General features: G+C 60.5%; 51 protein-coding genes, 2 rRNA genes and 2 pseudogenes (2 of these 55 only partly in view). 31 read left to right on the top strand and 24 right to left on the bottom strand.

Annotation, left to right across the window (positions count from 1 at the left end; translation table 11 throughout):
- Window positions 1-218, bottom strand: partial view of a hypothetical protein gene (locus K0P33_RS31410; protein WP_094953486.1) — the 5' portion only. It extends 13 nt beyond the left edge of the window; 218 of the gene's 231 nt are visible here — the first part of the coding sequence; the start codon lies at window positions 216-218; its stop codon lies off the left edge, out of view.
- 82 nt (window positions 219-300) lie between these two features.
- Between K0P33_RS31410 and K0P33_RS11780 the strand changes: the two genes are divergently transcribed.
- Both K0P33_RS11780 and K0P33_RS11775 read left to right on the top strand, forming a co-directional pair.
- Window positions 301-612 carry a hypothetical protein gene (locus tag K0P33_RS11780; RefSeq protein ID WP_094953485.1) on the top strand — a complete coding sequence of 104 codons (312 nt, stop codon included), beginning with the start codon at window positions 301-303 and terminating at the stop codon, window positions 610-612.
- Between the two features lie 4 nt (window positions 613-616).
- Complete coding sequence (locus tag K0P33_RS11775; protein ID WP_242155324.1) at window positions 617-1,318, top strand: hypothetical protein; 702 nt, start codon at window positions 617-619, stop codon at window positions 1,316-1,318.
- A gap of 8 nt (window positions 1,319-1,326) precedes the next feature.
- Here K0P33_RS11775 and K0P33_RS11770 read toward each other — a convergent pair whose 3' ends face one another.
- Window positions 1,327-1,710 (bottom strand): hypothetical protein, encoded by a 384-nt coding sequence (locus tag K0P33_RS11770; protein ID WP_242155323.1) that lies wholly within the window; start codon window positions 1,708-1,710, stop codon window positions 1,327-1,329.
- Window positions 1,711-1,864: 154 nt separating this feature from the next.
- Between K0P33_RS11770 and K0P33_RS11765 the strand changes: the two genes are divergently transcribed.
- The 8 genes and pseudogenes from K0P33_RS11765 (at window position 1,865) to codA (ending at window position 7,860) form a co-directional block, all read left to right on the top strand.
- The gene (locus K0P33_RS11765) at window positions 1,865-2,266 is read left to right on the top strand and encodes a hypothetical protein (RefSeq protein ID WP_094952281.1); all 402 of its coding nucleotides are present in this window, start codon (window positions 1,865-1,867) and stop codon (window positions 2,264-2,266) included.
- A gap of 67 nt (window positions 2,267-2,333) precedes the next feature.
- Window positions 2,334-2,546 (top strand): AlpA family transcriptional regulator, encoded by a 213-nt coding sequence (locus K0P33_RS11760; protein WP_094951227.1) that lies wholly within the window; start codon window positions 2,334-2,336, stop codon window positions 2,544-2,546.
- 63 nt (window positions 2,547-2,609) lie between these two features.
- Window positions 2,610-2,966, top strand: coding sequence for a 6-carboxytetrahydropterin synthase QueD (queD, locus tag K0P33_RS11755; RefSeq protein ID WP_003237990.1), 357 nt, complete (start codon window positions 2,610-2,612; stop codon window positions 2,964-2,966).
- Window positions 2,967-3,104: 138 nt separating this feature from the next.
- Window positions 3,105-3,290 (top strand): annotated as a pseudogene (locus K0P33_RS11750) (GNAT family N-acetyltransferase); the annotation flags it as partial.
- A 9-nt stretch (window positions 3,291-3,299) separates the two neighbouring features.
- Window positions 3,300-3,923: an NUDIX hydrolase gene (locus tag K0P33_RS11745; protein ID WP_094951226.1), complete on the top strand. Its 624-nt coding sequence runs from the start codon at window positions 3,300-3,302 to the stop codon at window positions 3,921-3,923.
- A gap of 191 nt (window positions 3,924-4,114) precedes the next feature.
- Window positions 4,115-5,383: a cytosine permease gene (codB, locus tag K0P33_RS11740; RefSeq protein ID WP_242155321.1), complete on the top strand. Its 1,269-nt coding sequence runs from the start codon at window positions 4,115-4,117 to the stop codon at window positions 5,381-5,383.
- The gene (locus K0P33_RS11735) at window positions 5,380-6,597 is read left to right on the top strand and encodes a PucR family transcriptional regulator (protein ID WP_242155319.1); all 1,218 of its coding nucleotides are present in this window, start codon (window positions 5,380-5,382) and stop codon (window positions 6,595-6,597) included. The genes codB and K0P33_RS11735 overlap by 4 nt, the downstream gene beginning before the upstream one ends.
- A 27-nt stretch (window positions 6,598-6,624) precedes the next feature.
- Window positions 6,625-7,860 (top strand): cytosine deaminase, encoded by a 1,236-nt coding sequence (codA, locus tag K0P33_RS11730; protein ID WP_242155309.1) that lies wholly within the window; start codon window positions 6,625-6,627, stop codon window positions 7,858-7,860.
- Window positions 7,861-7,868: 8 nt separating this feature from the next.
- Here the strand turns inward: codA and K0P33_RS11725 are convergent, their stop codons facing one another.
- The 5 genes from K0P33_RS11725 to K0P33_RS11705 all read right to left on the bottom strand — a co-directional run bounded on the left by K0P33_RS11725 (window position 7,869) and on the right by K0P33_RS11705 (window position 14,969).
- The gene (locus tag K0P33_RS11725) at window positions 7,869-10,025 is read right to left on the bottom strand and encodes a lipase family protein (RefSeq protein WP_094951222.1); all 2,157 of its coding nucleotides are present in this window, start codon (window positions 10,023-10,025) and stop codon (window positions 7,869-7,871) included.
- A gap of 15 nt (window positions 10,026-10,040) precedes the next feature.
- A complete protein-coding gene (locus K0P33_RS11720; protein WP_094951221.1) occupies window positions 10,041-10,832 on the bottom strand; it encodes a hypothetical protein in 792 nt (263 codons plus the stop codon).
- Window positions 10,825-11,661 (bottom strand): DUF4123 domain-containing protein, encoded by an 837-nt coding sequence (locus tag K0P33_RS11715; RefSeq protein ID WP_094951231.1) that lies wholly within the window; start codon window positions 11,659-11,661, stop codon window positions 10,825-10,827. The genes K0P33_RS11720 and K0P33_RS11715 overlap by 8 nt, the downstream gene beginning before the upstream one ends.
- The gene (gene tssI / locus K0P33_RS11710; RefSeq protein WP_242156032.1) at window positions 11,661-13,679 is read right to left on the bottom strand and encodes a type VI secretion system tip protein TssI/VgrG; all 2,019 of its coding nucleotides are present in this window, start codon (window positions 13,677-13,679) and stop codon (window positions 11,661-11,663) included. Before tssI ends, K0P33_RS11715 begins: the two co-directional genes overlap by 1 nt.
- 303 nt (window positions 13,680-13,982) lie before the next feature.
- Window positions 13,983-14,969, bottom strand: coding sequence for a diaminopimelate epimerase (locus tag K0P33_RS11705; RefSeq protein ID WP_242155305.1), 987 nt, complete (start codon window positions 14,967-14,969; stop codon window positions 13,983-13,985).
- 360 nt (window positions 14,970-15,329) lie between these two features.
- Here K0P33_RS11705 and K0P33_RS11700 point away from each other — a divergent pair, with 360 nt between their 5' ends.
- Complete coding sequence (locus K0P33_RS11700) at window positions 15,330-16,481, top strand: MFS transporter (RefSeq protein WP_094951220.1); 1,152 nt, start codon at window positions 15,330-15,332, stop codon at window positions 16,479-16,481.
- 24 nt (window positions 16,482-16,505) lie between these two features.
- Here the strand turns inward: K0P33_RS11700 and K0P33_RS11695 are convergent, their stop codons facing one another.
- From K0P33_RS11695 to K0P33_RS11665, 7 genes are all read right to left on the bottom strand, one after another.
- Window positions 16,506-17,054, bottom strand: coding sequence for a type III secretion effector protein (locus tag K0P33_RS11695; protein WP_242155303.1), 549 nt, complete (start codon window positions 17,052-17,054; stop codon window positions 16,506-16,508).
- Window position 17,055: 1 nt separating this feature from the next.
- A complete protein-coding gene (locus K0P33_RS11690; protein ID WP_141240554.1) occupies window positions 17,056-17,418 on the bottom strand; it encodes a hypothetical protein in 363 nt (120 codons plus the stop codon).
- 175 nt (window positions 17,419-17,593) lie between these two features.
- Window positions 17,594-17,935 (bottom strand): type III secretion protein, encoded by a 342-nt coding sequence (locus K0P33_RS11685; RefSeq protein WP_242155301.1) that lies wholly within the window; start codon window positions 17,933-17,935, stop codon window positions 17,594-17,596.
- A gap of 153 nt (window positions 17,936-18,088) precedes the next feature.
- Window positions 18,089-19,042 carry a hypothetical protein gene (locus K0P33_RS11680; RefSeq protein ID WP_141240553.1) on the bottom strand — a complete coding sequence of 318 codons (954 nt, stop codon included), beginning with the start codon at window positions 19,040-19,042 and terminating at the stop codon, window positions 18,089-18,091.
- 196 nt (window positions 19,043-19,238) lie between these two features.
- On the bottom strand, window positions 19,239-21,644 hold the full coding sequence (locus K0P33_RS11675) for a TonB-dependent receptor (protein ID WP_094951228.1): 2,406 nt from the start codon (window positions 21,642-21,644) through the stop codon (window positions 19,239-19,241).
- A 108-nt stretch (window positions 21,645-21,752) separates the two neighbouring features.
- Window positions 21,753-22,706, bottom strand: coding sequence for a FecR family protein (locus K0P33_RS11670; protein ID WP_094951216.1), 954 nt, complete (start codon window positions 22,704-22,706; stop codon window positions 21,753-21,755).
- Window positions 22,707-22,732: 26 nt separating this feature from the next.
- On the bottom strand, window positions 22,733-23,233 hold the full coding sequence (locus tag K0P33_RS11665) for a sigma-70 family RNA polymerase sigma factor (protein WP_242155299.1): 501 nt from the start codon (window positions 23,231-23,233) through the stop codon (window positions 22,733-22,735).
- 156 nt (window positions 23,234-23,389) lie between these two features.
- On the opposite strand from K0P33_RS11665, the gene K0P33_RS11660 reads away from it, so the two are divergent.
- The 5 genes from K0P33_RS11660 to K0P33_RS11640 all read left to right on the top strand — a co-directional run bounded on the left by K0P33_RS11660 (window position 23,390) and on the right by K0P33_RS11640 (window position 28,255).
- Complete coding sequence (locus K0P33_RS11660) at window positions 23,390-24,190, top strand: glucose 1-dehydrogenase (protein WP_242155297.1); 801 nt, start codon at window positions 23,390-23,392, stop codon at window positions 24,188-24,190.
- Window positions 24,183-26,009 (top strand): glycoside hydrolase family 15 protein, encoded by a 1,827-nt coding sequence (locus K0P33_RS11655; RefSeq protein WP_242155296.1) that lies wholly within the window; start codon window positions 24,183-24,185, stop codon window positions 26,007-26,009. Before K0P33_RS11660 ends, K0P33_RS11655 begins: the two co-directional genes overlap by 8 nt.
- Before the next feature lie 234 nt (window positions 26,010-26,243).
- Complete coding sequence (locus K0P33_RS11650) at window positions 26,244-26,723, top strand: cysteine hydrolase family protein (RefSeq protein WP_242155293.1); 480 nt, start codon at window positions 26,244-26,246, stop codon at window positions 26,721-26,723.
- A complete protein-coding gene (locus tag K0P33_RS11645; protein WP_242155291.1) occupies window positions 26,720-27,265 on the top strand; it encodes a GNAT family protein in 546 nt (181 codons plus the stop codon). Before K0P33_RS11650 ends, K0P33_RS11645 begins: the two co-directional genes overlap by 4 nt.
- 84 nt (window positions 27,266-27,349) lie before the next feature.
- Window positions 27,350-28,255 carry an alpha/beta hydrolase gene (locus K0P33_RS11640; RefSeq protein ID WP_094951210.1) on the top strand — a complete coding sequence of 302 codons (906 nt, stop codon included), beginning with the start codon at window positions 27,350-27,352 and terminating at the stop codon, window positions 28,253-28,255.
- A gap of 84 nt (window positions 28,256-28,339) precedes the next feature.
- Here K0P33_RS11640 and K0P33_RS11635 read toward each other — a convergent pair whose 3' ends face one another.
- Window positions 28,340-29,308 (bottom strand): helix-turn-helix domain-containing protein, encoded by a 969-nt coding sequence (locus K0P33_RS11635; RefSeq protein ID WP_094951209.1) that lies wholly within the window; start codon window positions 29,306-29,308, stop codon window positions 28,340-28,342.
- A 90-nt stretch (window positions 29,309-29,398) separates the two neighbouring features.
- Here K0P33_RS11635 and inhA point away from each other — a divergent pair, with 90 nt between their 5' ends.
- Window positions 29,399-30,079 carry an isonitrile hydratase gene (gene inhA, locus K0P33_RS11630; RefSeq protein ID WP_094951208.1) on the top strand — a complete coding sequence of 227 codons (681 nt, stop codon included), beginning with the start codon at window positions 29,399-29,401 and terminating at the stop codon, window positions 30,077-30,079.
- Window positions 30,080-30,129: 50 nt separating this feature from the next.
- Here the strand turns inward: inhA and K0P33_RS11625 are convergent, their stop codons facing one another.
- Window positions 30,130-30,759: a LysE family translocator gene (locus K0P33_RS11625; RefSeq protein ID WP_094951207.1), complete on the bottom strand. Its 630-nt coding sequence runs from the start codon at window positions 30,757-30,759 to the stop codon at window positions 30,130-30,132.
- A gap of 506 nt (window positions 30,760-31,265) precedes the next feature.
- On the opposite strand from K0P33_RS11625, the gene K0P33_RS11620 reads away from it, so the two are divergent.
- The 12 genes from K0P33_RS11620 to K0P33_RS11565 are packed head-to-tail and all read left to right on the top strand — an operon-like array spanning window position 31,266 to window position 46,641.
- Window positions 31,266-32,705: an undecaprenyl-phosphate glucose phosphotransferase gene (locus tag K0P33_RS11620; protein WP_094951206.1), complete on the top strand. Its 1,440-nt coding sequence runs from the start codon at window positions 31,266-31,268 to the stop codon at window positions 32,703-32,705.
- Complete coding sequence (locus tag K0P33_RS11615; protein ID WP_094951205.1) at window positions 32,705-34,168, top strand: mannose-1-phosphate guanylyltransferase/mannose-6-phosphate isomerase; 1,464 nt, start codon at window positions 32,705-32,707, stop codon at window positions 34,166-34,168. Before K0P33_RS11620 ends, K0P33_RS11615 begins: the two co-directional genes overlap by 1 nt.
- A gap of 1 nt (window position 34,169) precedes the next feature.
- Window positions 34,170-35,081 (top strand): glycosyltransferase, encoded by a 912-nt coding sequence (locus K0P33_RS11610; protein WP_094951204.1) that lies wholly within the window; start codon window positions 34,170-34,172, stop codon window positions 35,079-35,081.
- Between the two features lie 29 nt (window positions 35,082-35,110).
- Entirely contained in the window at window positions 35,111-35,887 is a 777-nt protein-coding gene (locus tag K0P33_RS11605; protein ID WP_094951203.1) for a polysaccharide biosynthesis/export family protein, read from the top strand.
- Window positions 35,888-35,901: 14 nt separating this feature from the next.
- On the top strand, window positions 35,902-37,893 hold the full coding sequence (locus tag K0P33_RS11600; protein WP_242155290.1) for an exopolysaccharide transport family protein: 1,992 nt from the start codon (window positions 35,902-35,904) through the stop codon (window positions 37,891-37,893).
- Window positions 37,893-39,083, top strand: coding sequence for a glycosyltransferase (locus K0P33_RS11595; RefSeq protein WP_242155288.1), 1,191 nt, complete (start codon window positions 37,893-37,895; stop codon window positions 39,081-39,083). Before K0P33_RS11600 ends, K0P33_RS11595 begins: the two co-directional genes overlap by 1 nt.
- Complete coding sequence (locus K0P33_RS11590) at window positions 39,073-40,401, top strand: cellulase family glycosylhydrolase (protein ID WP_242155286.1); 1,329 nt, start codon at window positions 39,073-39,075, stop codon at window positions 40,399-40,401. Before K0P33_RS11595 ends, K0P33_RS11590 begins: the two co-directional genes overlap by 11 nt.
- Before the next feature lie 8 nt (window positions 40,402-40,409).
- Window positions 40,410-41,627, top strand: a complete 1,218-nt coding sequence (locus K0P33_RS11585; protein WP_242155284.1) for a glycosyltransferase family 4 protein — start codon at window positions 40,410-40,412, stop codon at window positions 41,625-41,627.
- Complete coding sequence (locus K0P33_RS11580) at window positions 41,618-42,721, top strand: glycosyltransferase family 1 protein (protein ID WP_242155283.1); 1,104 nt, start codon at window positions 41,618-41,620, stop codon at window positions 42,719-42,721. The genes K0P33_RS11585 and K0P33_RS11580 overlap by 10 nt, the downstream gene beginning before the upstream one ends.
- Entirely contained in the window at window positions 42,718-44,151 is a 1,434-nt protein-coding gene (locus K0P33_RS11575) for an O-antigen ligase family protein (protein ID WP_242155281.1), read from the top strand. The genes K0P33_RS11580 and K0P33_RS11575 overlap by 4 nt, the downstream gene beginning before the upstream one ends.
- 2 nt (window positions 44,152-44,153) lie before the next feature.
- Complete coding sequence (gene murJ / locus K0P33_RS11570) at window positions 44,154-45,563, top strand: murein biosynthesis integral membrane protein MurJ (protein ID WP_242155278.1); 1,410 nt, start codon at window positions 44,154-44,156, stop codon at window positions 45,561-45,563.
- A 43-nt stretch (window positions 45,564-45,606) separates the two neighbouring features.
- A complete protein-coding gene (locus tag K0P33_RS11565; protein ID WP_094951195.1) occupies window positions 45,607-46,641 on the top strand; it encodes an acyltransferase family protein in 1,035 nt (344 codons plus the stop codon).
- Between the two features lie 109 nt (window positions 46,642-46,750).
- Here the strand turns inward: K0P33_RS11565 and K0P33_RS11560 are convergent, their stop codons facing one another.
- The 4 genes from K0P33_RS11560 to K0P33_RS11545 form a co-directional block, all read right to left on the bottom strand.
- Window positions 46,751-47,332 (bottom strand): DUF4174 domain-containing protein, encoded by a 582-nt coding sequence (locus tag K0P33_RS11560; RefSeq protein ID WP_094951194.1) that lies wholly within the window; start codon window positions 47,330-47,332, stop codon window positions 46,751-46,753.
- Window positions 47,333-47,495: 163 nt separating this feature from the next.
- Window positions 47,496-48,128, bottom strand: a complete 633-nt coding sequence (locus tag K0P33_RS11555) for a glutathione S-transferase (RefSeq protein WP_094951193.1) — start codon at window positions 48,126-48,128, stop codon at window positions 47,496-47,498.
- Between the two features lie 13 nt (window positions 48,129-48,141).
- Window positions 48,142-48,720 (bottom strand): GNAT family protein, encoded by a 579-nt coding sequence (locus K0P33_RS11550; protein WP_094951192.1) that lies wholly within the window; start codon window positions 48,718-48,720, stop codon window positions 48,142-48,144.
- Between the two features lie 74 nt (window positions 48,721-48,794).
- The gene (locus tag K0P33_RS11545) at window positions 48,795-51,152 is read right to left on the bottom strand and encodes a DNA polymerase II (protein WP_094951191.1); all 2,358 of its coding nucleotides are present in this window, start codon (window positions 51,150-51,152) and stop codon (window positions 48,795-48,797) included.
- Between the two features lie 218 nt (window positions 51,153-51,370).
- Here K0P33_RS11545 and K0P33_RS11540 point away from each other — a divergent pair.
- Window positions 51,371-51,685: pseudogene (locus tag K0P33_RS11540) on the top strand (TonB-dependent siderophore receptor); the annotation flags it as partial.
- Between the two features lie 54 nt (window positions 51,686-51,739).
- Here K0P33_RS11540 and K0P33_RS11535 read toward each other — a convergent pair.
- Window positions 51,740-52,207, bottom strand: coding sequence for an SRPBCC family protein (locus K0P33_RS11535; protein WP_242155275.1), 468 nt, complete (start codon window positions 52,205-52,207; stop codon window positions 51,740-51,742).
- A gap of 96 nt (window positions 52,208-52,303) precedes the next feature.
- Here K0P33_RS11535 and K0P33_RS11530 point away from each other — a divergent pair, with 96 nt between their 5' ends.
- Entirely contained in the window at window positions 52,304-52,705 is a 402-nt protein-coding gene (locus K0P33_RS11530; protein ID WP_094951189.1) for a GFA family protein, read from the top strand.
- Between the two features lies 1 nt (window position 52,706).
- Here the strand turns inward: K0P33_RS11530 and mrdA are convergent, their stop codons facing one another.
- The 3 genes from mrdA to K0P33_RS11515 form a co-directional block, all read right to left on the bottom strand.
- Window positions 52,707-54,599 carry a penicillin-binding protein 2 gene (mrdA, locus tag K0P33_RS11525; RefSeq protein ID WP_094951188.1) on the bottom strand — a complete coding sequence of 631 codons (1,893 nt, stop codon included), beginning with the start codon at window positions 54,597-54,599 and terminating at the stop codon, window positions 52,707-52,709.
- A 431-nt stretch (window positions 54,600-55,030) separates the two neighbouring features.
- Window positions 55,031-55,146, bottom strand: a 5S ribosomal RNA gene (rrf, locus tag K0P33_RS11520).
- A gap of 170 nt (window positions 55,147-55,316) precedes the next feature.
- A 23S ribosomal RNA gene (locus K0P33_RS11515) occupies window positions 55,317-57,153 on the bottom strand; it runs 1,055 nt beyond the window's last position.

Here is a 57,153-nt window from a genome sequence, read left to right as displayed (position 1 = left end):
TCACCCAAGCTTTCGCGAGCGGTTGGGATGGCGTACTCAAGCAACTCTAAAGGGACATCCTGCTCGAACAGGGTTACCTCAAAACGCAGAGTTTCGTCATTCCTGAATATCTCAAACACCATATCGTTGCCGCGCCAGCACTCAATCCCCAAGCCGTCATGCCCCTTTGTAACGTGTGAAGCGGTAAAAAACTTGTATTCAACTCCGTGTACGACCACATCGCACCTCCCTATCTGAGGTGGCAACCATACCTCTCCCTTCTATTAGTTTGTTAGCCGCTATAGCTGCAAGGACGAAGTCATGACCACAGAAAACCAAAGCGCTGAGTTCGAACTGAACGGTCCACAACCTGCACGCCCTGATCTGCGCTGCTACAGCGTCGGCGATCAAGACTGGGTAGCGGCAACCAGCGAAGACGAAGCCCGGCGTGTGCTGGCAGAGATGAACGGCGATGACCCTGCCGACTACGCAGACTGGGACGTCGAGTTGACCAGCGAAACTATGCTCGACCGGCAGTGGACTGATGAGGATCCGCCGCACGCCGAATGCGGCTGTCTCCGCGACTGGCTGGCAGAAGCAACTGAGCCCACTTATCTGATGGGTACGGAGTGAATCCATGACCGCAATCAAAGAACGCCCCATCCTGTTCTCGGCGCCGATGGTGCGCGCCATTCTGGAAGGCCGGAAGACTGTCACGCGGCGGGTAATGAAGTCGCAGCCCGATGTCGATGCCACCATCACTGCCGAGTCGTACAACGTAGCTGTAACGAATCGTCAGGGATACCAAGAGGCCGGCCCAGAGATCTTTGGCGCCTGGTGGCGCGATGGCGAGGCTGGGTGCAAGTGTCCTTTCGGCCAGCCCGGCGACCGGCTTTGGGTGCGCGAGACCTTCATTGATCTGCGCGGCACCGGTGTTGAGCATCGCCCAGACCCGGACGGCCCGCTCCAGCGCTACGCCTACGCTGCTGACTGCCGCCCTGGGTCACACAGCGACGAGGCAAGGAAAGACTTCGGCCTGAAGTACAAACCCAGCATTCACATGCCACGTGCCGCCTGCCGCATCCTGCTGGAGATCACCGACGTGCGCGTCGAGCGGTTGCAGGACATCAGCGAAGAACAGGCCAAGGCCGAGGGTGTGCGGCTCTACACCGATCATGCTGAACTGGGTGACTGGTGGCACGTCGAGGGGATCGAGACCTACAGCGCTGATCCTAGAAAGTCTTTCGAACTGCTCTGGTCATCCGTCGGTGGTAACTGGAACGCCAACCCGTGGGTCTGGGTGGTCGAGTTCAAGCGGGTGACACCATTATCCCAGTAGCCCCCCTCTTATTCACAAACCAAACTCAAACCTTTGCCCTGCCCTAATGCTGCCGCTTGAACTCTTCTACAGGCATCTCTATCACGCGCATGCATGTTGTCGATGCTTGGATTGCCAGTTTTTTCCATATCGCGCATGGCGGGTCTGCCAGGGTGATTGAGCGCCTCTAGGCCTTCGATGTGCAGTTCGCGTGGAGTAGCTTTTGCCTCCGGGGGCGATGCTGGTTTGGGCAACTCATTAATGGCATCACCAAAGCGCTGAAGCAACGGCCCTTGCGGTAGTTCCTCAGCTGCCACCAATGTTGATGTGGCGACGGCCAACATTGCAACGATGTATCCCTTGAACACTGCAAACACCTCCTCATTGAGTAGCCAGACCAGATAGCCGAGCAATAAATAGCTGCCTGCTCAGATACTTAGGCTACCTCAGCGCGACCGATTATCAAATTTTCGGCGAAACACTTCAGCGCTGTCACTTGCTGAACTGTTATCGAAATGTAACCCCCAATAAATGCCTGCCGGTGAGCGGCGGGCGAGGTATGCACGCATGAAAAACTCGGCGGCTAAAGATGTTCTCGATGAAATGACCAAGGATGAGCTGGTTGCCTGGATCAGGAACCAGCACTTCTTCCGCCCCAAGCGAAGCGACGTTTTGTATCTGCGCTGGGAACGGCAATCCGCCGAAGTTCTCGACGAGATGCAAAAGGAAAACCGGGCGCTGGATGGTGTGGATTTCAAGGCGCGCGATCGGCTTGCGGCCCGATTCAATGAGTCGAAAGACCCAGAAGAGAAACTTCGGCTTCTAAAGCAAATCGAGCCTTACGACAAGGCCATGTCAGGCCACATCAAGCGCTCACAGGCCATCGACAGGAAAAGCAAAAGAATCGATGCCCTCTACGAACAGATCGACGTAGAGCGCCAGAAAGAGAGCGGACGTCGGTCCGCGTAACCCACCCCACCTTCTGCCGCCCAGCGCGGCTCATTGACTCACGCCGCCCGCGGCACGGAGTATCAACATGGCAGCAGCGGAGAAAATTGATCGTTTCCTGCGCCTCGACGAGGTGCTTTACACCACAGGCCTGGGCCGCAATACGGTTTATCGGCGGATCAGGGAGGGCACATTCCCAAAACAGGTTAGAATAGGCCCCAATTCGGTCGCTTGGCGCCAGTCGGCAATCGCTGAATGGATGACCTCAACAGCGCCCAGCAACGACCAATCAGTACATTGATCAGTACACCATCAACTGACAATACTCCCAAAGCCACGCAACACAAGCCCTACAGGTCACACCGTGGAAATCTTCAAAGAGTTTACCTTCGAGTCCGCCCACCGCCTGCCCCACGTACCGGAAGGCCACAAATGCGGGCGCCTGCATGGGCATTCGTTCAAGGTGGCAATCCACCTGAGCGGCGACCTGGATCCCCATACCGGCTGGATTCGCGACTTCTCGGAGATCAAGGCGATTTTCAAGCCGCTCTATGAACGCCTCGACCACAACTACCTCAACGACATCCCAGGCCTGGAAAACCCGACCAGCGAAGTGCTGGCCAAATGGATCTGGACTGAGCTGAAACCTCTGCTGCCGGAACTCAGCGCGATTCGCATCCATGAGACCTGCACCAGCGGTTGCATTTATCGCGGCGAGTAAGCCGCTGCGGTAAAAAAACCACCCTTGCGGTGGTTTTTTTATGGCCGCCTACCTTACAGTCGTGGCTCCCCACCAAAACGAGCACGCGTGGATGCGCCCTTCAATACGCCCCGCCACTGCCGGGCCGTCGCCCCTGATTTCGGGCGGCTGTTGATGGGCTTTGCGCAGCAACAGGCGATCGACGCGGGCTACGAAGCGATCCGCCTGTACACCCATGAAACCATGACCGAAAACATCACGCTGTACACCCGCCGCGGCTATGTCGAAACCCATCGCGCGCAAGAGCATGGCCTGCGCCGCGCGTACATGACCAAACGCCTCTAGGAGAAGCCCATGGAAACTATCTGGCTGGCCCAGGCCAAGCGCCTGCAGGCATTGGCGTCCACGGGGCTGCATTTTTGCACCGACGCCTTTGAGCGCGAACGCCTTGAGGAAATCGCCGAGATTGCCCATAGCATGCTGGCGCAACTGGCGGATGTGCCGCTGGAACGTATCACCGGGCTGGTGCCGGATTTCGCCAAGCGCTATTCGACGCCCATGATCGATGTGCGCGGCGCGGTGATCGAGGGCGAGCGCATTCTGCTGGTGCGTGAGCTGACCGATGGCTGTTGGGCGCTGCCGGGTGGCTACGCCGATATTGGTTTGTCGGCGGCGCAAAACATCGTCAAGGAGATTCGCGAGGAAGCCGGGCTGAACGTTACTGCGCGGGCGCTGTACAGCGTCACGCACAAGGCCAAGGGTTTGTACCGCCCGGATGTGCGGGACTTCTACAAGTTGTACTTCCTGTGTGAACGCGTGGATCAGCTGGCACCGATGGCCGGATTCGAAACCACAGACGTGGGCTTTTTTGCTTTGGATGAGCTGCCGCCCCTGTCCCGTGGGCGCACCATCGAAAGTGATCTGCAGGCTGCGTTTGCGTTTCATCGCGGCGAGACCACCCAGACGCTGTTCGACTGATCCAATTTGTATCACTGGCGCACCGCTTTCGTGCCCGACTGGGCACAAAGACCACCCCTTCCTGCCATTCACCCCTGTTTGGCTATAAATACTGTGCACAGTGCACAACGCCCACCGTGCGTGCGCCACTGCTGCTGATTTGGCACGCGCGGTGCAATAAGCCTGCGTCACTCATTCAGGGAGCAAGGCACATGACGCAGCAAGAACCGGGCAACGATTACCCCCTCAGCGAAGTGCCGATGCATGCGCGCAAAGGCTTGGCGTCCACCGCCATGGTGCTGCTGGGGTTTACGTTTTTTACCGCGACCATGTTTGCCGGCGGCAAGCTGGGCGTAGCGTTCAGTTTCACCGACATGCTCGGCGTCGTGGCCTTGGGTAACCTACTGCTGGGCATCTACGCCGCTGGCCTGGGTTACATCGCCTTCAAGAGTGGCTTGAATTCGGTGTTGATGGGCCGCTTCTGCTTTGGCGAAGTGGGCAGCAAGCTCAGTGACTTGATCCTCGGCTTCACCCAGATCGGCTGGTACGCCTGGGGCACCGCCACCGCCGCGGTGGTGCTGGGCAAGTACTTCGAGCTGAGCCAAGGCAGCGTGCTGGGGTTGATGGTGCTGTTCGGCATGGTGTTCTGCGCCACCGCGTATGTGGGGTATCGCGGGCTGGAGATCCTGTCCTACATCGCAGTGCCGGCCATGGGCATTTTGCTGTTTGTGTCGATGTGGGTCGCCACCGTTAAAGTCGGCGGCCTGGATGGCCTGCTGGCGGTGGTGCCCGCGGCTGAACTGGACTTGTCCACCGCGATCACCCTGGTGTTCGGCACCTTTGTCAGCGGCGCGACCCAAGCCACCAACTGGACGCGATTCTCCCGCTCGGCCAAGGTCGCGGTGCTGGCCAGCCTGATTGGATTTTTTGTCGGCAATGGCTTGATGGTGCTGATCGGGGCGTATGGCGCCATCGTCTATCAACAACCGGACGTGGTCGAAGTGTTGCTGGTGCAAGGCTTCGCCATGGCGGCAATGGCCATGTTGCTGCTCAATATCTGGAGCACCCAGGACAACACCATCTATAACTTCGCCGTCGCCGGCTGCAACCTGCTACGCACTAAACGCCGCAAGACCGTGACGCTCGCCGGTGCAGTGATCGGCACCCTGCTGGCGCTGCTCGGCATGTACGACATGCTGGTGCCCTACCTGATTCTGCTGGGCACGGTGATCCCGCCAATCGGCGGGGTGATCATGGCCGATTTCTTCTACCGCTATCGCGGCCAGTACCCGCGCCTGGCCGAGACACGCCTGCCCGCCTTCAATTGGCCTGGGCTGGTGGCCTATGCGGTGGGCACCGTGCTGGCGTTCCACTCGCCATGGGTAGCGCCGTTGGTGGGGATTGTGGCGGCGTCGCTGACCTACATAGTGCTGACATTAGTACTGCGCGTACGTGCGCCGCTGGCTGACGCCCCGGTATGAGCCTGACGGTCGCGGATGTGCTGGCCTTGCCGGGCCTGGAATCGATGCGCCTGCGCGCCGGTGACACCGGCCGCGATAACACCGTGCGCTGGCCCTATGTCGCGGAAAACAGTGGGATCGCCGAATGGGTACTGGGTGGCGAACTGGTGTTCGTCACCGGTATCAACCACCCGCGCGATGAGGCCAACTTGCTGCGTTTGCTGGATGAGGCCTGTCAGCGCCAAGTCGCCGGGTTGGTGATTCTTACAGGGCCTGCCTATATCCAGGCGATTCCCCAACGCTTATTGGACGCCGCCGAAGCCGCCGGTATGCCGCTGATCGAGCAACCTTATTCGCTGAAAATGGTGCTGGTGACCCAGGCGATTGGCTCGGCGTTGATCCAGTCCGAGCAACTGGGCCGTTCGCGGCATGATGTGCTGGAGCGCTTGCTGGCCGGTGATTATCAATCCTTGGAGGTGTTACTGCATCGCGCCGCGCAACTGGGCATGTCGCTGGCAGGGCATTGGCAGATCGTCCAGTTGCAACTGGAGGGTGGCGAGGCGTTATTTGCCCAAAACGACACGGCGCAGGTGGAGGCGCAGTTGGCGCGCCAGCACGACAGTATTGGCCGTCGGTTGCGGCAGTTTTCGGCGCAGCATCATGCGCTGTTGCCGGTGCTGGGGCGGGCTGGGCAATGGACCTTGCTGCTGCCGGCCACCGATGCTGTTGCGGCGCTGGCCAACCGTGAGCAATTGGCCGCTTGGCTTAACCCCTTGAACCAGCGCCTGGCACCCTTGAAGCTGTTTATCGGCCTGAGCGCCGCTGCGCACCCACCTGCGCGCCTGGCCCAGGCGCACGATGAGGCACGCCAGGCGCTGACGGCGGCGCGGCGTTTCAGCGACCGCAACGGGCTCTGTGTGTACGACGAACTGGGCGTGTTGAAACTGCTCAGCGGCGTGCGTGATCGCGCCCTGCTCGACCAGTTTCTTAACGAGCGCTTGGGGCCGTTGCTGCGTCACGACCTGCACCATGGCCCAAGCCTGATGCCGACCCTGGAAGCCTGGTTTCACGAGAATGGTAATCTAGTCGCCGCCGCCCAGCGCCTGGCCGTGCACCGCAACACCCTGACGCACCGCGTCCAGCGCATCGAAGCCCTCTGTGGGCTGACGCTGGACAACTCATATGACCGCCTGGACATCGGCATCGCCCTGATGATCTGGCGGCTATCTGCCTGACTGTCTTTAGCCAAGAGGAACTTGCCCATGCATATCATCAACGCCCGCCTGCGCAACCGTGAAGGCCTGCATGATCTGCACCTGGAACACGGCCGGATCGCCAGCATCACCCCACAAACGCGGGTGCCTGCTTTAACGGCCGGCGACTTGGACGCCGCCGGCAACCTGGTCATACCGCCTTTTGTTGAGCCGCATATTCACCTCGACGCCACCCTGACCGCCGGCGAGCCGCGCTGGAACATGAGCGGCACGCTGTTCGAGGGCATCGAGTGCTGGGGCGAGCGTAAAGCCACCATCACTCAAGAGGACACCAAGACCCGCGCCAAGAAAACCATCCAGGCCCTGGCCGCCCACGGCATCCAGCATGTGCGCACCCACGTCGACGTCACCGACCCCGACCTCACAGCGCTCAAAGCCATGCTCGATGTGCGCGAAGAAAGCTCGCACCTGATCGACCTGCAAATCGTCGCGTTTCCCCAGGAAGGCATCGAGTCCTACCGCAAGGGCCGCGAACTGATGGAAGAAGCCATCCGCCTGGGTGCCGACGTGGTAGGGGGCATTCCCCACTTTGAATACACCCGCGACCAAGGCGTGAGTTCGGTGAAGTTCCTCATGGACCTGGCCGAACGCACCGGCTGCCTGGTGGACGTGCACTGCGACGAAACCGATGACCCGCACTCGCGGTTTCTCGAAGTGCTCGCCGAAGAAGCCCGCAGCCGTGACATGGGCGCGCGCGTGACCGCCAGCCACACCACGGCCATGGGCTCTTACGACAACGCCTACTGCGCCAAACTGTTCCGCCTGTTGGGGCACTCGGGCATCAGCTTCGTCTCCTGCCCCACCGAAAGCATCCACCTGCAAGGGCGTTTCGACAGTTTCCCGAAACGCCGCGGCGTGACCCGCGTCAACGAACTGCTCGAAGCCGGCATGAACGTGTGCTTCGGCCAGGACTCCATTGTCGATCCCTGGTACCCCCTCGGTAACGGCAACATTCTGCGTGTGCTGGAGGCCGGTTTGCACATCTGCCACATGCTCGGCTACCGCAACCTGCAAAGCGCCCTGGACCTGGTCACCGACAACAGCGCCAAAGCCATGGCCCTGGGTGAGCGTTATGGCCTGGAACCTGGGCGCCCGGCCAACCTGTTGATCTTGTCGGCCGACAGCGACTACGAGGTGATCCGCAGCCAAGGCCTGCCGCTGTACTCGATCCGCAATGGCAAGGTGCTGATGAAACGGCAACCGGCGCAGGTGGCGTTTTTATAGGCGCCATTTCAGACAATCGAATCGAGGTCCAACGGTTGCGCACGCCCTGGGCCGTTATGAGTCGGTGAAGGAATACTGGCAACTTGCGCCAGCACACGGTTTTCGTGGTGGCTGAACCAGCGCTTCAGGCTGGGTTGCAAATAGCTGGAGGACGCGTGACTGCCGTATACGTCGCGCGCTTCCAGACGTCGCCAGCGTAGGGTTTCCAGGCGCTGGCGACTGGTGCGCAACCGATCGATTTCAGCATTCAACGCCTGGTTATGTTCGTGCCCATATCCGCGCTGGTTTGAAGGGCGGCGGCGATCAAGCTCGCGGTTTTTGTCGCGCAGTTGTTGAGTCATGGTTTCGAGCGCATGGTCCAGTAGCTCGAACTCTCTTGGCGTGACCAAAGGCCCTTGCCTATCCACGGTTTGTTGCCAGCGACGAAATGTGGCCCAGGCTGCTGGAATATAGCTGGCGGTCATGGAGTGTTGGCTGGCCTGGAACAGTTGTTTCAGCAGGTTGGCGCGGTCGGGCATGTCGCCCTGCAGTTGCAGCGCCCGATTACAGCCGGCCTCCAGGATGGACTCACACGCGGGCCGCCATAACACCGAGGAGTGCGTGCCATCCGGAAGCGTAATCGGCATGAAGTGCTGTTGTTCACCATGATGCTGGTAAGGATTGCCAACGACGCGCACCAGCCCGGCGGCGAATAACAAGCCGCCCGACGCTGGGGCACTGAACAATATCACGGCCCCAGGAACCCAGAGTTTGGCGGTGGTGTTCATCCATGTGGCGGGAACACTGGGGACCGGGTCGTTGTGGTTGACGATGCGGTGGTGGACCAGGGATGAGGCGCCTTCGGTGAACTCGGTGTCGGCGCCGCGAGGCGCACCGTAGGTGTAGAGAAGAATGTTGTAGTGGGCGCTGGAGACTCGACGCAGCCCTTCTGCCAGTAGCAAGGCGATGGCGCCACCAAGGCTGTGCCCACAAATGATAATGCGTTGGCGGTCGTGAAATTTATCGAGGTATTGCAAGACAAATTCGCGCATCGCTCGATAGGCCAGATAGAAGCCTTCATGGGCTTTACCTACGCCATCGGCAAACGGCACTTGGTGAGCGTTTGCGTCTCGCAGTGCGTCAGCGCCACTGGCGGTGCCTCGCACAGCAATCAGGATGACTTCATCGTGGTGAGTAATAAATGCCTGCGTATCAGTGCCGAAATTTTTATCGTCGAAAAAGTGCACGAGAGCAGGATGCTCCTGTTTCGCTCCAAGCTGCGTACGGTTCTGCGAATACAACTCCGGATCGAAGGGCACAATTTCAAAGCGCTGTGAGTAGGCGACTTCCTCATAGAGCGGATAAAAGCGTTGAACCTGCTTACCGTCGACCTTCCAGGCTTCCTGATACCCCGAGAGTTTTTCCGCAAACAAATTCCCTATGCTTGGATCCCGCGGAAAGCTGACTTTATCCACTGGTCGGGTTGGAGGCTCCTGGCCAAATTCGCAGTAACTTAACGTAGACATGAGCGCCAGTTGATACAGGTTCAAGGCACAAAACCGATCATCCCCGGACAGCATCGGGCGTAGCGCACGCAACGGTCGTACTTCCAGCACTGTGTGCAGGTTAGGGAACAGCACAACGCCTGACAAAGCCGGCTGAGGCGGACCGAACCCAAGCTCAGCCATCATTCTTAGCGCGTGCCGCTGAGGTGCGAAGATCCGGGGCGCCAACGGCGGCAAGTGGGCAACATGTCGGACCAAGTCGCGTACTTCAACCTGATAAAACCGATCCGCTTGCCGCTGTGCGGGGTTACCCTCAATGCGCTGACCATCAGCCGCAACAAAGCGGGTTTGTTCAGCGCGAATTTGGAGTTCGGTGATAGGTAACCTGTAAGTCTGGCGCGTACTCAATTCAAAATACGGCTCCTCTTTCCCAGAATACAGCCCTTCCAAAGCAAGCACGACGGGACCGCAGTAAAACCCTTGCAGCTTGGCAAATCCCTCACCCGTCAGCCTTCCGTTGTACTGCTGGCCTGTACTGTCGCAGATGCTGTACGCGAGCCCGCCGTACGCCTTCCCACAGCCCGCTTCATCAACCAGACAAAAGCTTGCCCAGTGCCCTTTCAACGCGCAAGCAGGCATCTTGCTACTAAAAAAAGGTTGCTTCCATGCTTCCTGTTTCATGAACCAGTTCCCTTGTTATTTACACGTGGGATAGACATCACAAGAGCGTCCATCCGGCATTATTATGGGTTTAAAGTCTGTTGTATCGCTGTCGCAAATGCCCCGCGTATCCTCATAACTTTCCCCCCGGCAGCGTTTCCAGCCGCCTGGTACAGCTATCCACCGTCGGTCAAAAGCCGGCGCCTCCTCGTCTGTAAATGCCAGCACCAGCCTGAGTGTCTTTCCGGGTAGCAGCTCGCGCTGTACAAGCCCACCCGCCCGGACTTTTTGCCGCTGTCCCATTGCGTCCAATGCTTTGCATTCCAGCAGTTTCCTGATCGCATGCGACCGCCCCACCGTCCGAAAAAACCACATACATTGCCCAGGTAATTCCTGTACGCCCGAATCCGGCATCCCCGCCACATCCTCAGACTCAATAGGATCCATAAAGTAGATCCCCCCCAGATCCCCACCGACATCACTGCTGCGCTCGCCCCACTTCGCATAAAATTCGAAGATCACACGGTGTAGCGTCGTAGGGCACCCCTCAATGGTTTGAGTCAACGGCAGGTCATAACTCATCCTTCCAGCCACGGGTTTGTATTCAGCAATAATGATCTTGCGTTCAGGCCTGTTGCCTCGACGCTGTGGCAACTTGCACATTTGGTACCTGGCGGGTTCATAGTAAGCCGCGCCTACAAATCTGAATTGCGCCGGCAAGTCCACCTCCAGCGTAAAGTGATTCACCGGCCCCGACGGCACCAGTGCACACCCCGAAAGCCATCCCGTTACAAGCGCAATCAAGGCGCCACGCAGTCGCTTACTCATGCTTACTCCTCAACGTGCGCCACTGCTGCGACACTCGCTCAAAATGATCGCCAGGCGCCTCCTCTTGCAGCGGCTGCCACTGGATCACACTGCTTCGCGTCGCCTCCTCCAACCTGCGAACCACCAGGAATTCAAGTTGCTGCGGCCCACGCCATTGCCAGCCGCGTGCTTGTTCCAGCACCTGGGCCAACCAGATTCTGGGCTCCTGAAATTCGACCAAGGCGGCCAAGCCCTCGCCGTGCTCGGTCAGCAGGTAGCGCAGGATATTGGCGTGCAGGATGGCGTCGGCCTGAGGGTTGGGCGTGTTCAGCCAGGGCGCGGGCACAGGCGTCGGGTACTCACCGGGGGCAGGGTTTTCGCCCTCGCACCAGTGGCCCTCATGCCAGTAGTACACGTTGATCAGTGGCCCGAGAAACACCGGCCAACGTTCGATCGGCAGGTGGGCTAAAGCGCGGGCCACGGTACGGTTATCGTGAAAGCGATACAGCGCCTGGCTGCCTGCGGGCCCTACCAACATTCGCTCGCGCCAGTGTCGAGCCACTCCGGCCAGGTCATCATCGGGCAGGCTGCCCAGCCAGCCCCAATTCGCCTGCGGCTGTTGTAGCAATTGAACCAGCGCGGGTTCCCCTACCTGCTCCAGCAGCAGGATCACCGGGCCAAGAGTTGCCAGCTCGGCCACGGCCGTTTCACCGTAGAGAAAGCAGTACTGCGAAACATTACGAGCCGCCAACAACGGCTCGCGGGCGTCATTGTTTCCCTCAAGGATCAAACAAAGGCGGCGCCCCGCCTGTTGCTGTCGGGCCATCCACAGGCTGGGCATGCGCTCCATCATGCAGCCCTCCTTGGGATGTCACACCGACCTTCACGGCATTGCTCACACACTGGGCAGTAGTCGGCACCTAACTGCCGGGCCGTATCCATGATGGCGCCCTGCGCCGCTGTAAACTTCGGGCCACCCGCTGCAGAAAACGGGTTCGCCGACACGCTTGCAGGCGGGGCGCCGCCGACAGTGATGGGCCGACTGCTGAACACCCCACCCGCCTGGATCATCAGGTGCTCTCCCCCGGCCTGCAAACTCAATTGTGCGCCTGCATCGATGACCAGGCTGGCACCGGCCTTGAGATAAACCTGTTGCCCGGCTTCGATGACCAGCGTGCGCCCCACACGGGTCTCACTGTTACCTTGCACATCCAGGCGATCATTCGCTTGGAGCACCACGTTGCGATTACCCGTGGTGTGATGGTGCTCTTCGCTTTCCAGGCGAACCGTGCTTGCCCCACGAATGATTTCACGGCGCTCTCCGGCCACTTCCAGGCGGCTGTCATGCCCCACCTGCTGCTCCAGGTCCCGTTGGGCGCGCAGGTAGATAAGCTCCTCGCCGCGACGGTCTTCAAGGTGCAGCTCGTTGGCCCCGCCGCCGCCCAGGGCGCTGCAACTGCGCAACACGCTGCGCGTCTTGTGTTGTGGCAAAGGATAAGCTGGCATGTGCAACGCATTGGGCAGGCAGCCGTTGATCAAGGGCTGGTCGGGGTCGCCGTCCAGAAAGGTCACCAGCACCTCCATGCCCACCCGAGGGATCAGCATCGCGCCGAAGCCATCGCCTGCCCAGCCGGAAGCCACTCGGACCCAGCAACTGCTTTTATCGTCGGTTTTGTCCAGCCGGTCCCAGTGAAAACGGACCTTCACCCGACCGTAGGCATCGCAATGCACCTCCTCGCCTTCCGGCCCTGTCACCGTGGCCGTCTGGCTGCCGCTGATCGTCGGTTTGGGATGTTTGAGGGGCGGTCGATGCGCTGCACGCCATGGCGTAGCGGTGAATCGATTGCGATAGCCTTGGAATACGTCAGCCTCAAGCACGGCCTCCTCCAGCACTTGCGGTTGATACCCCTCATGACGCACCGACGTGATCAACCACAGGTCGTTGCAGGCAGGGTCCGGGTGATCACGCAGCTCTAGAAAGTAGCCGCTGCTTAACGCCGGTTGATCACTTTTACCCAATGCACGATGGCGATCGCTCAGATGGCGTTCCAACCCCCGACGTGCCAGTTGCTTGCCACGTGCGTGGCCGGTAAAACCGGCGGGGCAACGGTAATCTTCAAGGGTTTGCAACGCTGCAGCACTGGCCTTTTGTTGCAGGCGCAACGACGGATGTTCGAAGTCATGATCGCGGCGCACCGTTTGGCGGCTGCGGGTTTCCAGGCGCACGTCGAAACGCCGGATCGCTCTTGTTTCAGCCGCCAGGTCGCCCACCGCGCAGTATTGCTGCACAGGCAAGCGTCGAAACACCGTTTGATCATCACCAAACACCAGCAAATGATTATTCGGGCTGTGGCGAAAGTGGTAGTGAATGCCCTCCTCTTCGCACAGCCGTTGGATAAAGTGCAGGTCGCTTTCCGCGTATTGCACACAGAACGTGCGCGGCGGATAGACCACAGGGCCAAGTTCGAAGGCATAGGCGTCGGCAAAGATGCCATGGTGTTCGAGTACCGCGACGATGATCTGCGGCACGCTGCGTTGCTGGAAGATCCGCTGGTCACGCCGATGGGCAAGGCACGCCAGGCGGGGTGCCAGGGTGAGGTGATAGCGGGTCAGCCGGGCGCCGGGGTCATCCCGGCCAATGGCGTAGACCTGCCCATGCAGGCCCGCATCCGCTTCGCCAACGTCTAGATAGGCAGGCTGGTGGAGCAGCGCCTCCAGGTCCAGGGAAGGGTTTTCGCTGACTAATTGCAACTCAATGAAATAAGGCTGGTCCAGGGACTCGCTGCCTTTGAAGGCCAACACCTGAAAGTCGTTGTTCACTTGTGGAAGTATCAATTTAAAACGTGAAAAAACAAACGCATCAACCATCCGCAAGTTACCCATCATCAATGATTTGATTGAAAGGCTTTCTCCCATCGGATACCGATTTAACTGCTGGAAAAAAGCACCTGAACGCCCTAAAGCTTAGCGATTACAGGCGAATTGCGGCGCCAAAAAAAACAAAAAAGAAGTTTCGTACGACTTGAGAGGAAGTGTCTTTTACAAAACAAGACAAACGATCAATTAAACACATTTCCACAACAAGAAACTTCCCACATCAACTTTACAAACTTAACTAGTTGATAAGGAAACAGCCGACACTTATTCAAGATATCAGCCGCACACCAACATTCAGGTTTGCCGCTGTGCAGTCCCGAACAAACTGACGCTCAGCAATATTTCAGCCTGACCCTGCAACCGTACCGGCGCAGTGCCACCTGGCATGACCACGGCCACTTCTCCAGCCTCAACCCAACCGGCCCGCCATGCCGCGCATGCCACAGCACTGGCACTGGTCCCGGAGGACGCAGTTGGCCCCTCGCCCCGCTCAAACACTCGCGCAATCACCCGATTGCCCGAAGACCTTGCGGCCCATTGCAGGTTGACGCCAGCCACACAGGGTTGGCCGCGCCCCACCGGTGGCGCAAAGGCAATCGCCTGCAAAGGGTCAAACAATGCGCTCTGATGCATCGACTGATTGTCAGGTAATGCCCCTGCGTGCTCCACGAGCGTCACGCAGTGGGGGTTACCGACACGGACAAACTGGCTGTGCGCCCATTGCGGGTTGATCGCAGCCAGCGCAGCGACATGGCTGAATTCTCGATGCCCCATAGTGATCGGCTCAATACCGCAAGCCGCCACTGCAGATGGCCCGAACGCCGGCTGCCCCAGGGCCAGCCAGAAGCCCGCAACCTGTTCGTTGACCGCAGGTTCCACATAGGTCGCAAGCGGTGACGCCGTGTGCACGTTGTCGTGATGGACGCGCAATTCACAGCCCTGAGTCATCAAGCCTTGATCGGTCAGCGCCTGGGCAAAAATGGTCAAGCCGTTGCCGCTGCGTTCGGCGAGTGAGCCATCCGTATTGACGATCAGCACGTCAAACGGCGGCGCGGCCTGAAATGGCCCGACCAACAAACCATCGCAGCGGTGTGCCTTGGCATCGGCCGCATGGGGCAAGGCGCCCCACCCACATTCGGCGGCGATAGCCGACGGTGTCCAAGCCTTGCGAGTACTCGCGGCCAGGCCCGCGTGCTCGGGCACGTCAACACCTTGGTTACGCAGATACGCCGGGCTGACCACGCCGTAGATATTGCCCCGCGCGTCGTAGAACAAGGTCATTTTGCCACCCGTTTCAAAACCTTCATCGGCTCGCCCATCCAATTGCCTACACACTGGAACGGCAGCGTATTACAGAACCGCCAACCTGTGGGAGGTGGCCTGGAAGGTGGTAATCCAGTGCAAGAACCCCGGGGTTCAGCAATTCTCACCAGGATTACGCACCTTCCAGGCCACATCCCGCACGTTCGATACGCTTATGTGTGGCGACTTCGTGCAGAGCGTTCCGAGTTTGTAAAAATAAAAGTCGTTATCCCAAGCGCAATCCGCAATCCGCAGGGAACCTGGCTCGCTCGACAAGGCCTGATGTGCAAGGATGTCGCGCCGGACATCGTTCGTTGAACGCAAAACCAAGGATTTTTCATGACTGCCATCCCCACCCCAGCGCCCGTGGTTCCCGGGCGGCTGGAGCAAATGTCGACCCGTATCGCTTTTTTCATCGCCGGCTTCGGTATCGCCGCTTGGGCACCGCTAGTGCCGTACGCCAAAGCGCGCGCGCAACTCAATGAGGGCACGCTTGGCCTGTTGCTGTTGTGCCTGGGGGTGGGGTCGATCATCGCGATGCCAGTGGCGGGTGCCTTGGCATCACGCTTTGGCTGCCGACGTGTGCTGACTGCCGGCACGATCATGATCTGCCTGGCACTGCCGATGCTCGCCACGGTCAGTTCGATCCCGCTGCTGATGGCAGGCTTGTTTCTGTTTGGCGCAGGCCTAGGCACCGTGGATTCGACGGTCAACCTGCAAGCGGTGATTGTGGAGCGTGCCAGCGGCAAAACCATGATGTCGGGCTTCCACGGCTTGTTCAGCCTGGGCGGCATCGTCGGCGCGGCAGGTGTTTCCGGGCTGCTGGGGTTGGGCCTGTCGCCGTTGCAGGCGACCCTGGTGGTGATTGTCATCATGGCGGCCGCGCTGCTCAAGGCCGGGCCACACCTGTTGCCCTACGGCAGTGAAAGCTCGGGCCCGGCATTTGCCGTGCCTCACGGCGTGGTGCTGTTTATCGGCTGCCTGTGCTTCATCGTGTTTCTGGCCGAAGGCGCCGTGCTGGATTGGAGCGCAGTGTTCCTCAGCGCCGAGCGGGGTCTCGATGAGGCTTACGCCGGGCTTGGCTACGCGGCCTTTGCCTTGACCATGACCGCAGGCCGCCTGACCGGTGATGCGATTGTTCGACGCCTGGGCGCCACCCGGGTGATTGTGATTGGCGGTGCGCTGGCCACCGCCGGCATGTTACTCGCCACACTCTTCCCCGCCTGGGAAACCGCGCTACTGGGGTATGCCTTGGTAGGCGCCGGTTGTTCGAATATCGTGCCGGTGCTGTACACCGCGGTAGGTAAGCAAACAGTTATGCCGGAGCATATTGCGGTGCCGGCCATCACCACCCTGGGTTATGCCGGTATTCTCGCAGGCCCTGCGGTGATCGGCTTTATCGCCCACGGCAGCAGTTTGAGCACCGCCTTTGTACTGATTGCGATGTTGCTGGCTGGTGTGGCCATCAGCGGTAAAATTCTCAAAGTGTAAACCGCTGCTGCTCAAGGCCAGGCGTTACCTGGCCTTGTGCACCCCATGCTGTTCCAGCCAGCGCTCCAGGCTTCGATTGCAAAGCCATCCCTCATGCTTGGGGCGACCTAACAAGCGCATGTTGTTGGCGCGCTCTAACGAACGCAATAAACCTGGGCGTTCAATGATGTTTTTTGCCGTGTACACACAGTGTTCGCTGTACTTTTTCTTGGGTAGCCCAGTGGACGGTTCCAAAATGGGCATGCCATTTGAGTCAGTGTCGTCGGGGTCATTCATCACGGTTCTGAGCAGTGCAATATGCACGTACTCAAAGGTTTCAAAAAAAACCGTGCGGTCCTTGGGCTTATCCCTCAATTGCTTGAAGTAGCCTTGCAGGGCCTGAACCACGTCGGCATTGCCCAGGCCATGGAAAGGATCCTGGCTGAAGGCGCTGGGGGAGCTGTTACCGCGCAAGGCTGATGCGGCTGCGCCCAGGCTGTCGCGGGTGATGTACCCGTCGCCATCAATGATCGAATCGTTCAGTAGCGGGCGACTGATAATTTCCCTGGCCACCAGAATGATGCTGTCGCGCACGTTAATCGCCCCCCAGCGGTTGAGCCGCAATCTTGCGCAGGGATGACAGCGTCAGGCGGCCGTCCTGTAAAAAGTCGTGCAATTCGCCAAAGTGTTTCTGAAACTCGCTCGCTAGTTGGCTATCGGTAAAGCTCGGGCCCGGCGGGGTTGTGTTCGCACGAACAGTCGGCGCGTTCTGCAATGCCTGGCGGCGCGGCGAAAGCGAGGTTCCGCGCCACAGGCCGGGGCGCGGCCGCGCTACCTCCGGCGGGGCGAAATGATCATCGCCAGGCGGCTGAACACTGGGTGGTGACGAAGCCCGACCAGCCTCTGGCACGCCCATGGCCGTTGGCTGTACGTGCGGTATTGCACTCTCAATTTTCATGTTTCATCTCCCACCTTTTCCGGATCTACGCTTGCCTGAAGGCCACCATCGAGGCACCCAAATTCTTCGAATCCATTCCAGGGCGGCTAGCAACCGATATGTGGTGAGTTGAATGCAATCGTTCCGGGCAACCGCTGAATACTAATGACAGCATGTAAAAAAGTGGGCCGCTGGATCAAACAGATTTTTGCCCACGCCACCTGGCTGTAAGGCCACCCGTCAATGCGGCCCATACGCCATTGGAGCGTTTCAGCGACGCAGTGACTGTCGCGCCGCCATCGTCTGGGGCAAGCATGCCACGAGCGAAATCATCGGCAACCGGGGCCTGGAATCTACGCTGTCCCGCGAGCGCTTTCATGCGCTGCTGTTCTGCGGCGTAGTCGTTCGACAGCGCCACACCGAGCACATCTTGCGACGCGCCCTCACCGTTTACCGAGGGTGAGCGTTCAACCAGATGGCTGTTGTGAAGGGTGTCATGGCCACCCGCTTGGCAGGATTGAAACGAAGTTGAAGTCATGTCAGGGCCCTGATTCAGTGTCTGAAAAAGCGACCGGCTCCGTCAAAGCCGCTGGATGTGTATGCCCTGAGTGGCAAATGTGTGGAAATAGTTCCTTGCACAATTCGAAGCACGAGGCGCCGCTACGTGTTAGCAGCGCCTTATTGCACTGCGTTATGCCATCCCGAGGGACAACAACATCAGGCCTTCCTGGCTGATTCGCTTGTCGCCATATTTACTCGCAACGTTGTCCATTATTTCCAGCAAGTCACTGCGATTGACGGCCGTTTTACTCAACTGAAGATAGTGGTCCAGTGAAGGGATGCCCGTCAGGCCTAGACCGGCCAGATATTGGAGATCGCCGATGCCGATCTGGCGCCTACCAAAGTGCTCTGTGAAATTATCGAAATGGCTCAGCAGCTCCTGAACTACTTGCTTATCAGTGCTGTATTTCAAGGGGTTTGGATCGCGGTTGAACGCACTGAGGTTGCTGATTTCTACCTGATCGCCAAGCTCACCTGTACCCGGCTGCCGGAAAAAGGCATCCATCACGTCGGGACGTTTTAAGAGCTCGCTGGCCAGCCGAATGTTTTGATTCATCACAGGGTTTCGGCCTGGTTTTTGATACGCCATTTCTTCAATAGCGCTCTTACTGATAGTCGAACGGTTACCCGGCGTTGTAAACGCGCGGGCGTTTCTCAGAAGATCGGTCGCCAGTTGATCGTTGCTTTTCTTCGAATACAGCGGGTCCGGCTTACCCAGCGTGATCGGGTACGGGCCATGCGCATTAATGGGTGGGTTGGGCCTGCCCATCCAAGGCCTCCCCCATTGCTCAAGCTGCTGCGTGCCCCCGTAGTGTGAGGCATGGTGCGTCATGGCAGAAAAATCTTGGGAATGGGCTGAGCTATTGAAATAATTATGATGACTCGCTGCCTGTTGTTGCTGGCCAAACACCGGCCCACCCTGACTTTGCGATGCGTGAAAATTGACGCTTGCACCGTTGTGGCTGTGGTAGGGCGCCGTAGTCGACGCAAAAGCACTGGCCTGGGCTACGGGGTTGGAATTAACCTGCGTGGTGTCCGCACTGGATGAAATTGATACAGAAACAGTGGTATTCGATACCGACATAAGTGCCTCCAGGGCAAGGGGTACGATTATCAACCTGTCGCTGCCCGCTTATGTGGAAGCCGACCAGGTTTGCCTCCTGTGTGGCGTATCTGTCGGAATAGGTTCCTGATCAAGCAGAAAATCGCGTGAACCGGCGTAGGAAACAGGCAAAAAAAATCGCAGCCCTTAGGCTGCGATTTTTCCTATCAACGGCAGATCAGAACCCGACACTCGCCTGTACGAAGAACGTACGTGGCTCGCCCAGGTACAACCCGGAATTGTTGTCACTGGAGCGTGTGTAGTGCTGTTGGTCAAAGACGTTTTTCACGCCCACACCCAGTTTCAAGTTCGACAGTTGCGCACCAAAGTCATACCCGCTGCGCACGTTGACCGAGACATAACCCGGGATGTCGCCGTACTGACCATCGGCGGTGCCTTGGGTGATGTAGGTGGTGCCGGTGCCTGGCGCACGTTGCCTGGACTGGGCATAGACGTCCAGGTTATGGGTCCAGTGGTTGATGTCGTAACGCAGGCCCACAGTCGCCACTTCACGCGAATACAGCGGCAGGTCGCGGCCCTTGAACGGCACATCGCCTTCAGAGGTGGCCTTGGTGTAGGTGAAACCAGCGTTGGCGGTCAGGCCGTCCAGGCTCGGGTCGAGGTTCGACAGGTCATAGTGGGCCGAGGCTTCAATACCCTGGTGCTTGGTCGCCCCCAGGTTTGTCCAGCCCACGTCGTTGCTGACGTATTGCAACTCATCCGAGAAGTCGATGTAGAACAACGTCACTTCGCCGCCCCACACACTGTCGTTGTAGCGCGTACCGACCTCGTAGGTCTTGGCTTTTTCCGGGTTCAGGCCGTTGGCCGTCTGGTCGCCGTTACCGCCCTGCCCGAGCTGGAAGTACTGCAGGCTGCCGAAGGAGGTTTCGTAGTTGGCGAACACTTTCCAGGCATCCGAGACGTGGTACATCACGCTCAGGGCCGGCAGCGGTTCGTTGTTATTGACCTCGCGGCGTTTTTCCTGGGTGCGGGTGCCATTCAAGGCCACTACCGGGCGGTCATGCCATTCGGTACGAATGTCTTCGAAGCGAATACCCGGCGTGATGGTCCACTTGCCAATATCAATCTTGTTATCGATATAGAAGGCGTTGGCCTCAGTGCCACCGGTACGGTCCTGATAGACGTGACCGTCACTCTGGCCGCCCGGCGTCGGCACATTGTTGACCAGGTTCAGGCTGGTGGCCTGCTCGTGCATGCCTTCTTTAAGGTAGCGATAACCGACGCTGACTTCCTGGGTGCTCGGCCCCACGTCGAATACATGTGACACCCGCGGCTCGATACCGAAGGTGTAGTAGGTGCGCGGATAGGAACTGAGAGTCTTGAGGTCGCGGTTGGCGATATTGCTGCCGCGGAAACTGTCGGAGTAGTAGGTCAGCACTTCGGCCTGGGTACGGTCGTCGATCTGGCGGATGTACTTGAAGGACACATCCTTGCGGCGCCCGCTGAAACTGTCCCAGTCACGCACCGATTGGTACGGGTTGGCGCTGAACTGCTTCTGGGTCAGGCCGCCCGGCATATCGGCACTGGCGTCGTAGTAGTGGAAGTTCAGCGAGAAGTCGTCTTGATCGGTCGGTGCCCAGTGGGTCTTGAAGATCACGTCGTCAATGTCGTTGGAGTTGTTGCTGTTGCGATAGCCATCGCCCTTGACCCCGGAATACAGCAACGCCGCGCCGATACCGTTATCCGCCGTGCCGCCGATAAAGGCGTTTTCGATGTGCTTCCAGCCGCCGTGGGCGGAGGTTTGCAGGGTGGTGCCGACCTCACCGGAGAATGTCTCAGGGATAGCGCGGGTCACGAAGTTGATCACACCGCCGACGTTCTGCGGCCCATAACGCACGGAACCGGCGCCACGCACCACATCGATGCTGTCCAGGTTGCCGGCGGAAATCGGCGCCATCGACAGTTGAGGCTGGCCATACGGTGCGAAGGCCGCCGGCACGCCGTCGATCAGCACGGTGGAGCGTGGCGACAGGCGCGAGGTCAGGCCGCGCACGCCCACGTTGAGTGAAATATCGCTGCCACCGGTGCCGTTGGATTCCTGCACCTGTACGCCAGGGACGCGGCGCAACACATCGCCCACGTTCATCGCGCCCTGCTCCACCATGGCTTCGCGGCGGATGACCGTACGTGCGCCCGGGTGGTTCTGCACCACTTCGGCGTTAGCATCGCCCAGCCAGTTGCCGACCACTTTGATATCGGTGACGCCCAGTTCCAGCGGCGAGCCGGCTTCACCGGTGCCGTTGCTTTGCGGGCGCAGGGTCACTGAACCGGCGTCGATCTGGTAATCCAGGCCGCTGCCTTGCAGCAACTGGCGCAGGGCTTGTTCGGGCGAGAGGTTGCCGTCCACCGCAGGCGCTTGCTTGCCGGCGACCATGTCGGGGTTGAAGAACACTTGCAGGGACGTTTGCTGACCCAGTTGGCTCAATGCCGCCCCCAAAGGCTGGGCGCGGATATGGATACCGTCGTTAGCATAAGCCGCAGGCAGCCCGGCACTGACAGCAAGCGCCAGGGCCAGGGGCACCCAGCGGGAAATTTTATTGTGGGAGACGGTCAGTTTTTTCACATCGAAGCTTTTCACATCAAACCCCTGTAATCGCAAGAGCGTGCGGCTATTAATGCAAACCAGTTGCAGTTGCAAGAGAAGACGAAGAACTCGAAAATAACCTGAACCTCAGCGTGAAATAATTTCCTGGCTGCCGTCCGGCAAGGTACGCAAGGCGACCGGCAGGATGTGCGGCAAGGCTTTGAGCAAGGCGTCGGTGTCGCTGGATTTGAACACACTGGTCAAGCGCAGGCTGCTCACCGCAGCGGTACTGACCCGCAACGGTTGCTCGCGGTAGCGCGACACTTCGCGGGCCACTTCGCCAAGGCTGGCGTTGTTGAACACCAGCTTGCCGCTGCGCCAGGCGGTCAACTCATCGGTATTCACCGCGTACGCCGCAGCCACTTGCCCCACGGCATCGACTTGCGTGCCTCGGCCCGCCGTAAGCGTGACGATCCGGTCCGATGCACGCCCCTGGACCTTGACCGTGCCAGCCTCGACCACCACACGGGTCTGATCATCATCGCGGCGCACATCAAAGCGCGTACCGGTAACTGTCACCTGCCCTGCCCCGGCGGCGACGACAAAGGGTCGACTGGCGTCATGCTCGACGCTGAACATCGCTTCGCCCTGCTTGAGCTCCACGCCGCGCCGGCCTTTTTCGTAATGCACTGCGACCACGCTGCGGCTGTTGAGGTCCATCACCGAACCGTCGGGCAAAGCCACCTGGCGGTGCTCCCCCAAGCGCGTACTGAACTCGGCGTTGTAAGCTTTTGGATGATCAAGGCCGCTGAACAAGCCCAGGCCCAAGGCGATAGCCACCACGCTTGCGGCGACCGCATAACGCACAATGGTACGGCGCATGGGCCGCTCCACCGGCGCATCACACAAGGCCTGCAAACGGGCCTTGGGCAACAAGTCGGTGGCGTTCCACACCCCTTGCAGCACGTCGAATTCATATTGGTGCTCAGGCCGTTCTGCGCGCCATGCGTCGAAACGCCGGCGCTCTTCGATGTTCAGCTCGGCGTCTTGCAAGCGTACAAACCATTGCGCGGCTTCGTCGCGAGCACGGCTATCCATCATGGAAGGTCCTGTTTCATCAAAGCGGGTCATGGGGCCAGCGCCTCCAGACGGTCACGCAGATGCCGCAAGGTGCGGATCATATACTTTTCAACCATGTTTTTAGACAGGCCCAGGCGCACGGCGATTTCCTGCTGGGTGAGGCCTTCGATTTTCTGCCAGATAAATATCTTGCGACAGTTAAGCGGCAGCTCGGCCAAGGCCCGCTCGATGGAGTCCGCCAACTGGATCGCGTGCATAAAATGCTCCGGGTCGCCGCTGTGGGGCGAACGCTGGTCAAAGGTCTCCAGCGCCAGCGCCTCACGCCGGTCTTCACGCCGGTAGGCATCAACGGCGATGTTGCGCGCTGTTTGATGCAGATAGGCGCGTGGTTGCTCAACCTCGCTTGAACGCGACTCAAGCACTCGCACGAAGGTGTCGTGGGCCAGGTCTTCAGCCTGCTGACGGTTTCTCAGGCGGCGTGTCCAGGTGCCGATCAACTCTTCGTAATGCTCGAAAAAGCCTGTTCTACGGGGCGGCTGAGGGATCATTGCGTGAGCACTGGGGAGGCGGGGGCGTGAATAGTAATGCTTCCTATTAAGTGGGGCAATTGCTTCCCGTCGCCGCGCCTTGGACTTCCCACTGGTGAACTTCCGCCACGCGCCGCCAGTCAGCTGCAAAGACTCTCTTAAAACGGTGGGTGGGCAATGCAGATCTCCTTGCAGCAACAAGTGGCCCTGGTCACCGGTGCCAGTTCCGGTATCGGCGCAGGCGCCGCCAAAGCGTTGGCCGAGGCCGGTGCGGCGGTGGTGCTCAATTACAACTCCCAGGCGGCGCCGGCCGAAGCCCTCGCTGCGCAGATCAACGCCAACGGCGGCCGTGCAATTGCCATCGGCGGCGATGTGTCCCAAGAGGCCGACGTTGAACGCCTGTTCGCCCAGACCCTCGATGCCTTCGGGCATCTGGACATTCTGGTGGCCAACTCCGGCCTGCAAAAAGACGCCAACCTGGTCGACATGACCCTCGACGACTGGAACACGGTGATCGGCGTCAACCTCACCGGCCAGTTCCTGTGTGCCCGCGCCGCCGTGCGCATTTTCAATCGCCAGGGCGTGCGCGATGGCGTGTCGCGCGCCGCCGGCAAAATCATTCACATGAGCTCAGTGCACCAAATCATCCCTTGGGCCGGGCATGTGAATTACGCCGCCTCCAAAGGCGGCGTGGAGATGTTGATGCGCACCCTCGCCCAGGAAGTCAGCGAGCAGCGTATCCGCATCAACGGCATTGCGCCCGGCGCTATTCGTACGGCGATCAACCGTGCGGCCACCGAAGGCGCGGCAGAAAAAGAGCTGCTGAAGTTGATTCCCTATGGCCGCGTCGGCGACGTGGAAGACGTGGCGAACGCGGTGGTGTGGTTGGCCAGTGATGCCTCCGACTATGTGGTGGGCAGCACCCTGTTTATTGATGGTGGCATGAGCCTTTATCCGGAGTTTCGTGGCAATGGTTGATTTTAAAAATGAACAGCAGAGCGCCATCGATGCCCACGGTATTATTGGCGATATGCGCAGTGCGGCATTGGTCAATGACCGCGGCAGTATCGACTTTTTCTGCTGGCCGGAATTTGACAGCCCGTCGATCTTCTGCTCGCTGCTCGACACGCCCGAGGCCGGTGTTTTCCAGCTCACACCCGACCTGAAAAACGCCCGCCGTGAACAAATCTACCTGCCCGACACCAACGTGCTGCAAACCCGTTGGCTAAGCGATGAGGCGGTGGTCGAAATCACCGACCTGCTGGTCATCAGTGAAGATATTGATGATTTGCCGCTGCTGATTCGTCGCGTACGAGTAGTCAGCGGCACAGCCACAATCCATCTGCGCTGCGCCGTACGCCACGACTACGCGCGCACGCCGACCCAAGCCAGTATCGACGACGGCATGGTCTATTTCGCCGCCGACGGCCAGCCCGGCCTGCGCTTGGCGAGCAGCCACGCAATGCAGATCGAAGCCGATGCCGCCGTGGCCAGTTTCACCCTGGCCCAGGAAGAAGGCGCCGAGTTCGTCCTCGGCGGCCAAGATGATCCACGGGTCAACAGCGGCTGCACCGATTTGGCATTAGCACACACATTGAAGTTCTGGCGCGGCTGGATCGCACAATCGAATTACCGTGGGCGCTGGCGCGAAATGGTTAACCGCTCGGCCCTGGCGCTGAAGCTTTTGACCTCACGCAAACACGGCGCAATCATCGCCGCCGCCACCTTCGGCCTGCCGGAAACCCCTGGCGGCGAGCGCAATTGGGATTACCGCTACACCTGGATCCGCGACGCCTCGTTCACGGTCTATGCATTCATGCGCCTGGGCTTCATCGAAGAAGCCAACGCTTACATGCGCTGGCTCAAAGGCCGCGTCAGCGACTGCTGCGGCCAGCCGACCAAAATCAACATCCTCTACGGCATCGACGGCCGCCAGGAACTGCCGGAAACCACGCTTGATCACTTCAGCGGCCACGGTGGTGCCAAGCCAGTACGTATCGGCAATGAGGCCTTCGACCAGATCCAGCTGGATATCTACGGCGAGCTGATGGATGCGGTGTACCTGGTCAATAAATACGGTGAAGCCATCTCCCACGAAGGTTGGAAACACACGGTGGAAGTGGCTGATCAGGTCTGCGAGATCTGGAACAGCAAGGACGTGGGCATCTGGGAAATGCGCGGTGAGGAGCATCACTTCCTGCATTCGAGGCTGATGTGCTGGGTGGCGCTGGACCGCGCAATCCGCCTGGCTTCCAAGCGCTCGCTGCCCGCTCCGTTCGCGCGGTGGGACCAGACGCGTCAGGCGATCTATGCGGATATCTGGAGTAACTTTTGGAACGAAGAACGCGGGCACTTTGTGCAGCATATCGGCAGCACCGCACTCGACGGTTCGATGCTGTTGATGCCGCTGGTGCGCTTCGTTGCGGCTACCGACCCGCGCTGGCTGTCGACGCTTGCGGCGATTCAGAAAAGCCTGGTGCGTGACGGCATGGTCTACCGCTACCGCAACGACGACAGCCAGATCGACGGTTTGCAAGGCACCGAAGGCGCGTTTGCTGCCTGTTCGTTCTGGTACGTCGAATGCCTCGCCCGCGCTGGGCAAGTGGAAAAGGCGCACTTGGAATTTGAACAACTGTTGCGATACGCCAATCCGTTGGGGCTGTATGCCGAAGAGTTCGATAACCAGGCGCATCACTTGGGCAATACGCCCCAGGCGCTGAGCCATTTAGCGTTGATCAGCGCGGCAACGTTTTTGGACCGTAAGCTCAGTGGCACGAAGACCACCTGGCAACCCTGAGGAGGCCTGAGGGGTAGAAGCAAAAAAACAGCTCTAAAGCCGCCAATCTCTACCTGAAAGTAATGAGATTCAGATGTGGAGCTGGCTTGCCTGCGATGGCATCGACTGTGTGTCACTGATAAACCGAGGGGGCTGCATCGCAGGTAAGCCAGCACCCACATTTGATTGAGTTCAGCTTCCAGGATCAGGTCTATGGTGCACAATAGGCAGCCCCAAGCCGCCACCAGGAACCCCATGCGCCAGGTACTGCTGATCATCGACGTGCAACCCTGTTTCAACCCGCCCGCGTGGCTGGTCGATGGCATTAACACCTTGCTCGGGCGCCTGCCATCAGTGGCCACCGTGGAGCGCCACGACGAAAGCATCACCCCCTTCACTCGCCAACTCGGCTGGCAACCTGCGCCGGACGACCACAGCCTGATCGCCGCCGAGCGCATCTTCATCAAACACGGCTATGCCCCCACGCCCGAGACCCTCGACTACCTGAAAAGCCTGACGCCGGACCGCGTGCTGGTGTGTGGCATCCAGACCGACACCTGCGTCCTCGCGGCCGGCTTCGCATTGTTTGATGCGGGGCTGCAGCCGACATTGATCAGCGACTTGACCGTGGGCTCATCGCTGGATCGGTCAGGCAAATTAGGCGTTGACCTGTGGCGGCATCACTTCGGCAACGTAGTAGATCGCGCCCAAGTAATCGCGACGACCGCCTCATGAATGCATTCCCGACGCTTGCTACCCCGCGCCTGCGCCTGCGCGAATTACGCGCAACCGACGCCCCGGCGTTATGCGCCATCCATGGCGACACCGCCAACATGCGCTGGTTTGGCGCCGATCCGATGACCGACCTGGCCCAGGCCCACGCCTTGATCGACACCTTCGCCCAATGGCGCACCCAGCCCAACCCCGGCACACGCTGGGGGATTGAACGAGCTGGCGAACTGATCGGCAGCTGCGGCCTGTTCAAATGGAATCGCAGCTGGAACAGCTGCGCCCTCTCCTGCGAACTGGCACCCGCAGCCCGCAGCCAAGGTCTGATGAGCGAAGCCTTGCGGTCGATGCTCGACTGGGGCTTTACGCACATGCAATTACATCGGATTGAAGCCTGGGTGCATCCGCACAACACGGCGTCACTGGCGCTGTTGCAACGTTTGGGCTTCAAAGCCGAAGGGACATTGCGAGAGGCGGGGTTTTGGAATGGCCAGCGGCATGACCTTGTGGTGTTAGGGTTGTTGGTACAGGAGTGGCTAGACAAGTAAGCACATTGCCTGCGAATCCCCGTGACCCCGTCACAGCATTTGACTAGAGTTCAAGCACTTTTGGCCGGCTTCGAGGAGCCCATCATGACCATTTCCGCCCCACTGCTGTCTGTGCGTACGCCCCTGCTCGAAGTAGCCTACGAAGCCCATGGCCCAGAAGACGGTGAACCGGTGATCCTGCTGCACGGCTTCCCTTACGACCCGCGTGCCTACGATGACATCGCACCGCACCTGGCTGAGCGTGGCTGCCGGGTGTTGGTGCCGTACCTGCGGGGTTATGGCCCTACGCGGTTTATCAACGAGCAGGTGATGCGCTCCGGTCAACAGGCGGTGTTGGCCAAGGATCTGTTGGATTTCATGGATGCCCTGGGCATCCCGCAGGCCACGCTCGCCGGTTACGACTGGGGGGGCCGCGCCGCGTGTATCGTCGCCGCGTTGTGGCCGCAGCGAGTGCGTGGGTTGGTAACCGGGGACGGCTATAACATCCAGGACATTGCCAAGTCGCTCGAGCCTCACGCGCCCGAGACAGAGCATCGCTTGTGGTATCAGTTCTACTTTCACACCCAGCGCGGTGTAGACGGTTTGACTGCCAATCGCCGTGAGTTGTGTGAGTTGCTGTGGCAGCTGTGGTCGCCGACCTGGGCCGAGGGGCCGGGGCTGTATGGCCGCACGGCGCCGTCGTTTGATAACCCGGATTTTGTCGAGGTGGTGATCCACTCTTATCGCCACCGCTTCATGTACGCGCCGGGCGACCCGGCAGTGGAAGCCATCGAGCAGGCGCTGGTAGCGCAACCGCCGATTTCGGTGCCGACGATTTCACTCTGCGGCGCCGATGATGGCGTGGGCCCGGCCCCGGTGGAGGATGACGATGTGGAACACTTCATTGGCTTTTATCGGCGCGACGTTTTGCCGGGGGTGGGTCACAACATTCCTCAGGAAGCGCCGCAGGCGACCCTCGCGGCGATCTGCGAGTTGCTGGACCGCGCGTGAATGTTAGCGGCGCTTAGGGGACCACCCACGGCGCAAGGTCATCACGCCGACATAGCACCTTGATACAAATGTGCACGTTTTCGTTCAAGCCGGGTCGTAGAAGCGCTCACGGTAGGCCTGGGGCGTGACGTCCAGGGCGCGCAGGAAACTGCGCCGCAGGGTCTCTTCACAGCCGAACCCGCACTGCACGGCGATGCGTTTGATCGACGCTGTGCTGTCAGCCAACTGCCGGCGCGCGGTTTCCACGCGGATCAACTCCACCGCCCGCGCCGGGGTCTGGCCGGTTTCGGCGCGGTAGTGGCGCACGAAACTGCGTTCGCTCATACCGGCCTGGGCGGCCAGCGTAGGAATGTTCAGGTCGAGGGTGAGGTTGTCAGCCATCCAGGCGTGCAAATCAGCGAAGCGGCTGTCGCCCTTTTGCAGGGACAAGGCCACGCTGAATTGCGATTGACCGCCTGGCCGTTTAAGGAATACCACCAAGTGCCGCGCCGCCTCCAGGGCCACGGCGCGGCCCAGGTCTTCTTCCACCAGGGCCAGGCACAGGTCGATGCCGGCCGTCACGCCGGCGGAGGTCCACACCGAGCCTTGCTGGATGAAAATAGGGTTGGATTCCACGGTCAGCGACGGGAACCTGCGCGCCAGTTCTTCGCAGCGGGTCCAGTGAGTGGCTACGCGACAGCCGTCGAGCAAGCCACTGGCGGCGAGCAGAAAAGCGCCGGTACACACCGAGGTCATCCGCCGGGTGTGCTGGGCTTTTTGCTTCACCCAATCGACCAACTCCACGTCTTCGGCAGCGCCGTACACACCCCAGCCGCCCGCGATCACCAAGGTGTCGCAAGGCGTGTCGGCTGCGGGCAGCGCCTCAGCCACCAGTGCCAGGCCGGCGGAGGTCATCACGGGTTCTGCCTGCGCGGCAATCACCGACACCGCGTAAGGCAACGGCAGGCCGCGCTGGCGCGCCAAGTCATTGGTGGTGGCGAACACCTGCAACGGCCCGGTGACGTCAAGCACCTGGACATTATTGAAAGCGAGTACGTGAATAGTCCGGGTCATGATTGGCGTAATCTGTGGGCTCAATGGCGCATACGCCAAAGCCTAGGCCGCTAGAGTGAAGCCGTCCACCCCTTTATCGGAGCTTCACTCATGACCCTGCAGATCGGCTTTCTGTTGTTCCCCGGCATTCAGCAACTGGACCTCACCGGCCCCTATGACGTGCTGGGTTCGCTGCCGGATGTGAAGCTGCACCTGGTGTGGAAAGACCTGGCGCCGGTCACGTCCAGCACCGGCATGGTGTTTACCCCGACCATGACTTATGCCGACTGCCCGCGCCTGGATGTGATTTGCGTGCCCGGAGGTGCAGGCGTAGGCGAGTTGATGGAGGACCCGCAAACCCTGGACTTCCTCAAGGCCCAGGCCCAAACCGCACGCTACGTGACGTCGGTGTGCACCGGTTCGCTGGTACTGGGGGCTGCGGGTTTGCTGCGCGGTCGCAAGGCCACCACTCACTGGGCCTACCACGACCTGCTCGCCCCGCTCGGCGCGATCCCGGTGCAGGCGCGTGTGGTGCGTGACGGCAACTTGTTCACCGGTGGCGGCATCACCGCCGGCATCGACTTTGCCCTGACCCTGGCGGCAGAGCTGTACAGCGAGGCCGCCGCGCAACTGGTGCAGTTGCAGATTGAATACGCGCCGGCGCCGCCGTTCGATTCGGGCAGCCCGCACACCGCGCCCGAGCCTGTGCTGGAGGAAGCCAGGAAACGCACGGCGGAATCGCGTCGGGTGCGCGGCGAGATCGTGGCACGGGCGGCGGCGCGGTTGGGGTGATGCAATGAATGTGGCTGGCGGGCTTCGTGTGGCGAGCCCGCTCGCCGGCCTCAGGCTGGCCGAGACATCAGCATCAGCCTAGCGGCCAACAGCATCAGCACACTCGCCAGGCCCCATTTCTGCAGTTTGGCACTGCCAGCGCGCCCGGCAAAAAACCGGCTGAGCGCACCGCCAAAAACCCCTAGCAGCACGTGAAAAACACCGGCAATCAGGGTCAGTACGCCACCCAGCATCAGCAGTTGCAGCGTGATAGAGCCGGCCTGCGGCCTGACGAATTGCGGCAAAAACACCATGAAAAACAGCAACGCCTTGGGATTGAGCAAACTGTTGAGCATCGCTTGCACAAACACACGGCTCAGACGCACGCGCTTTACCTGGGCAGTGTCCAGCCCGGGGCTTTTCTGCAAGGTCTTGAACACCAGCCACAGCAGGTAAATCACACCGGCATAACGAATCACATCAAACGACGGCGGCCAACTGGCGACCAGCGCCGTTACGCCGGTGGCGGTCAACGCGGTCAGCAGCACGTCCGCCACGCAGATACCCAGGCCCGAGGCCACACCCCCACGCCAGCCGTAACTCACACCATGGCTGATAACAAACGCCATGTTCGGCCCCGGCGATAACAGCAACAGCAAGACAGCGCCCGAGAACACAAGCAAAGTTGAGAAATCAATCATGCTCAAACCACCCACCCCAATAAGAACGGACAGATTAAATGGCCGTCAAAAAACCCACAAAAAATTGTGCTGGATACATTTTTATCTGAGTTTAAAAACAACTTCCACCCGTCTCAAAGGCCGTACTTTCTGGGACTTAGCGTGCCCTCTTTGTCCCCTTTTCCTACCGCCGCTCAAAAAAGCTTTACCCATCCAGCAGGAAAATTCTCATATTTGTTCCTACACTCAAAAACACACCCCCAACACCGAGTGCTCGAACAAGGAATGTCAATAAAATGCCACAAAAAATACCAGTTAACGTGTCTAGCACGCCACCTCCAGAGCATCGTCAACCCACCGACAAAGCAATCCTAAGGAACATTCCTTAAGTCACTGCCCACGTAAAACATTCATTTGGATAGCTTCAGATGAAGGGTCAGTTGCGTTTTAGCCAGAGTAGCCGTCGTTCGTCTTGTGCGTATTCAAGCAAGCCGAACAGAAGTCTGGAGTGCAATGAGGGATGTTTTATGCGAGAGAAGTCGTCAGTCGACAGCCTGTTTCTGACCCGCGCCGGATTTGTTGAGTTTTTTGTTGTTTTCGTCAAATTGATCCACGGCCTGACGGCTATTTTGCCGCCACTGGTGCTGGTGCTTTTCCTCGACCCGATGGCCCCCGAACTGCGTTCTCACTTCCTCGGTTTGCTGCTGTTTTTCGCGATTCTGACCATTATTCTGTTCCAGGCCCTGAGCATCTATTCCGAGGATCTGTTCAGTAATCGCCTGCGCCTGCGGGCCAAGATAGTCGCCTGGTCGGCGGCGTTCTGCATCTTGCTGTTCATGTACCAGATCCTGCTGTTTTTCCCGCAATTGACCCCGCGCAATCTGGTCGCGTGGTACTTCGCCAGCCTAGGGCTGTTCTGCCTTGAGCGCCTGTTGATGCTACGCCTGTACCGCAACCTGATGCGCAAGGGCAAATACCTGCAACGTACGGTAATCCTGGGCTTCACCGACACCGCCGTGCACGTCGCCGACCACCTGCAACGCAACGGCGATATCCGCTCCGGCCTGATTGGTTTTATCGACGACCGCACCGAGCGCATTCCCAAGGAACTGAGCAACCTGCCGCTGCTGGGCAACACCCGCGACCTGGAAAAACTGATCCGCGCCGAGCAGGTCAACCAAGTGATGATCTGCCTGCCCTGGGCTGCCGAGCAACGTATCCACGGGCTGGTCAATCGCCTGCGCCAGATGTCGGTAAACGTGATGCTGGTCCCGGACATGGCCGCCCTACGCTACGGCCACAGCCGCATCACCGACGTGGGCGGCATTCTGATGTTCAACACCTCACAGTTGCCGCTGCGCGGGTGGTCGCCGGTAATCAAGCGCTGTGAAGACGTGCTGCTGGCCAGCTTGGCACTGGTGGCGCTGTCACCGGTGATGCTGGCGACGGCAATCGCGATCAAGCTCGACTCTAAAGGCCCGGTGCTGTTTCGCCAGAACCGCTTCGGCTACAACGACAACGAGATTCGCGTGTTCAAGTTCCGCTCGATGTTCACCGACCAGAGCGACTTCACCGCCGAGCAACAAACCACCCGCAAAGACCCGCGCATCACCCGCGTGGGCCGGATTATTCGTAAAACCAGCATCGACGAACTGCCGCAGCTGTTCAACGTGCTGCTGGGCAATATGTCGATGGTCGGCCCACGCCCCCACGCCACGGCGACCAAGGCCGCCGGTATCCCGTTCGAAGTCGCGGTGAGCGAATACAGTTCGCGACATCGGGTCAAGCCGGGCATCACCGGCTGGGCACAGATCAACGGCTACCGAGGCGAGACCGACACCCTGATCAAGATCCAGAAGCGCGTCGAGTACGACCTGGAGTACATCTCCAAATGGTCGGTGTGGTTTGACTTGTACATCGTCTTTATGACGGTCCCCGCCGTCCTCTCCACCAAGGAGGTCTATTGATGAATGCCCTCAACGGCTTGATTCCCTGCATTATTTCCGGTGGTTCGGGCACACGGTTGTGGCCAGTGTCGCGGCAGAACATGCCCAAGCCCTTCATGCGCATGCGTGACGGCATGAGCCTGTTGCAAAAGACCTTCCAGCGCGCCGCGCGCCTGCCAGGTGTGGAAAGTGTGCTCACGGTGACCAACCGCGACCTGCTGTTTCGCACCCTGGATGACTACCGCGTGGTCAACAAGGCGCACCTGCCGTTGGACCTGTTGCTGGAGCCGTTCGGGCGCAACACCGCGGCGGCCATCGCGGTGGCGGCGCTGCATGTGCAGGAGCATTTCGGCGATCAGGCGCAGCTGCTGGTAATGCCTGCCGACCACTTGATCAGCGATGAAACCGCGTTCGCCGCCGCTGTGACCCAGGCCCGTGAGCTGGCCGAAGCGGGCTACCTGGTGACATTCGGCATCCAGCCCGACCACCCGGAAACCGGCTTCGGCTATATCGAAAAAGGCGACGTGCTGGGCACCGGCAACCGCGTCAAACGCTTCGTCGAGAAACCCGACCTGGCCACCGCGCAAGGCTACCTCGACGGTGGCAAACACCTGTGGAACGCCGGCATGTTCTGCTTCAAGGCCAGCACCTTGGTGGACGAACTCGCCGTTCATGCTCCCGACGTACTCGCGGCCGCGAGAGCCGCGCTGGAACACAGCCAGAACCTGCAGAATAAAACCTCGCGCCAGCGTGAACTGAGCGCCGAAGGCTTTGGCGCTGCGCCGGATATTTCCATCGACGTGGCGCTGATGGAGAAGTCCAAGCAAGTTGCCGTGGTGCCCTGCGACATCGGCTGGAGCGACATCGGTTCCTGGGAAGCGCTGCGCCAGCTCACCCCCAGCGATGCCAATGGCAACCAGGTCAATGGCGAAGCGATTTTGCATGACGTGCACAACTGCTACGTCGACTCGCCCAAGCGTGTCCTCGGTGCTGTCGGCGTGCGCGACCTGATCATTGTCGATACCCCTGACGCGCTGCTGATCGCCGACGCCAATCGCAGCCAGGATGTGCGCTACATCGTTGCCGAACTCAAGCGCCAGGACCATCCGGCGTACAGCCTGCACCGCACCGTCACCCGGCCGTGGGGCACCTACACGGTGCTGGAGGAAAGCAGCCGCTTCAAGATCAAGCGCATCGTGGTCAAGCCTCAGGCATCACTGTCATTGCAGATGCATCACCACCGCAGCGAGCACTGGGTGGTGGTCAGCGGCGCGGCACAGATCACCAATGGCGAGCGCGAATTCCTGATCAACGCCAACGAGTCCACCTACATTCCGGCCGGGCACAAACACCGCCTGACCAACCCCGGCATCATCGACCTGGTGATGATCGAGGTGCAGAGCGGCGAGTACCTGGGCGAAGACGACATTGTGCGTTTTGACGACATTTACGGGCGTGCGCCCGCTGCCGACGTGAAAAAGTGATATGCGTACCTCGCTGATCATCCCGACCCGCAACGCGTCCAGCCACCTGGCGCGATTGCTGCCCGCGCTGAAAATGCAGACGCTGCTACCGGACGAAATGCTGGTGGTCGACAGCGCCTCCAGCGATGACACCGTGGCGCGCTTTCGAGAGTTCGGCGCGCGGGTCGAGGTGATCAACGCCCGCGATTTCAACCACGGCGGCACGCGGCGTTGGGCCAGTGAACAGGTGAGCGGTGACGCGCTGATCGTGATGACCCAGGACGCGATCCCCGAAAGCCCCGAGACCTTCGCCAACCTGCTCGAAGAATTGCAGCAAGACCCGCTCAACGGCGTGGCCTACGGCCGCCAACTGCCGCACCCCGGCGCCGGCGTGCTGGGCGCGCAATCACGGCACTTCAACTACCCGCAACACAGCCGCAGCAAGAGCCTGGCCGATGCGCCGCAGTTGGGGATCAAGACCTGCTTCAGCTCCGACTCGTTTTGCGTGTACCGACGCAGCGCCTTGCAGGCCGTCGGCGGTTTTCCCGCCGATGTGATCGGCAGCGAAGACGCCTACGTCGCTGCGCGCCTGCTGCTTGACGGCTACAAGGTGCGCTACGCCGCGTCAGCGCGGGTGTACCACTCCCACGATTACCGACTCATGGATGAGTTTCACCGCTACTTCGACATTGGCGTGTTTTACGGCCGCGAGCCGTGGATTCGCCAGGCCTTTGGCGATGCCGGCGGTGAAGGTAAACGCTATGTACAGGCTGAGCTCGCGGCACTGCGCGCAGCCGGTGCATTGCACCGCGTACCCGAAGTACTGGTGCGCAGCGCGTTCAAGTTGCTCGGCTATCGGCTGGGCCATCTGGAACGCCGGCTCCCACTCGCCCTCAAGCGGCGCATCAGCATGTTCCCCGGTTATTGGAGGTGAGCAGCATGACCTACAGGAAGTCCCCCTTGATGAAAAAAACCGTGCTCCTCTTGGCCATGTTGGCCTTGGCCGCCTGCAATACGCCGGCACGCATCGTCCCGCCGGATGACCAGACCGTGGAGGACGGCAAACGCGCCCTCGACCAGCTGGCGCAGTTGCCGCCGGCGGTGGAACGCATCCGCATCGGCGACCAGTTGCGCATCGTGCGCGATGCCGGCGAGATGCCGACGCTGTCGGCGTTCAACGTCAGCACCATCTACGAGCTGACGCTGTACACGGTGCAGACCGACGGCAAGATCAACTACCCGTTCCTGGGCCCGATCCAAGTCGCCGGGCGCCAGCCATCGGAGCTGGCCACCGAGCTAAGCAAAAAGCTCGCGCCGGTGTACCGCGAGCCACGCGTCACGGTGAACATCAACCAGGCACCGGGCAACTCGGTGATCGTCGGCGGCGCGGTGAATAACCCGACGGCGGTACAACTGGGCACGGCCAACACCCTGGAGCAAGCGATTGTCGGCGCCGGCGGGGTGAACCCATCGGGCAATGCCAGCATGGTTGCGTTGTTGCGCGAAGATGCCCAAGGCGCCTACCACGCCTACTTCCTGGACTTCAGCCAATACCTCAAGCCCGGCCCCAACGGGCGTAAACCGGTGCACCTGCAACGCGGTGACGTGGTGTTCGTGCCCAAATCCAATGTGGGCGAGCGCATCCAAGGAGTGGATACCTACTTGAACCAACTGATCCCGTTCACCAAGTCCATTGGGGTTGGCTACAACTACACCCGAACCAGCGGCGGCAATAACTAAAGGAGCGACATCCCATGATCGAGATTCGTTCTTTTCGTGATCTTCTGCGTCTGTTCTTCATCTTCCGGCATGAGTTCAAACTGGCGGCCATCGCGGCGCTGGTGATCATTTTGCTGGGGGCCTTTTTGCTGCCGGCCAAGTACGAATCCACCGCGCGCCTGCTGGTCAAGCCGGGGCGCGATTCGACCTTGCCGATCGAGATCAGCAACCGCCAGGCGCTGGTCATGCCCAGCACCCAGCGTGACCCGATTGTCGACGAGGAGCGCCTGCTGACCGGGCGCCCCATCGTGCGTGCGGTGGCCGAGCATTACCTGGAAGCGATCGACAAAATGCCGCCACCGGAAGGCTTCTGGAAGCGCACCAAGTACTACGTCAAAAGTGGCGTCGGCGCCGTGTTCGACGGCCTGCGCGTGGTGTTAGAAACGGTGGGCATCGTTGAAAAAACCACCCCAGTGGAACGCCTGGCCGCGAGCCTGGAGAAGAACTTCGAAGTGAGCCACGCCGCCGGCTCCACGGTGATGGATATCAGCTTCAAGTGGGGCGACCCGGAGATCGCCCAGGCGGTGGTCAAAAGTTGGGTCGAGACCTACATCAACGAACGCACCCAGGCCTTGGGGCGCAAGAGCCTCTACGCCTTCTATGAAGGCCAGGTGTCCAACAGCGCCACCGAGATCAAGCGCTATAAGGAGCAAATCCTCAAGCATTTAAATGAGATCGGCGCGGCGAGCATCACCGATCGCCTGGAAGATTTGTCCGAACGCATCAACGTGCTGCGCGGCGAAACGTTCAACACCACGCGCCTGATCGCCTCTTCCGACAGCGCTCTGGACAGCACCCGCACTCAGCTCAAGACCCAGCCCAAGGAGGTGACCACGGTCCGCCAGATTGCGCTGAACCCGCAGCAGCAAGATTTGCGTCGCCTGCTCAACCAGAAGCTGCTGGAAAAAGCCGACATGATGCGCACCTACACCGACAACGCGCCGCCGGTCAAAGCCCTGGACGCCTCGATCCGGGCGATGCAGGCCCAGGTTGCAGGTGAAAGCAACACGGTGCAAAGCTCGGAAAACCGTGCGCCGAACACCCTGGAAATCCACTTGCAGCGCGTGCTGCTGGATGAGTCGAGTAACAACCTGGCCTTGCGTACCCAGTTGGTGCAGCAGCAGAAGCAATTGGTGAACCTCGAAGCGCAGCGCAAGCAAGCCTTGGAGATCGAACCGGAACTGGCGCGCCTTGCCCGTGAGCTGAGCGCCACCGAGCGCAACTACGCGCTGTACGTGGACAACCTGGAAAAATCGCGCATCGACCGTGAGCTGGACAACAGCCAAATCAGCAACATCGCGGTGATCGAAGAAGCCACCTTGAACCCGGGCCGCATCTTCCCCAAAACCCTGGTGATGCTGGTGTTGGCGATCCCGTTCGCGATCGTCGTCGGCCTGCTGGTGATCTACCTGTGCTACCTGCTCGACCAGCGCATTCACGACGGCGGGCTGGTAGAGCGCAAGTTCGGCTTGCCCCTGTGGACGACACTGCCGGAGCTGGACACCAGCACCGCGCAGAGTACCAACGCGTTCAATGCGAGCATTTACCGGCTGTATAGTTTGCTGCAATTGGACCGCGTGGCCGAACAAGGCCTGACCCTCGGGCTGACCTCGGCGCGCCACGGCGAAGGCGTGACCTTTGTGGTGGAACAGCTGCGTCAATTGCTGCAGGAAAACGGCATCACCGTGCGGGTCGGCGGCGTCGAGCCGCCAGCCCGCGGCGAAGTGGTGCTACTGGATGCCTCGGCGCTGCTGGACAACCGCGATGCCTTCATCAACCTGCGCCGCGCCGACCTGATCGCCTTGGTGGTGGAAGCGCAGAAAAGCACGGTGCCGGTGGTGGAACACGCGCTGTCGATCCTCAACACCGCGTTCGGCAAGGTGGACGGCATCATCATCAACCGGCGCAGATTCGAAGTGCCGGCCAAGGTGCTTAAAACCATCGCCAAATACCGGGGGGCGTTCTGATGCACATCGCCCTGCTCGCGCCTTTGCCGCCGGAGAAAAATGGGATCGCCGACTACGCGAACCATTTCAAGACGGCCTTGGAACAGCTGGGCGTGACGGTGGCGACACCGTTGAGTGGCGTGCAAGGCACGACGCAAGCGATCAAGCACGCCATCGCCGCGTTCGACTGGCACAGCGTGGACCTGGTCCACGCCGAGCTGGGCGGCGGGCGATTGGGCGAGTTCCTGGCCCTGCGCGAACTGCGCAAGGCTTACCCCCGACTGCCGCTGACCGCCACGGTGCACGACCCGGAACGCATGGTGTGGCGCCGCGAGCACCTGCCCTTCCCGTTAAACCTGCTGGAACGTTTGCCCAACCCTCTGCCGCAAGCGGCGGTGGTGCTCGCCGACCCGCTGACCTTGCGTGAAGAACGCCACGTCGCCCAAGGCCTGACGCGGCTGATCACCCTCACCCGCCTGGGTGCCGATTGCCTAGGCCTGCGCATGCAACTGCCGGCGGGCAAAGTGGCGGTGATCAACCACGCCAACCTGGCGATTGCTCCCGCGCCATTACCCTCGCTGGACACCTTGCACCTGCTGTATTTCGGTTTTATCTACCGTGGCAAGGGCATTGAGGACCTGCTGCAGGCCCTGGCCGATGCCTTCAAGCAAGCCCCCCAGTTGCGTGACCGTGTGCGCCTGACCCTGGCCGGTGGCACTGCCGCCGAAATGGCGTTCGGCGCAGGCGGCAATTACCTCGAACAGTTGAACCGCCAGATCGCTGAACTTGGCCTGGCGGGCTCAATCGACTGGCGGCTGAACCTGCCGGCCAGCGAGATTGCACAGACGATCCAGGCGCACCATGTGATGGTGCTGCCGTACCGCGAATCGAAAAAGCTCAGCCTGCTGGGGCGCCAGCGCGGCACCAGTGGCGCGCTGTCCTGGGCTGCGGCGTGTGGGCGCGGGGCGATTACCTCGGATGCGCGGGCGTTTGCCGAAGAAGTCGCCAGCGGCAATGGCGCGATCTATCCCCAAGGCGACGTGGCGGCGCTGAGCGAACAACTGCTGCGCCTGGCGCGCACGCCGACATTGGCCCGCGACTGGGCCGAACGTGCCGGGGAAATTGGCCGCGAACGCCTGTGGCCGTTGACCGCACAGCAATTCAAGCAACTCTTTGAGCAGGCAATTGCAGGAGCCCCTGATGGCGCGTAAACGCACGTTCCTCGCCATCCTTGCGGTGGTTGCCGCACTTGGCCTGACCGCCTTTATGTGGGGCCGCCAGGCCGACGCCGAGAGCCATGTGCTCAAGGGCAACAAGGTGGTGGTGTGGAAGGATTTTTTGGGGGTTAACGCGCAATTCCTGTGGTTCAGCCCCGAGCGCTACCAGATGCAGATCGATCACCTCAAGGCCTTGGGCCTGGAATGGGTGCGCCTGGACCTGCATTGGGATCAACTTGAGCCGGTGGAAAACCAGTATCAGGTGGCGACCCTTGATCAATTGGTCGGCAACCTGCAAACCAACCAGCTCAAGTCGGTGTTCTACCTGGTGGGCTCGGCGCCCTTCGCCACCACCGCGCCGGTCGGTGCGCCCTATCAGGACCAATACCCGCCCAAGGACCCGAACGTGTTTGCCAACCGCATGGCGCTGTTGTCGCAGCGCTACCCCAGCGTGAATGCCTGGCAGGTGTGGAACGAACCGAATTTGCTCGGTTTCTGGCGCCCGGTGGCCGACCCGGCCGGCTACGCCAACTTGCTGACAGCCACGGCCGCCGCGTTACGCGCGGTTAACCCGAGCAAACCGGTGGTGGCGGCCGGCATGGCATTCTTCAGCGAAATGCCCAACGGCCAGACCCTGTTCGATGCCCTCGGCGCACTCGGCGTGGCCAGCCTTAACACGGTGATTTCCTACCACCCTTACACGCAGCTGCCCGAAGGCAACGACCCGGCCAACCTGGACTTTATCGCCAAGACCACTGCGCTTAACCAATCCCTGCGCAACGCCGGCGTGCAAACGCTGTGGAGCACCGAGTGGGGCTGGTCGACCTACCCCGGGCCGAAAGACGCCCAGGACCTCATCACCCTGCAGGGCCAGGCCGATTATGTGGTGCGCCGCGTGGCGTTGATGAGCGCAATGGATTACGACCGGATCTTCCTGTTCACCTTGAGCGACCTCGACCAGCGCGCCAGCGTGCGCGACCAGTTCTATGGCTTGCTCGACATCGACGCCAACCCCAAGCCGGTCTATACCGCCTTGAAGAACTTCCTCGACGTCAGCGGCCCGCAGCTCACGCCCGGCGACCCGCCGACCGCCGACCAATTGCCCGACGGCCTGTTCAGCATCGGTTGGACCCGCGCCGACGGCCACAAACTGTGGTTCTTCTGGTCGGCCCAAGGCGGTAACGCGCACTTGCCCAACCTCGCCAGCGCCACGCTCTACGACCCGCTGCGCGGCACGCAAACCCCGGTGAGCGGCACCAACGGGCTGACCCTCGCGGTCAAGTCGAACCTGCAAATTTTGTTATGGGATTGAAGCCCGCCATGCGTATTTTATGGATCCTGCCTTACTCGCCCTGGCCGGCCACCAGCGGCGGCAAGACGCGCCAGCTTCACCTGCTGCGCAGCCTCGCCGCGCGTGGGCATCGGATTACCTTGCTGCTGCATGACAAGCACCCGGTGTCGCTGACCGATCGCCAGGTGCTGGAAGCGTTCCTGGAACAACTGATCATCCTGCCGCGCCGCCCGCTGCGCAGCTTGAAAACCCTGGTGGCAGGGCTGTTTGCGCCCTACCCGCTGCTGGCCAGCGTGAATGGTCTGTCGGGGGCGCTGCAGGACACCTTCAACCAATTGCTGAAGGAGCATTGGGACGTGGTGCAGATCGAGCACAGCTACACGTTCCAGCCGTACGAAGACGCCCTGGCGCGCACATCCCAGCCTTTCGTGCTGACCGAACACAACGTTGAATCGGCGCTGGGCGCGGCCACTTATGACCGCCTGCCACGCTGGGCGCTGCCGTTCATTCGCTACGATCAATGGCGCTATGTGCGCTGGGAACGCCGGGTGATGCGCCAAGCCACGCAGGTGGTGGCGGTCACCGACGGCGATGCGCAGGTGCTGGCAACGATCGCCGGTAAACCGGTGCCGGTGGTGGTCAATGGCGTGGACTGCGATCACTTCGCCGCCGCCCACCCCGACCCGTCGACGCGCCGCGTGTTGTTCCTCGGCAACTATGAATACGCGCCCAACGTGGACGCCATCGAGTGGGCCCTGGATGAAATCCTGCCCAAAGTCTGGGAGCGCTGCCCCGACGCGCGCATGAGCGTGTGCGGCTTCGGCATGCCCGGCAGTTGGCGTGAGCGATGGAAAGACCCGCGAATCGAATGGCAAGGGTTTGTGCCGAACCTGTTGAACCTGCAATCGAGCTGTTCGGTGTTTCTGGCGCCGCTGCGCCATGGCGGCGGCTCCAAATTGAAAGTGCTCGAAGCGCTGGCCGCCGGGCTACCCTTAGCGAGTACCGAGCAAGGCGTGTCGGGCTTGGACCTGATCGAAGGCCTGGACTATCTGGGCGGGCAAACCGCCGACAGCCTGGCGGATGCCGTGGTGCGCCTGCTGCAATTTCCCGAGGCCGCCGCGCCCATGGGCGAAGCGGGCCGCGCCTATGTTCGCCGAGCTCATGACTGGAGTGTCGCCGCCAGCCAGCTTGAGCAGGTGTACGCGCGCCTTGCGCCGCTCAATCAAAAGGAGCCCGCATGCGTATAGGCCTGGATTACCGCACCGTCGGCACCTCGCCGCAATCGGGGATCAGCCGCCAGGTGTACGCGCTGGAAGCTGCCTTGCGTACCTTGCCGCAGGTTGAACTTGAGCGGTTTACCGTGGCGCCTCTGGGCGATGAAACCCGCTTGCAGGCGCACTGCCCGGCCTGGGGTTGTGCGAAAACCGCAATGCATCAGCCGCAGAATCGCCTGCGTTTCGAGGCCGGTTTTTTGCCGCGTGCATTGCGTGAACAACAGATCGACCTGTACATCAGCACCTTCAATATGGGCCTGCCGCTGCCTCCCAAACCCAAGGGTTTGCGCACCGTGGTGCTGTTGCATGACCTGTTCCAGATCACCTTGAACAACTACCACGCCAACCGCTTGAAGGCGCTGATCTACAAGACCTGCGATCGGCTGTCGATTGCCTACGCGGTGCACAGCGCCGACCGCGTATGGACGCCTTCGCAGTACAGCTTTGAAGAAACCGCGCGGCTGTTTCCCAAGGCAGCAGGCAAGATTCGGGTGCTGCCCAATCAAGTGGACAGTTTTGTCGAACTGGCGGCCGACCTCACGCCGCGCAAGCTGCCCGAGCAGTTCTGGCTGCTGGTGGGCACCCGCGAACTGCGCAAGAACGTGCCATTTCTGGTCGACGCCTGGCAGCAAGCGCGGCGCCTGTCACCCGACGTGCCGGCCTTGGTGCTGGTGGGCAGCCTTGAGCATTTGCCCGAGGCGCAGCGCAACCTGCCGGGCATTCGCGCCCTCAGCGGTGTGACGGATGCCGAGCTGCACGCGCTGTACCGCCAGGCCTCGCGCCTGTGGCAGCCGTCGTATGCCGAAGGGTTCGGCTTGCCGGTGATTGAAGCCCTGAGCGTCGGCACGCCGGTGGCCGTCGCCAGTGGCACCTCGCTGGATGAAATCACTCCGCCTTCAGCGCCGCGCTTCTCGCCCACTGACGGTCCAGCGCTGATGCAGTTGATGCTCGACCTAGTGGCGCGCCCCGCGCAAGAGTCGCCTGAGCAATGCCGGCTGTGGGCGCAACGTTTCAACCATCAGGCTTATCGCCGACGCCTGGCCGAACTGATCGAGGAATTGAAATGAGAGTCTCCCTGGCAAGCCTCGTCGCGATCCTGTTCGGCCTGCTGTTTGGCGCCCTGGCCTTGCTGCTGTCACCGGCCAAGGCGTTCCTCGCGGTGATCGGCCTGGCCGCTGCCGTGACCATCCTGCGCTTCCCGCTCTGGGGCTTGTTGCTGTTTGCCGGGGTCGCGACGTTTATGCCGTATTCGACGCTCAACCTGGGCATCCGCAGTACGGTGAGCGAAGCCATCCTCGCGCTGACTTGGGGCGCGGTGCTGTGGCACAGCTTTCTGTCGCGACTGCCCGACACGCCGAGCCTGTCGCGCCGCCCCACCGACCAGATGCTGTTGTGGCTGATGCTGTTCAGCGTGTTCCCGTTTATCGTCGGCCAAGTCACCATCCACGCCGACAGCAGCGGCGTGGCCAACTGGCTGCGCTGGTTGCTGAACCTGTCGGGGGTGTTCCTGACCGCCAAGTTACTGGTGAACCAAAAGCAGCGCGAATCCCTGGTCATTGCCCTGCTGCTGGGCAGCCTCGCGATGCTGGTGCTGTCGATTGCGGTGTTTGTGCGCACCCGCTCGGGCGCCGGCATTGCGCCGATTCTGGCGCTGTTCAATTACGGCAACTTCGACATGTTGAAATTCGGCCTGGAGGCAATGGCATCACGCATGGGCTCGCCGTGGATGCACCCCAATGCCATCGGCGGGATCATGGCGCTGCTGCTGCCGTTGGCGTTCTGCTACGGCATGACCGAACAAGGTTGGAAACGCGCACTGGGCCTAAGCGTGGCCTGTCTGGGCGCCGCTGCGTTGCTATTGGCCAGTAGCCGTGGCGCGATGGTCAGCCTGGCCTTGGTGCTGATCTGGATGGCCACGCGCCGCGTGCCCTACACCGGGCGCCTGTTGATGATCGGCGCAGCACTGACGGTGGCGCTGGTGATGGCCTACCCGCCGCTGCAGGACCGCCTGGCAACGATTTTTTCGTCGGACAACGCCAGTACCGAAGTCCGTTTCGACGAATACCGCATGTTCCCGCAGGCCGTGGAGGCGTACCCGTTCGGCATCGGTTTCAAGGTCGACCCGCCGGTGCCAGGTACGCACTTTTTAGGGATCTCGAACTTGTGGCTGAACTACATCTACAAGATCGGCATTGTCGGCATGCTGCTGTTTGTCGCCGTCACCGTGCGCTGGTGGCGTGAAGCGCGCCCGGAGCCAGGCCCAATCCGCCTGACCAAGGACAACGCGTTGTGGCTGGGCAGCACCGCCGGGATTCTCTCGGCGCTGGTCAGCGGCTTGTTTGACCACTACTTCAGTTTTGCCGTGGTGATGGTGTCGCTGTTCTGGTTGATGGTGGGCCTGAACGTGCTGGAGGCACGGCGGCTGTTTCCGGCGCGACTGCCGCAGGCCAAGGCGGTGGCTTTTCGCAAGCCGATGCTTGACGGCGCAAGGCCTTAGCCGTGCTTGGCAGCGCCGTCTGGCTGACCCTGGCGACCTTATTGGGCCTGTGCCTGGGGTTCGCCCGCGAGTGGCTGCTGGTGGCGGCCTGGGGCGCGGGCGAGCGCAGTGATGCGTTCCTGATCGCGCTGTTTTTGCCTGAGGCGTTGCGTATGTCGCTGGCCGGTGGCGTGCTCAGCGCCGCCGCGCTGCCGTTGTACCTGCAACGCAAAGATGGCGAGCGCTTGGACTGGCTGGGCGTGCTGTTCCCGGCATTGATGCTGATTGCCTTGCTCACCAGCCTGTTGCTGACGCTGTTGGCGCCGTGGCTGGTGCAGTTGCTGGGCCCGGGGCTCGCGGCGAGTGCCACGGCGCTGGCCAGCGGCAACCTGCAGATCGTCGCGTGGTGTGTGCCGGGCTTGATGCTGCATGCGCTGTTCAGTATTCCGTTGCAGGCCAGCGAGCGGTTTGTGCTGGCGGGGCTGGGTTCGCTGCTGTTCAACATGCCGCCGGTGACGTACCTCGCCGTGGCCGGCACCGCCACCCAACCCCATGGGTTGGCACTCGCTTGCCTGGCCGGCAGCCTGTTGATGCCCTTGGCGCTGCTGCCGTCGATCTGGCGTCAGGGCTGGCGGCCGTGGCGCTGGCAATTGAGTGTTGCGCCACTGCGCGAGCTGGGCCAGCGCATCGGGCCACTGTTGCTGAGCAATGGCGCCAGCCAAGGGCTGGCGTTGATCGAGCGGCTGGTGGCCTCGCTGCTCGGCGAAGGCGCGGTGACTTGGGTCAACCTCGCCCGCAAGCTGATGAACCTGCCGCTGATTGCGTTGATGAGCCTCAACCAGGTGCTGCTGGGCATGATGAGCCGACGCCAGGGCGATGAGCGCCTGGCCTTGCTCAAGCGCGGCCTGGAAACCGCCAGTGTGCTGACATTGCCGGCCGGGGTTGGGCTGGTCGCGGCGGCGCCGAGCCTGGTGGCGCTGCTGCTGCCCAAACAATCGGCGGACTCGCCACTGCCGCTGCTGCTGGCGTGGTTCGCCGTGCCGCTGGTGTTCGGCGCCTGGAACGCCTTACTCGCGCGCTATGCCTACGCCGCCGGCGATACGCGCCAGCCGCTGCGTTGCGAGTTGCTCGGCAGCCTGGTCAACGTGCTGTTGCTGGGCGCCCTGCCGTTTGCGTTTGGCTTGGCGGGTATCCCGCTGGCCGCGCTGGCGGGGGTGATCTGCACGGCATTGCTGCTGATGCAGCGTCAAAACCTGCTGGGCGCCCTGCCCTGGGCGCGGCAATGGTTACTCAGTGCGGCTGTCATGGGGTTGGCCGCGCTGGTGCTGTTTCGGATTCAAGGCGTATGGCTGCAACTGGGGCTCAGCACCCTGGCAGGCGTCGTGGTGGTGCTGGGCATGGGGCTGTGGCTGAAGCCGTGGCGCAAGGCGTGAATAATTGATCGGGGGTGGTCAGGTGAAACATCGTTGGATACAGATGGATATTGCCAAAGGCATTGGCATCCTGATGATCGTGTACGGCCACAGTTGGTTCGTCGCCAACTCTCCGGAGCTGATCTATCCGGTCATCGCGTCGTTCATATTGCCGTTGTTCTTTTTCCTGTCCGGGGTGTTCTTCAAGCCCGAGCAACCGTTTGTGGAGATGGCGATACGCAAGGCCGACGGCCTGCTCAAGCCGTTTTTCTTCACGATGCTGGTGTATGTGATCGTACGCAGCCTATTGCGCGGGCAACCGCTGCTGCCGGATGTTGGCGGCGTGCTGTACGCCTCGGTGGACACCATTCCATGGCAGGCACTGTGGTTTCTGCCGCACTTTTGGGTAGCGATTCTGTTCAGTGGGTTGATGCTGCGGCTGATCCAGCGCCTGAAGCTGTCACTGGCGATGGGCTGCCTGCTGATGGTCGCGCAACTGTTGCTCGGCATCTGGGTGCTGCCGTGGTTCTGGCAAATTCCCGTGACCGTCGGTGAGCACACCTGGACGCTGCCCGGCCTGCCCTTCAGCCTCGAGATCACCCTGATCAGCAGTACCTACTTCGTGTACGGCTACCTGCTGCGCGATTGGCTGCGCCGCCATGAAGGCTCGCTGCTGACGCTGGTGATTTCAGTGGCACTGTTCGCCGCGGTGTTCCTCTACAGCCACGACACCATGGACCTGGCGCAGCGGCGCTACGACCACTGGTTGTGGACCAGCCTGCTGGCGGTAATCGGCGTGTACGCGTGCTGGGCACTGGCGCGGGTGCTGATGGTCTCGGCCGTGATCACGCGGGCGATGACCTACATCGGCCAGTCGACCCTGATCCTGTTGATCTTCCATGGGGAGATCCAGCACAAGACCGTCGACCTGATGGAGCGCCTGGGCCTGCACCCGTTGGTGTCGGCCTGCGTGGGCCTGGTGGTGGCGGTGGTGGTGCCGTTGCTGATCGGGGAAGTGATCAAGCGGGTGGCGTTCCTGCGGTTTTTCTACTTTCCGTTTCCGGTGCGCAAGGCCGCTAAAACTTCAGAGCAACGCTAACACGCCTGTGGGAGCGGGCTTGCCCGCGATAGCGGTGGATCATTCAAAGGTGTTTTGACTGACACTCCGTCATCGCGGGCAAGCCCGCTCCCACAAGGGTTATGTAGGTTCAATCATCGAGTTGCGCAGGGGCTGCCTTGCTGCCGGCCTTGGCAGGCTTGGCTGCTTTGGCGCCTTTGGCTGGCTCGGCGGCTGGCTCGGGTTCGGCTGGGGCGGCGAGTTCTTTTTCAGCCATGGGCATCTGGTCGATGGCGCTGAAGAACTCTTTCAGGTCGAGGGTATCCGGTGGCACGGTTTTCTCGACTTTCTTCTCGCCGTCCTTGCCCACCAGAATCACTTTGGTGCCGCTGCCGGCGCCGAGTTTGAGGGCGCGGATCAGCGCGTTGGTTTCAGGCGGCGTGAGCTTTTTGTTGTCCTTCGCGTCCTTGGCGAATTTTTCGCCTTCAGCACCGATGCTGCCGAACTTCACGGTGTAGAACACCATGTTGCGCTCTTCAAAGGACTGCTTGTTGGCAGGCTCGTCCAGCTGTTTTTTGAGGGTCGCCAATGTGTCGTTGCCGGAATCAAGTTCCACCACCACCAGCGGACGGGACTTGCCCACGTCCTGCTTGAGCGGGTTGATATCATCCGCGGCCAACAGCGGCCCCGTAAAAGCCATCAAGGTAGCCAGGGTCAGCGACCGGATGAGCATGCGCACCTCCTTTGAATTCCATGCAAGTTCTTGAGTTTCATGTCTGCGACAGCCAAATTCAAGGATGATTCCTACACCTCGTTAAGAAGCGTAGGTCAGGAAGCCCGCTACGCAAGGGGTTGGACAGGTGCAACGGTGATTGTTTCTTCTGATTGCAGAAACATTAGGAGACGCCCCATTCCGGCCAATGCCGAGCAAACACGGGCGCCACGAGGGGGTCGGCATCCACCTGCGCCAGCGTCTGGGCAAAGCCTGGCGCCAGGTCGTTTAACACATCCCGCGCCGCGTCCCAGCGCGACACCGCTGCGGCCATGATGCCCAGTGCATTCGGCACAGTATCCGGGGTAAACAACTGGTCGGCGAACTGCTGGGCGAACACCACCCAGGCGTGATGCAGATAGCGCCGCGTACCGGTGGTCAATTGCGTTTGCAGCGCTTCATCTGCGGTGCCCAGCCAGCGTTGCGGGTAGTCGATGATGCCGATGGCCGAGTAGCAGTTCGCGGCGATGTACACCAGGCCGCGCAGGATCTGCGCGCGGTTGCCGGCGAGTAGATGGGAGGCGGGGAACTCCAGGCCCAGGTGGATCAGGATCGCGGCGCTTTCGGTCAGCACCTGGCCATCGGGCGTGACCAGGGTGGGAATCTGTTTGAGCGGGTTGATGCGCGCCAGGTCTTCGCTGCCCTCGCCGTCCGCCCAGGAACTGGCGTCGATACGGCGCCAGGGCACCGCGCAACGCTGTAGGGCGATTTCGATCATGCAAGAGCCGGATTCATCAATGCCGTAGAGCGTGTACATGGGCGTTTCTTCCTTATCGCAGCAGTTTGGCCTGCAAGTTGGCCTTCACCTGCGGCCATTCCGAATCGATGATGCTAAAGCGCACCGAGTTGCGCTTGCGCCCGTCGGGCATGATGCGTTCGTGGCGCACGATGCCTTCTTGTAAGGCGCCGAGGCGCAGGATCGCGGCGCGGGACTTTTCGTTGAGTTCGTCGGTGCTGAATTGCACGCGCACGCACTCCAATACTTCGAAGGCGTAGGTCAGCAGCAACAGTTTGGCTTCGGTGTTGACCGCGGTTTTTTGCGTGGATTGCGCCAAGAAAGTGTGGCCGATCTCAAGCTTGCGATTCACCCTGTCCACCTTCCAGAAGCGTGTACTGCCGACCACCTGGCCGCTGTCGCGACGTACCACAGCGAACGGGATCATGCTGCCGGCCTCACGGCCGATGAGCGCAATGTCGAGGTACTTGTCGACAGTCTCGGGGCCGGGCACATTGGTGACGTTGAGGTTCCACAGCTCGCCGTCGGCGGCAGCCTCGACCAAGGCAGCCGCGTGTTCACGTTGCAGTGGCTGGAGTTCGACCGTGTTGCCGGTCAGGGTGATCTGAGTCATGAGAAGCTGCGCCGTCTGAGGGTGGTCATCATCAGGCCAAGAGTGCAGGCTCGTATCCCCTCCAGGCAAGCGTTTTAGAACAGGCCCATTTGCCCGCCGACCAGGGTGGCGAAATCGTCGTTGACGAACGGCAGAATCGCATCCGCCACCGGCTGCAATTGCCGGGTGACGTAGTGGTCGTAGTCGATCGGCGCCTGCCGCACTTCCAGCGGTTCCGGGCCGTTGACCGTGATCACATAGCTGATCCAGCCACCGCGCTGGTACTGGCGCGGGCGCCCCAGGCGGTCGTTGTATTCATCGGCCAGGCGTGCGGCGCGCACATGCGGCGGCACGTTGCGTTCGTAGTCGTCCAATTGGCGGCGCAGGCGTTTGCGGTAGATCAGCAAGTCGTCGAGTTCGCCACTCAAGGTGCGGCGCACGTAGTCGCGAACGTAGTCCTGATGGGGCTGGCGATGGAAGATGCGCTGGTAGAGCTCCTGCTGGAATTGCCGGGCCAGGGGCGACCAGTCGCTGCGCACGGTTTCCAGGCCTTTGTAGATCATCTCTTCGCTGCCATCAGCGCGCACGACCAAGCCGGCGTAACGCTTTTTGCTGCCCTCCTCCGCACCGCGAATGGTCGGCATGAGAAAGCGGCTGAAGTGGGTTTCGTATTGCAGTTCCAGGGCGCTTTGCAGGCCGTATTCAGCTTGCAAATGCGCGCGCCACCAGTCGTTGACGTGCTGCACCAATTCCCGGCCGATGCGGCTGGCGTCATCCGCAGCATGCGCACTGCCGAGCCAGACGAAGGTGGAGTCGGTGTCGCCGTAGATCACCTCATACCCCTTGGCCTCCACCAGCTCGCGGGTCTGGCGCATGATCTGATGCCCGCGCATCGTGATCGAGGACGCCAGCCGGGTGTCGAAGAACCGGCAACCGCTGGAACCGAGCACGCCGTAGAAGGCGTTCATGATGATCTTCAGCGCCTGGGACAATGGCGCGTTGTGGTCACGCTTGGCGGCTTCGCGCCCTTCGGAAACGCGGGTGACGATGGACGGCAGGCAGTGCCGGGTACGCGAAAAGCGCGCGCCGCGAAAGCCTTCCACCGACTCGCTGTCATCGGGGTGCTTGAGGCCTTCGATCAGCCCCACCGGGTCGATCAGGAAGCTGCGAATGATCGACGGGTAAAGGCTTTTGTAGTCGAGCACCAGCACCGATTCATAGAGGCCGGGACGCGAGTCCATCACGAACCCGCCGGGGCTGGCCTGGGGCGGTTTGTCGCCCAGGTTCGGCGCGACGAAGCCCTGGCGGTGCATCAGCGGCATGTACAAATGGGTGAACGCCGCGACGGAACCGCCGTTGCGGTCGGCCGGCAGCCCGGTGACGCTGGCGCGCTCGAGCAGGAACTTGAGCAGCTCGGTTTTCTCGAAAATCCGCGTGACCAGCTCGCAGTCCTTGAGGTTGTAGCGCGCCAGGGCGGGCTTGTCCTCGGCGAACATGCGGTTGATTTCGTCCATGCGCTGGTACGGCGTGGAGATGTCCTTGCCTTCGCCGAGCAGGGTTTGCGCGACGTTTTCCAGGCTAAAGGACTCGAAGCTCCAAGTGGCCGAGCGCAGGGCTTCGATGCCGTCGATAATCAAGCGCCCCGCTGCAGACGCGAAGTAGTGATTGCGGCTGCCGTGTTCGCGCCAGGCCATGGCTTCACCGCCACGGCCCAGCAACAGCGGCACGTTGAGGCGCTGGGCATGCTCGTGGAGCACGCGCAGGTCGAACTGCACCACGTTCCAGCCGATGATCGCGTCGGGGTCATGGGTGGCCAGCCATTGGTTGAGGCGTTCGAGCAGTTGCGCGCGGGTGTCGCAGTAGTCGAGTTTGAAGTCCACCGCGCAGGTTTTGTTCGGCGGGCCGAGCATGTACACCTGGCGCTCGCCGCAGCCCTCGAGGGCGATGGAATACAGATCGCCCTGGGCGGTGGTCTCGATGTCCAGGGACACCAGCTTCAGCGGCGGGCGGTAGTCGGGCGCGGGTTTCATCTGCGCGTCGATCAGGCTGCCGTTGGCGTCTGGTGTGCCGCCGAACCACACCGGGGCGGTGATGAAGCGCTCCATCATGTAGCGCTCGGGCGGGCGCACGTCGCCTTCGTAGACATCCACACCGGCGGCACGCAGGCGTTTTTCCAGGTCCATCAACTGGCGGTGCTGGCGGGTGTAGAGGCCCAATACCGGGCGGTGATGGAAATCGCACAGCTGCAGCGGGCGCAGCTCGATATCGCGCTCGCCGTTGAGCAACCAACCCAGCGGCTTGCGATAGGCCTCGGGAATGAACATCACCGAGGTTTGCGCGGGTAAGCGCACGCACCGGGGGCCTTGGTCGGTCGCCAGCCAGAAACTGACCTCCGTACCTGCCGCCGTGTCGCGCCAATGCCGGGTCAGGACAAAACCCTGCTGTAAATCCACCGTACCGCACCTCAGGAATCGCTTTCAGGGCGTGATTCTACTCGGCATCCGGGCAAACGCGGCACGTTAACGCGCAGGGCGAACGCAATCTCACAAATTGGCTCAAGAACATTAATAACACTTACTATTATTCGCGCCGGAGTCGTCTGCGCGTTTGGATGTGCCGTTGCGCCGTTTCAGCACGGACATCAGCAGTGATGGGCGGGTTGGCGAACACCTCGACATCGGCGGCTAGCCACTACGCACCGAAATGGGGTTACACCAATATTGAAGACACGGTCGGCATGCTGCGCGCTGAATATGACCTAAGCGACCACTGGACGGCTTACCTCGCGGGCGGCGACAAACATGCCGATGAGGATGGCCGTTATTCGTCAGTGACGCTGACAGACAATCTGGGCAACGCCACGGTGACGGGCTCGCGTATTCACCACTTGGAAGACAACACCCGCTTGATGACCGGCTGAACGGTAGGTGCCGTCAGCCACACACTCAGTGTCGGGCTGACGGGGATCTGGACACAGGCGCGCAACCAGTCAAACGACTGAGCGTTTTGATAACGGGCAGCATCAAGATGCCCGTTTGGGTCAGGCGCGACGGGCCTGGCCCAGATAGGTTTCGATGTTGCTCATTTGCTCATCCCAGCCACGGGAATTCTTCTTGAAGGCTTTCTGGCGTCGGGCTTCGGGCACGGCGTCAAAACCGGACTCAACCACCCGCAGCAGAATGCCTGGCGCGCGATCTTCGATGGTGAATTCCACCAGGGTTGGTGTTTCGCTGTCGTAGTCGACACCTTCTTCGACCGCGTAAGGGTGCCACCAGAACGAGAACAGGGTTTGTGGCAAGATGCGTTCGATCTTGGCCTTCCACACCACATGCTCGTAGCCTTTATAGGTGATCGGCGCTTCGATGGTTTGCCCGGGGGCAAAGGTTTTGCCTTCGAGGGCGATGCCGAACCAACTGCCGAATTGCTCGGCATCGGTGAGTGCTTCACACACCTGTTTACGTGGAGCGTTGAGCAGGACTTTTCGTTCGATGCGATCTAATACATGCATAAGTCACCTCCTCCATTGACAGTAGGCGACATCGACCAATGCGCAACCGTCGGTTCTGCGCGATGATGAGCCCATCCCTGATCAGGTAATACGAGTATGACTGACCCGTTGAATGGAAGTTGCTTCTGCGAGGCTGTGCGCTACCAAGTCGACAACCTGGACATGCCCATCAGCCATTGCCACTGCGACAGCTGCCGTAAGGTGCATGCCGCAGCATTTGTGGCCACGGCTGGGGTGATGCGCGAACATTTTCGCTGGACGCAGGGTGAGGCGCTGCTGTCGTCGTTTGAGTCTTCGCCCGGCAAACTCCGGCATTTCTGCTCGCGTTGCGGCTCACATCTGATGGCGGAGCGAGGGCATCAGCCCCATGTGATTGTGCGGGTGGCGACGCTGGATAATGATCCGGGCGTACGGCCCACCGCGCACATCTGGACGGCCCATGATGTGCCCTGGCTTGCGTATGCAGGCGTAGAGCACTGGGACGAATGGAAGGCCTGATTTAAACGCGCGGGTCGCCCGGGGCTTTGGCCGGCGTGGCATATTGCGGCTTCAGGTGGCCGTCCTGGTCGAGTAGCCAGGCATCCATGATTTGCCGCACCACAGGGCCCGCTACCCGGCCTCCGGCCTCGCCGTTTTCGATCATCACCGAGATCACGATTGTCGGGTGCTCGGCCGGCGCGAAGCCAACGAACAAGGCGTTGTCGCGATGGCGCTCCAGGGTCTTGTTACGGTTGTAACGCTCACCCTGCTTGATCGCGACGACTTGCGCTGTACCACTCTTGCCGGCGATGCGGTATTGCGCGCCTGCTGCTGCGGCCCGCGCGATACCACGCGGGTCATGCATCACCAGCTGCATGCCATGGTTAACCTGCTCCCAATCACGCGGGTCCTTGAGGACCACGTTGGGCATCGGGTTCTCATCCACTGGCGGCACGCCATTGATGGTCTTGGCCAGGTGCGGTCGGTTCCACACTCCTTTGTTGGCAATCAAAGCGGTGGCCTGGGCTAACTGCAACGGTGTGACTTGCATGTAGCCCTGGCCGATGCCGAGGATCACGGTTTCGCCCGGGAACCACGGCTGGCGCCGTGTCGCGCGCTTCCAGGCCTGGGAAGGCATCAGGCCGGCTGACTCTTCGAACATGTCGAGGGAGACTTTCTGGCCGAGGCCGAATTCGGCCAGGTAGTCGTGCAGGCGGTCGATGCCCAGCTTGTGGGCCAGGTCGTAAAAATACGTGTCGTTGGAACGCATGATGGCGGCGTCCATGTCCACCCAGCCGTCGCCGCTGTGGTTCCAGTTACGGTATTTGTGGTCAAAATCGGGCAACTGGTAGTAACCGGGGTCGAACACGCGGGTTTGCGCGGTGACCACACCACTGTCGAGGCCGGCGATAGCGACTTCCGGCTTGATCGTCGAACCGGGCGCGTAGAGCCCGCGCAGCACGCGGTTGAACAGCGGCCGGTCGATGGAATCATGCAGCGCGGCATATTCCTTGAAGCTGATGCCGGTGACGAACAGGTTCGGGTCAAAGCTCGGCTTGCTGACCATCGCCAGGACTTCGCCAGTTTGCGGGTCGAGGGCAACCACCGAACCGCGCCGATCGCCCAAGGCCTCTTCCGCGGCTTCCTGCAGTTTGACGTCCAGGCTCAGAACGATGTTTTTACCGGGGATCGGGTCGGTGTGCTTAAGCACCCGCAGCACACGGCCTTGGGCGTTGGTCTCGACCTCTTCATAACCCACGTGGCCGTGCAGTTCGGACTCGTAGAAGCGCTCGATACCGGTTTTGCCGATGGACTGGGTACCGCGGTACTCCACGGAGTCGAGGGCTTTGGATTCTTTTTCGTTGATTCGGCCGACATAGCCGATTGAATGCGCAAAGTGCGCGCCCAACGGGTAATGGCGAACGAACTGCGGTTCAACGTCCACCCCGGGCAGGCGGAATTCGTTAACAGCCAATACGGCGATCTGTTCTTCGGTCAATTCGTAGAACAACGTGACGGGCACGAAAGGATGGCGCGCCTGTTTCAGCGCCTTGTCGAATACGGCGCGGTCTTCGGCGGGCAAGTGCAACAGATTGACGATGGCGTCCAGTTCACCCTTGAGGTCGGTGGTACGTTCGCGGGTGATCGTCAGGTTGTAGCTGGGACGGTTGTCGGCCAGCACCACGCCGTTACGGTCATAGATCAGCCCGCGGGTGGGCGTAATCGGCAGGACGTGGACCCGGTTGTTTTCGGAAATGGTCGAGTGATAGTCGTACTGCACCACTTGCAGGAAATACATGCGGCCCACCAGGGCACAGGTGATGCCGATGACCAACAGCGCACAGGCGAGCAGGCGCTTGTTGACCAGGCGGTTTTCTTTTTCGTGATCCTTGATCGGTATCGGTTCAGGCATTTCTACAGCATCTCGTTGAAGAAGGTCGACGCCGCGTCCTGCGAATGAAAGATCAATCCTTGTGAAAATGTGCTGCACCATACCAAAAATGCAGAAACACTTTGCATCGATTTCCCCAACGGCATGCTGTTTTGTCAGGCCAGGACCGATTTTGGCTCCAGAAAGGCCTCCAGATCGAAGTGCCATACTCTCGGCAAGGGTATGGACTCTTTACAGTCCCTATGCCCGAGGAAAAAATGTGGGCCTGGAGACCGTAGGGTGTGTCGTTGGCGATGGCCCCAGCGCTTCCTCCCTGAGGGCTTAGGCGCTAGAGCGTGTCAGATACGCGCGTTAACATTGAGATTACTCGCGAGCATGACTTCTTTTACACTTTCCGACCGCCCAAAACAAAACCCCTGTTTGCGTTAGCAAACAGGGGTTCTGGAATTTAATCTTGACGATGACCTACTCTCACATGGGGAAACCCCACACTACCATCGGCGATGCATCGTTTCACTGCTGAGTTCGGGATGGGATCAGGTGGTTCCAATGCTCTATGGTCGTCAAGAAATTCGGGTACTGAGTCGTGACCTTATGGCCTCGCTTCAGCAAATTGGGTATGTGATAGCTTTCGGTGTTTTGTGAGATCGAACTTTCGGTTCTATCGTCTTCACACACCGCAATCTGATGCCTCTACTTGTTTCCAAGTCCGAAGTAGTCAAATTGCTTGGGTGTTATATGGTCAAGCCTCACGGGCAATTAGTATTGGTTAGCTCAACGCCTCACAGCGCTTACACACCCAACCTATCAACGTCGTAGTCTTCGACGGCCCTTCAGGGGACTCAAGGTCCCAGTGAGATCTCATCTTGAGGCTAGTTTCCCGCTTAGATGCTTTCAGCGGTTATCTATTCCGAACATAGCTACCCGGCAATGCCACTGGCGTGACAACCGGAACACCAGAGGTTCGTCCACTCCGGTCCTCTCGTACTAGGAGCAGCCCCTCTCAAATCTCAAACGTCCACGGCAGATAGGGACCGAACTGTCTCACGACGTTCTAAACCCAGCTCGCGTACCACTTTAAATGGCGAACAGCCATACCCTTGGGACCGGCTTCAGCCCCAGGATGTGATGAGCCGACATCGAGGTGCCAAACACCGCCGTCGATATGAACTCTTGGGCGGTATCAGCCTGTTATCCCCGGAGTACCTTTTATCCGTTGAGCGATGGCCCTTCCATACAGAACCACCGGATCACTAAGACCTACTTTCGTACCTGCTCGACGTGTCTGTCTCGCAGTCAAGCGCGCTTTTGCCTTTATACTCTACGACCGATTTCCGACCGGTCTGAGCGCACCTTCGTACTCCTCCGTTACTCTTTAGGAGGAGACCGCCCCAGTCAAACTACCCACCATACACTGTCCTCGATCCGGATAACGGACCTGAGTTAGAACCTCAAAGTTGCCAGGGTGGTATTTCAAGGTTGGCTCCACGCGAACTGGCGTCCACGCTTCAAAGCCTCCCACCTATCCTACACAAGCAAATTCAAAGTCCAGTGCAAAGCTATAGTAAAGGTTCACGGGGTCTTTCCGTCTAGCCGCGGATACACTGCATCTTCACAGCGATTTCAATTTCACTGAGTCTCGGGTGGAGACAGCGCCGCCATCGTTACGCCATTCGTGCAGGTCGGAACTTACCCGACAAGGAATTTCGCTACCTTAGGACCGTTATAGTTACGGCCGCCGTTTACCGGGGCTTCGATCAAGAGCTTCGCGTTAGCTAACCCCATCAATTAACCTTCCGGCACCGGGCAGGCGTCACACCCTATACGTCCACTTTCGTGTTTGCAGAGTGCTGTGTTTTTAATAAACAGTCGCAGCGGCCTGGTATCTTCGACCGGCATGAGCTTACGGAGCAAGTCCTTCACCCTCACCGGCGCACCTTCTCCCGAAGTTACGGTGCCATTTTGCCTAGTTCCTTCACCCGAGTTCTCTCAAGCGCCTTGGTATTCTCTACCCAACCACCTGTGTCGGTTTGGGGTACGGTTCCTGGTTACCTGAAGCTTAGAAGCTTTTCTTGGAAGCATGGCATCAACCACTTCGTTAACTAAAAGTTAACTCGTCATCAGCTCTCGGCCTTAGAATCCCGGATTTACCTAAGATTCCAGCCTACCACCTTAAACTTGGACAACCAACGCCAAGCTGGCCTAGCCTTCTCCGTCCCTCCATCGCAATAACCAGAAGTACAGGAATATTAACCTGTTTTCCATCGACTACGCTTTTCAGCCTCGCCTTAGGGACCGACTAACCCTGCGTCGATTAACGTTGCGCAGGAAACCTTGGTCTTTCGGCGTGGGTGTTTTTCACACCCATTGTCGTTACTCATGTCAGCATTCGCACTTCTGATACCTCCAGCAAGCTTCTCAACTCACCTTCACAGGCTTACAGAACGCTCCTCTACCGCATCACCTAAGTGATACCCGTAGCTTCGGTGTATGGTTTGAGCCCCGTTACATCTTCCGCGCAGGCCGACTCGACTAGTGAGCTATTACGCTTTCTTTAAAGGGTGGCTGCTTCTAA

It is taken from the genome of Pseudomonas sp. ArH3a, from assembly GCF_022648765.1.
Classification (GTDB): domain Bacteria; phylum Pseudomonadota; class Gammaproteobacteria; order Pseudomonadales; family Pseudomonadaceae; genus Aquipseudomonas.
Note: the sequence above shows the minus strand (reverse complement) of the source record. Positions and strands in the feature narration are given on the sequence as shown.

Coding starts and splice junctions, on each gene's coding strand:
- K0P33_RS11780 (WP_094953485.1), top strand. CDS start 301: ATGACCACAGAAAACCAAAGCGCTGAGTTCGAACTGAACGGTCCACAA.
- K0P33_RS11775 (WP_242155324.1), top strand. CDS start 617: ATGACCGCAATCAAAGAACGCCCCATCCTGTTCTCGGCGCCGATGGTG.
- K0P33_RS11765 (WP_094952281.1), top strand. CDS start 1,865: ATGAAAAACTCGGCGGCTAAAGATGTTCTCGATGAAATGACCAAGGAT.
- K0P33_RS11760 (WP_094951227.1), top strand. CDS start 2,334: ATGGCAGCAGCGGAGAAAATTGATCGTTTCCTGCGCCTCGACGAGGTG.
- K0P33_RS11745 (WP_094951226.1), top strand. CDS start 3,300: ATGGAAACTATCTGGCTGGCCCAGGCCAAGCGCCTGCAGGCATTGGCG.
- codB (WP_242155321.1), top strand. CDS start 4,115: ATGACGCAGCAAGAACCGGGCAACGATTACCCCCTCAGCGAAGTGCCG.
- K0P33_RS11735 (WP_242155319.1), top strand. CDS start 5,380: ATGAGCCTGACGGTCGCGGATGTGCTGGCCTTGCCGGGCCTGGAATCG.
- codA (WP_242155309.1), top strand. CDS start 6,625: ATGCATATCATCAACGCCCGCCTGCGCAACCGTGAAGGCCTGCATGAT.
- K0P33_RS11725 (WP_094951222.1), bottom strand. CDS start 10,025: ATGAAACAGGAAGCATGGAAGCAACCTTTTTTTAGTAGCAAGATGCCT.
- K0P33_RS11720 (WP_094951221.1), bottom strand. CDS start 10,832: ATGAGTAAGCGACTGCGTGGCGCCTTGATTGCGCTTGTAACGGGATGG.
- K0P33_RS11715 (WP_094951231.1), bottom strand. CDS start 11,661: ATGGAGCGCATGCCCAGCCTGTGGATGGCCCGACAGCAACAGGCGGGG.
- tssI (WP_242156032.1), bottom strand. CDS start 13,679: ATGGTTGATGCGTTTGTTTTTTCACGTTTTAAATTGATACTTCCACAA.
- K0P33_RS11705 (WP_242155305.1), bottom strand. CDS start 14,969: ATGACCTTGTTCTACGACGCGCGGGGCAATATCTACGGCGTGGTCAGC.
- K0P33_RS11700 (WP_094951220.1), top strand. CDS start 15,330: ATGACTGCCATCCCCACCCCAGCGCCCGTGGTTCCCGGGCGGCTGGAG.
- K0P33_RS11690 (WP_141240554.1), bottom strand. CDS start 17,418: ATGAAAATTGAGAGTGCAATACCGCACGTACAGCCAACGGCCATGGGC.
- K0P33_RS11685 (WP_242155301.1), bottom strand. CDS start 17,935: ATGACTTCAACTTCGTTTCAATCCTGCCAAGCGGGTGGCCATGACACC.
- K0P33_RS11680 (WP_141240553.1), bottom strand. CDS start 19,042: ATGTCGGTATCGAATACCACTGTTTCTGTATCAATTTCATCCAGTGCG.
- K0P33_RS11670 (WP_094951216.1), bottom strand. CDS start 22,706: ATGATGGATAGCCGTGCTCGCGACGAAGCCGCGCAATGGTTTGTACGC.
- K0P33_RS11665 (WP_242155299.1), bottom strand. CDS start 23,233: ATGATCCCTCAGCCGCCCCGTAGAACAGGCTTTTTCGAGCATTACGAA.
- K0P33_RS11660 (WP_242155297.1), top strand. CDS start 23,390: ATGCAGATCTCCTTGCAGCAACAAGTGGCCCTGGTCACCGGTGCCAGT.
- K0P33_RS11655 (WP_242155296.1), top strand. CDS start 24,183: ATGGTTGATTTTAAAAATGAACAGCAGAGCGCCATCGATGCCCACGGT.
- K0P33_RS11650 (WP_242155293.1), top strand. CDS start 26,244: ATGCGCCAGGTACTGCTGATCATCGACGTGCAACCCTGTTTCAACCCG.
- K0P33_RS11645 (WP_242155291.1), top strand. CDS start 26,720: ATGAATGCATTCCCGACGCTTGCTACCCCGCGCCTGCGCCTGCGCGAA.
- K0P33_RS11640 (WP_094951210.1), top strand. CDS start 27,350: ATGACCATTTCCGCCCCACTGCTGTCTGTGCGTACGCCCCTGCTCGAA.
- K0P33_RS11635 (WP_094951209.1), bottom strand. CDS start 29,308: ATGACCCGGACTATTCACGTACTCGCTTTCAATAATGTCCAGGTGCTT.
- inhA (WP_094951208.1), top strand. CDS start 29,399: ATGACCCTGCAGATCGGCTTTCTGTTGTTCCCCGGCATTCAGCAACTG.
- K0P33_RS11625 (WP_094951207.1), bottom strand. CDS start 30,759: ATGATTGATTTCTCAACTTTGCTTGTGTTCTCGGGCGCTGTCTTGCTG.
- K0P33_RS11620 (WP_094951206.1), top strand. CDS start 31,266: ATGCGAGAGAAGTCGTCAGTCGACAGCCTGTTTCTGACCCGCGCCGGA.
- K0P33_RS11615 (WP_094951205.1), top strand. CDS start 32,705: ATGAATGCCCTCAACGGCTTGATTCCCTGCATTATTTCCGGTGGTTCG.
- K0P33_RS11610 (WP_094951204.1), top strand. CDS start 34,170: ATGCGTACCTCGCTGATCATCCCGACCCGCAACGCGTCCAGCCACCTG.
- K0P33_RS11605 (WP_094951203.1), top strand. CDS start 35,111: ATGAAAAAAACCGTGCTCCTCTTGGCCATGTTGGCCTTGGCCGCCTGC.
- K0P33_RS11600 (WP_242155290.1), top strand. CDS start 35,902: ATGATCGAGATTCGTTCTTTTCGTGATCTTCTGCGTCTGTTCTTCATC.
- K0P33_RS11595 (WP_242155288.1), top strand. CDS start 37,893: ATGCACATCGCCCTGCTCGCGCCTTTGCCGCCGGAGAAAAATGGGATC.
- K0P33_RS11590 (WP_242155286.1), top strand. CDS start 39,073: ATGGCGCGTAAACGCACGTTCCTCGCCATCCTTGCGGTGGTTGCCGCA.
- K0P33_RS11585 (WP_242155284.1), top strand. CDS start 40,410: ATGCGTATTTTATGGATCCTGCCTTACTCGCCCTGGCCGGCCACCAGC.
- K0P33_RS11580 (WP_242155283.1), top strand. CDS start 41,618: ATGCGTATAGGCCTGGATTACCGCACCGTCGGCACCTCGCCGCAATCG.
- K0P33_RS11575 (WP_242155281.1), top strand. CDS start 42,718: ATGAGAGTCTCCCTGGCAAGCCTCGTCGCGATCCTGTTCGGCCTGCTG.
- K0P33_RS11565 (WP_094951195.1), top strand. CDS start 45,607: ATGGATATTGCCAAAGGCATTGGCATCCTGATGATCGTGTACGGCCAC.
- K0P33_RS11560 (WP_094951194.1), bottom strand. CDS start 47,332: ATGCTCATCCGGTCGCTGACCCTGGCTACCTTGATGGCTTTTACGGGG.
- K0P33_RS11555 (WP_094951193.1), bottom strand. CDS start 48,128: ATGTACACGCTCTACGGCATTGATGAATCCGGCTCTTGCATGATCGAA.
- K0P33_RS11550 (WP_094951192.1), bottom strand. CDS start 48,720: ATGACTCAGATCACCCTGACCGGCAACACGGTCGAACTCCAGCCACTG.
- K0P33_RS11535 (WP_242155275.1), bottom strand. CDS start 52,207: ATGCATGTATTAGATCGCATCGAACGAAAAGTCCTGCTCAACGCTCCA.
- K0P33_RS11530 (WP_094951189.1), top strand. CDS start 52,304: ATGACTGACCCGTTGAATGGAAGTTGCTTCTGCGAGGCTGTGCGCTAC.
- mrdA (WP_094951188.1), bottom strand. CDS start 54,599: ATGCCTGAACCGATACCGATCAAGGATCACGAAAAAGAAAACCGCCTG.